The organism is Streptomyces sp. B93 (assembly GCF_018070565.1).
Taxonomy (GTDB): Bacteria; Actinomycetota; Actinomycetes; order Streptomycetales; family Streptomycetaceae; genus Streptomyces.
Map to the genome: position 1 here is coordinate 167,862 of NZ_JAGPXL010000007.1, position 57,671 is coordinate 225,532.

Consider the following 57,671-nt stretch of genomic DNA (forward strand, 5'->3'; position numbering starts at 1 on the left):
CCACATCAGGAGCAGCGCTCCCCAGCGCCGTACGCCCGACACGGGGACGGCGGCCATCGCCATCGGGTACGGCAGCGCCATCGCGGTGCGCGGATAGCGGTGGGCGACCTCCTCCTGGCTGCCGAGCCAGACCAGGCGGTCCTCGCGCACGGCGTCGGCCACCGGGGCCGGGGCGGCGACCGGCACCCGCGCCCAGGGGGCGGCGATCTCGGCCGAGGCCCCGGAGAGCACTTCGAGGCGCAGCAGCCTCTCGTCGGACTCCAGCAGGTACAGGGCGCCGATGGACGCGCCGGTGCGGCGGACCGTCTCCGCGAACTCCGGGTCGAGCGCCTCGGGACCGAGGGTGACCTCACCCGGCATATGTACGCCGCACATACCCGTCCTCTCCCATATGCCGACGCTACGCCTGTGCGGCCCGGCGGGCACCCCGCCCGGCGGGCACTGGGGAGGGACAGGGGGAACAGGGGTGCGGAGCGCGAGGGCGTTGTGGCCCTCCACCGGGCCCGTACAGCCCAGTGGCAGGGCGGGCCGGTCGGCGGAACGCTGGAATCACCGTCACCGGATTCCGAAGGGACCGGTCCCATGAGCACGAAGACCATACCCCCGGCGACGCCTCCCACGGCGCCCCCGCCGGTGCACCCCGCACGGCTGACGGCGGCCCTCGACGAGCCGCTGTCCCGCTGGCTGTGGCTGGTGAAGTGGCTGCTCGCACTCCCCCACTACGTCGTCCTGCTCTTCCTGTGGGTGGCGTTCGTGGTGACGGGCGTGGTGGCCTTCTTCGCGATCCTGTTCACCGGCCGCTACCCCCGGCCGCTGTTCGACTTCAACACCGGTGTACTGCGCTGGAACTGGCGCGTCGCCTACTACGCGTACGGCACCCTGGGCACCGACCGCTATCCGCCGTTCACCCTCGCCGACGTGCCCGACTACCCGGCCCACTGGGATCTGGAGTACCCGCGCACGCTCTCGCGGGGCCTGGTCCTGGTGAAGTGGTGGCTGCTGGCGATCCCGCACTACCTCGTCCTGGGCTTCCTGATCGGCGGAGTCCGCGCGGCCTGGTTCTCCGGCGGGCTCATCGGCCTGCTCACGCTCTTCGCCGGGGTCGCCCTCGCGGCCACCGGGCGCTATCCGCGCGGTCTGTTCGACCTGATCCTGGGGCTGAACCGCTGGGTGCTGCGGGTGGCCGCGTACGCCGCGCTGCTGACCGACGTGTACCCGCCCTTCCGGCTCGACCAGGGCGGCACCGAACCGGACCCGACCGACCCGACCGTGCCGCGCTGAGCGGGCCACGGGCGAGGGTGGCACAGACGTACGCGTGTGCGCGGCCGTTGCCGCATCGGCCGCGCACACGCGGGTGGCGCAGACGCCCGACCCCTGCTCAGGCGTACCGCACCGGGATGGTCCGGGTGCCGTCCTCTCCTCCGGGACCGGGACCACGATGGTCGGCGCCCGCCTCCGGTACCCGGCGGTCGCCTCCTCGCCCTCGGTCACAGCCTCCCGCCCCCGGGCCCGCGTCCGGATGGGCCGACCGGCCCCACTGGACGGCCGGTCGGCCCCTGTCCGCGTCCGTACCTGTGTCAAGCACCTGTCACCAATGACGCGGGCGCGTCCCGAGGGTCACCGGTGGGCGGCGGCCCGGCGGCGGCCTGGCACGGGGGCGGCCCCGCCCTGTCGGCGCGGCGAGGGCGGCCGTAGACTGCCAACTCACCGACCGGTGGGCGCTGTTGAGCGGGGGGAGCCGCCATGTCAGGGAACCCGTACGACTCCAGTCACGGTTTCGCGATACCGCCGATGCCTCCGATGCCTCCCGGCCCGCCACCGGCGGCTCCGGACGGCCTGCGGGCCCTGGCGGTCGCGCTGCTGAACCTCAGCGGTCTTGGACTGGGCTACGCGCTGCTGCGCCGCTGGCTCGCCGCCGCTGTCTGCCTGGCGGTCACCGCGGTGCTGCTGTTCGTGGCGCTCCCGGCGGACGCCGACGGCGTCTCGTCCGCCCTGGTCGGCAGCTACCTGGCCTTCCTGCTGCTCGCCGCCGTCCACGGGGCGGTCGCCGGGCTGCGCAGGCCGCTGGCGTGGCCGGGGCAGCGGCCCCTCGCGCTGGCGCTGGGCGTCGCCCTGCTCGCCGTACCGGCCGGTGGTGCGGTGCTGTACGACGACGCCCGGGACGAGGCCGTCGAGAAGATGCTGCTGGAACGGCTCACGGAGGCGGACCGGCTGGTCGCGGCGGCCGGGGACGAGTCCTGGGGCACGGCCGAGCCGGACTACCGCGAGGCGCTGGCCGTGTACCGGGACCTCAGCGCCGACCACGAGGGGTCGCGGGCCGCCCAGCGGGTTCCGGAGCGGATGGAGGTCTACTACGAGACGGTCGGCGCCGCGTACGAGGAGCAGGACTACTGCCAGGCGATCGAACCGCTGAGGTATCTGCGGGACGTCCCCGACCGCATGCCCGACGAGGCCCTCGGGTCGCTGGCCACCTGGCCCGACGACCGGCTGGCCACCTCCCTCTACGAGTGCGGGGCGGGCAAGCTGGCGGCCGGTGAGGCCGACTGGACGACGTCCTTCGGCCAGTTGCTCAGCACGTTCCCGGACGCCGAGCAGACCGCGAAGGTCGAACCCGCCGTCGGCTCGGCCGTCGACCGTGCCGCGAAGGGGCTGGGCGGCGACGAGCCGTGCGGGGCGATGGACAGCCTGCGGGCGCTGAGCGCGCGCATCACCGAGCTGTCGGACAACAACAGCGACACGGCGAAGGCGCTCGACGCGCAGGCCACGCGGGCCGAGGACCGCGCCGACTCGGGCACCTACGCGTGCGGTGTGGACCAGTACGAGGACGGCGACTTCGCGGACGCGCAGAGCACGATGAACCAGTTCGTGAAGGCGAACAAGAACCACCGCAACGCCGAGCGCGCGAAGAAGATCGCCATCGCGGCCGAGGTCGCCCAGACGGTCCCGGAGGCCGGGAAGCGACTGCCGACGACCGCGTCCGGCGGCAGCATCTCCGTGACCGTCAAGAACGACAGCCCCGACGAGATCCGCGTCCTCTACACCGGCCCGGTCACCGGCAGCCTCACCCTCAAGGCGTGCGGCGACTGCCAGGCGTACTCGCTCGCCAGCACCATCACACCCGGCTTCCAGCCGTGCAGCGACGGCAAGAACTACCCGCAGAAGACCATCAGCCTGCCGCCCGGCACCACGTACTTCGTGCACAAGCCGGTCGGCGACAGCCTCGCCTCGCCCGCCTCCGACACCGCGAAGCTGGACCCCGGCTACATCTACACCGAGTGCGCCTACACGACACAGGGCTTCGGCACGAGCCTGTGACGCCGACGGTGCCGGACAGGATTGTCGGTGCCCGCTGTTACGGTCCGGCGGTATGACAGCGGACGACGGAATCGCATGGATGGGCGAGCGCTGGCCGGGCCGCCGGCCCGACCCCTTCCTCGGGGACTACGCGGGCCTTGTGTTCGCGCAGGGCATCGCGCCGCAGGACCTGGCGGTGGTCTTCGGCGCGGTCCCGTGGGAGCTGCCCGAGCCTGTCTCCGACGAGGCCAAGGCCGTCTACGACCGGACCCACCCGCACACCCGGGTCCCTGACGAACCCCCTACGACCGTCTACGGGCGAGAGGGCGACTGGTCCTTCCTCGTCGGCGGCTTCGACTGCCTGCTCCACTTCCACGAGGGCTTCGCGCTGCCGACCGGCACCGGCCGTGCCGCCCTCCTCTACCACATCGCCGCCAAGGGCATGTACTGCATGGTGTACTTCGAGGACGGACGCCAGGTGTGGAGCGGCGAGATCCACGGCACCTTCGGCGAGGACGCGGCGGGACGCGGCGGGCACTACTTCGACCACGTGCCGGAGATGTCGTTCCTCAACTGGGCCCTGCACGAGGCCCGCTGTCATCCCGACGTCCGCTATGTCGACGGCCGCCCGGTCTTCGAGAACGGCGGCTGGATTCCCGACTGGCAGCGGCGCTTCCTCAAGGGCCTCGAGATCGCCTTCGGGATCTCCGTGAGCCAGGAGACCTACGACGCGGGCGGCTACCCGCTCGCGAGCGTCTACTGGACCTGACCGCAGCCGGGGGCCGCCGCCCGGGGCCGCAGGGGGACGCCGTTGGCGCGCAGCACCTCGCGGACGTCCAGGATCAGCGGGAAGACCTCGTGGTTGCGGTCCTCGCCCTGTTCGTCCCACGCCCGCTGCTCGGCCTCCACCGCCATCCGGTCCTCGGCGAACACCCGCTCGGTGAAGCGCCGGATGAGCGGCCAGGCCAGCTGGAGGGCGCCCGGGATCCGGGGCTTCTCGATCATGAGCAGTCCGTACGCGTGGCACCTGCGCTGCTCGGCGTCCTCGGGCACGTACGCGGCCCAGAGCCGGAAGGCGGGGCGCTCGGCGCCCTCCTGCACCAGGTCGAGCGTCTGGTACGGGTACTCGGTGCGGATGGTCAGCAGGTCGGCCGAGTCGCTGCCCCGGATGTCCCCGGCCGACAGCAGGCTCGCGCCCCGGTTGCGCTTGCCACCCGAGTGCGTGAACAGGTAGCTGGCCTCCACCGACCGGGGTCCGGTGGTGTAACCCAGCAGCTCGGGGCGGATCCTGCCGACGACGCCCCGGTGCAGGAACTGGTGGTTCATGTCGAGCAGGTTCTCGTGCATGAACGAGTAGTGGCAGCGCACCGTCCGGGAGAAGGTCATCGTCCGGTACGCCGGCACCCCGAAGGCGGGCAGGTCGGGCAGCTCGGTGACGGCCGCCTTCTCCGGGTCGCCGGGGAAGACGAACACCAGCCCGTACGCCTCCCGCACCGGGTAGCCGCGCACCCCGCGCGGCGGACGGCCGTCGCCCTTGGACAGGTAGGGGATCTGCGAGATGCGGCCGTCGCCCCGGTAGGCCCACGCGTGGTAGCAGCAGCGGAGCGTCTCGCCCTCCACGACGCCCATGCTCAGCGGCACCTGCCGGTGGGCGCACCGGTCCTCCAGCGCGTACACCGCACCGCTCCTCCCCCGGAAGAGCGCGATGCGCTCACCGGCGAACACGGCCGGAAGGACCCGCCCCGGGCGCACGCTCCGGGACCGGGCGAGCGGGTACCAGTGGTCCGGGTTCGCTCCGACGCGCCGCAGGTCACCCGGCTCGCGCCGGACCTCGGGCCGACCGCCACCGGTGTCGGCAGCGAGTTCCCGGGCACCGTCGAAACCGGTCTCGGTCATGTCTGGCTCCCTCACGTGTGGGACAGCACCTCCCACCCTGACCGCCGCCCGTCGCGGGCGCCCCGCCCACCGCGTCCGAACGGGTGAGCGGCCGGTGTTTACCCGGCGGCCGGATGGGCACCTCGGGCGCATGGGCCCGCGGGACGACACCACGCCCGCCGCGCGGCACCGGCTCGTTCCCGGGCTGCTGGCGGCGCTGCTGCTCACCGGCTGCGCCGCGTTCGAGGACCGCGACGACGGCGAGGAGACGCCGGCCCCCACCGGGTCCGTGCGGGAGGTGCCGCTGCGGGTCGAGGAGCAGGGCGCGCAGACGCTGGCCTTCGTGCAGGTGCGCCTCCAGGGCGCGGGGCCCTTCGAGTTCGCGCTGGACACCGGGGCCTCCACCAGCGTGGTGGACGACGACGTCGCGGACCGCGCCGGTCTGGAACTCACCGGTGAGCGCCGTCCGGTGAGCGGGATCCTGGGCAGTGGCCGGGTCCCCGTCGCCCGTGTGACGGACTGGGAGATCGGTGACGTCCCCGTCGAACCGGGCGAGGTCACCGTCGTGGACCTCGACTCCTCCCGGGACGACGGCGAGATACAGGGCCTGCTCGGCTCGGACGTGCTCAGCGACTACGGCTCGGTCACCGTCGACTACGACGACGGCGTCCTGCGCCTCCCCGCACCCTGACGACGGAGCGGGCCCGCGTGGCCGGTGGTCCAGCGCACGGGGCTATCTTGCTCGGACGACCTCCCCTCACCGGCGTACAGGCAGGAGCTGAGCATGGGCCCACCGGACGCGCAGGACACCGCCGAGCGGCTGCGGGCGATCTGCGACGAGTTGTCGGACCGGTTCTACGAGCGGGCCGACGTGGTGCGCACGCTGGTGGTGACCCTGCTCGCCGGGCAGCACTCGCTGGTGCTCGGCCCGCCGGGTACGGCGAAGTCCGAGCTGGCCCGGGAACTCACCGGCCGGATCGAGGGGGCGTCCTACTGGGAGATCCTGCTGTCCAAGTTCACCGCTCCGACGCGGATGTTCGGCCCCATCGACGTCGCCGCGCTGGCCCGGGGCGAGTACCGCCAGGTGTACGACGGCCGTGCCACGACCGCGCACGTCGCGTTCATCGACGAGATATTCAAGTGCTCCACGGCGGCGCTCAACGAGACGCTGGGCTTCCTCAACGAGCGGCTCTACCACCCGGAGAACGGCGGCGAGCCCATCCGCTGCCCCCTGATCGGCGCCATCACGGCGAGCAACGAACTGCCCGACGGCGAGGACTCGGCCGCGATCTACGACCGGCTGCTGGTACGGATCGAGGTCGGCTACCTGGCGGACCCCTCGAACTTCGCCGCGCTGGTCCGCTCCGCCGTCAGCCGCCCGGTGCCAGCGGCCCGGACCACCGTCGAGCTGGACGCGTTGCGGCACGCGGTGACCGAGGCCGTGCCCGCCGTGGACGTCCCGGACCCGATCGTGGACGCGGTGTGCACCCTGCGGGCCGCCCTGCGGCGCAAGGAGCTGATCGCCTCCGACCGGCGCTGGCGGCAGGCGGTGGGCCTGCTCCAGGCGTGCGCGTACCTCGACGGCCGCGCCGAGGTCACCGAGACCGACCTGTCGGTGCTGACGCATGTGCTGTGGGACTCGCCCGCCGAGCGCCCCACCGTCGAACGGGAGGTGCTGCACCTGGTCAACCCCGACGCCAAGGAGGCCCTCGACCTGGCCGACACCATCGAGGAACTGGAGGCACAGCTCGACGCCATGGCGGGGCAGTCCCGTGAGGCGCTCAGCGAGTGGGTCATCAAGCAGGCCCACCACAAGCTGGCATGGGCGGGGCGGCGGCTGGAGCAGCTGCGCGCGGAGGCGGCTGCCGCCGGGCGCTCCACCGCCGCCATCGACCGGGTCACCGGCCACCAGCGCGCCGTCCGCGCCCGGGTCCTCACCGAGGCCCTCGGCGTGGACGCGAGCACGGTGCAGGCACAGCTCTGAACACCGAGGGGGGCAGCGGTATGGAGGGGACGGCGGACGGACTCGGCGCGCTGGCGGGCCGGGCCGGGAGGTGGCTGGACCTGTCCGCCGCCGCTCCCCAGCGGCACACCTCGGCCGTGGTGGCGGACCGTTTCGACCGGATCGCCTGGCGCGACACCTACGCGCAGTCGGCCGGACTGCGCGACCTGGACGAGGAGTTGCGCGGGCTCCACCACCATGCCACCGACCTGCTGACCGATGTGTTCCTGGCCGCGTACCAGGCCGCCCCGCGACTGCGTGAGCGCGCCGAGATGGACGCCTCCCGGCTGGTCAACCACCAGGTCATGGCCTCGCTGACCACGTCGCCCGAGTTCGCCGCGCTGCGCCGGGAGACGGTCGGCGACGCCTACGCCGCCGCCATGGCCGTACTCGCGCAGGCTCCCGCGGTGCGCCGGATGCTGGAGCACTCCCGGCCCGCCCAGGAGGAAATGGAGCGGGTGGGGCGGGCCCAGCGGGACACCGAGGAGGCGGCTCAGGCCGTGGGCGCGGCGCTGCGGAGGGCCGCCGAGGCGGCCGGCGACGACGGCGCCGTACCGGCACCGGCCGCCGACGCCGTGCGGCAGGCGATGCGGGCCGCCGAGACGGCCGAGGCCGCGGCGATGCGGGCCGCCCGGCACGCCGGGCAGGCGCTCGCGGCGGCCGAGCCCGGGGTCGGTGCCGCCGCCCGGGGCGCGACAGCGGCGGCCACCGAGGCCGTACGGGAGGAGGCCGCGCTGATGCGGGCCTGGGGTGTCGGCCCCGGCCGGCTGGAGCGGATGCCGTTCGAGCAGCGCGCCCGGCTCGCCGAACGGATGCGCGCCGGACGGCTCGCCCAGTGGGCCGAACTGATCGGCCGCTTCCGGAGGATGGCGGACGGCGAACGCGCCCGCAGGGTGGAGAACGCCACCGGGGAGCTGGTCGGTGTCACCCTCGGCGACGACCTGTCCCGGGTGATCCCCTCCGAACTGGCCGCCCTCGGCCTGCCCGAACTGCGCGCCGTGTTCGCCGCGCGCTACGCCGCCGGGGAACTGATGCTCTACGACAGCCAGGGCGAGCAGGTCACCGGCCGGGGAGCCGTCATCGCCTGCGTGGACACCTCGCACTCCATGTATGCCGAGGGGCCCGGCGGGGTCACCCGGGAGGCGTGGGCCAAGGCGTGCGCCCTGGCCCTGCTCGACCAGGCGCGGCACGGCGGGCGTGACTTCGTCGGCATCCTGTTCTCCTCCGCGGACAAGCTGCGCGTCTTCCGCTTCCCCGCCGACCGGCCCGCGGGGATCGACCAGGTCCTCGACTTCGCGGAGACCTTCCTCGGCGGCGGCACCAGCTTCCAGACACCGCTGACGGCGGCCACCGAACTGCTGGCGGAGGAGTTCGACGCCAGCGCGCGGTCGCGCGGTGACATCGTGCTGATCACCGACGGGGAGTGCGATGTCACCGAGGACTGGATGCGTGTCCGCAACGACGCCAAGCGCCGGCTGGACTTCCGGGTCTTCGGCGTCGCCATCGGCGATCCGCCCGCCGAGGAATCCGGGCCGGTGCTGGAGGCGCTGTGCGACAACCTCCGCTGCATCGAGGACCTCACCGACGTCCACGGCGCCGCCGACCTGTTCCGGGTGATCTGACAGCGGGCCCGTTTCGGCCAGTCGGGGACTCACCGTCCCCGGGCGCCGCATATACCGACAACGGCCCGCGTATTCCGCGAACTGCGGTGCCGTGACTGGTGTTGCGCGCTCTCCGGCACCGCACGGAGTGCGCCAACAAGTGGCGTGTTCAACTGTTGCCGCCCTGTCCCACGGCCCTCAGCCTGGATCGCGGGAGCGCTCCCACACGATGCGCATCATGTGCCACCCCCCGCACAGCCAGCACCGCCGTGCAAGCCTCCTCGCCCATGGAGCCGACATGCCAAGAAGCCGCTGGACGGGGCCATTTCTGCTGGCCCTCCTGCTGACCCTGCTCGCCCCGCTGCCCGCCGCGGCGAGCCAACCCGCCCCGGGCGCGGGCGCGCAGCCGCCGCTGCCCTCGCTCAAGGCGACCACCACCCAGGTCGCCTTCGGACTGAGGCGGCCCACCGCCATCGCCGCCCCCGACGACGGCACCGACCGCCTGTTCATCACCGAGAAACCCGGCACCGTACGCGTCTACCACCCGGACACCGGCCTGGCGCAGACCCCGCTGATCGACCTCACCTCCGCCATCGACGAGTCGGGCAACGAGCGCGGTCTGCTCGGGATCGCCCTCCCGCCGGACTTCGCCACCAGTCAGGACCTGTACCTGGCGTACACGGCGCTCCCCGACGGGGCCGTCACGCTCGCCCGCTACCGGCTCGACGAGTCCCGGCTCGAGGTCCTGCTCTCCCAGCCGCACACCGAGTTCAACAACCACAACGGCGGCCAGCTCGCCTTCGGCCCCGACGGCAACCTGTACTGGAGCATCGGCGACGGCGGCGGCTCCGCCGACCCGCTGCGCGCCGGGCAGCGGCTGGACACCCTGCTGGGGAAGATCCTGCGCGTCGACGTCAGCCGCAGCTGCGGACCGCTCCCCTACTGCGTCCCCGAGGACAACCCCTTCGTGGACACCCCCGGCGCCCGCGACGAGATCTGGCTGTACGGCCTGCGCAACCCCTGGCGGTTCTCCTTCGACAGCGCCGACGGCTCGATGTGGATCGGCGACGTCGGCCAGGGCCGCTGGGAGGAGATCAACCACCTCGCCCGCGGGCAGGGCGGCCTCAACCTCGGCTGGTCCTGCTACGAGGGCCTGGAGCGCTTCACGGGCGGCGACTGCCGGCCCGGCGAGGAGTACACCGAGCCGGTGTTCACGTACTCCCCCTACACCGGCGGCTGTTCGGTGATCGGCGGTCAGGTCTACCGGGGCCGCGAGCACGCCGACCTGCTGGACGGCGTCTACATCGCCACCGACTACTGCTCCTCCACGGTGTGGGCGCTGCGCCCCGACGGCAGCGGCGGCTACGAGGAGGCCGAGATCGGCCAGATGCCCACCCAGGTCACCAACATCGGCACGACCGTCGACGGCGAGTTCTACGTCGTCAACGACCTGCCGGGCGGCCTGCACCGGGTGTCGTTCGCACAGGAGGAGCCGACCTGCCGGGTGGACCGCGCCGTGGAGCGCTGGGGCACCGGCACGAAGGTCGAACTCACCGTCACCAACACGGGCAGCGCCCCGGTGAACGGCTGGACGCTCAGGTTCCCGCTGCCCCTCGGACAGACCATCGTCTCCGACTGGAACACGGACCTGACCCAGCTCGCCAACGTGGTCACGGCCACCTCCGCCTCGTACAACTCCGCGATCGCCCCGGGCGCCGCCGTCACCCTCGGCTACGTCGCCCAGCACACCGGTGACGCGGCGCCGCCGCCCCGGTTCATGCTGAACGGGGACGCCTGCGCCGTGGGCCGCTGACCGTCACACGTCGTCCGGGTGCCGCCCGGCACCCGGCGCTCCCCGGCCGCGGCGCAGCAGATTGACGGCCCGGTCTACGATCGTCGCCGGGTCCGGCGTGGCGTCGAGCGCCGTTCCCGGCTCGTCGGGCTCGAGGGGTTCGAGCGCGGCGAGCTGGGAGTCGAGGAGCGAGGTCGGCATGAAGTGCCCGGAGCGGCTGCCGAGCCGGGACGCCAGGACGTCGTGGTCCGCCGTCAGATGGAGGAAGAGGGCGTCCGGGCAGGCCGCGCGCAGCGTGTCGCGGTGGTGTCGCTTCAGGGCCGAGCAGGCGACCACGGCGCCGGTGTCCTCGGTGTCGCGCGCGTGCAGCCAGCGGCCGATGGACTCCAGCCAGGGCCGTCGGTCGGTGTCGTCCAGCGGGGTCCCGGCGGACATCTTGGCGATGTTGGCCGGGGAGTGGAAGTCGTCGCCGTCGGCGAAGGGCAGCCCGAGACGCTCCGCGAGCAGGCGGGCCACCGTGCTCTTGCCGCTGCCGGTGACGCCCGAGACGACGACGTAACGGGGCCGGTCCTGGGAGGGGGGCGCCATCACGCGCTCACCTGGCGCGGGGTCCGTCGGACCCGGCCGGGTACTCCTCCAGCGGGACCAGGTCCCGTTCCCATGCGTCCAGTACGGGGGTCAGGACCCGCCAGGCCTCCTCGGCCTCGTCGCCCCGGATGGACATGGCGGGGTCCCCGTTGAGCACGTCCAGCAGGAGCCTGCCGTAGGCGGGCAGGTGGGGCGGTTCCATCCGCGCGGTCAGGGACAGCGGGGCGAGCGAGTGCACACGGGCGCCGATGCCGGTGAGGTCGAAGGTCAGGCCCTCCGGTTCGAGTCCGAAGCGGAGCACGTTGGGCAGCGCCTCCCCGTCGTGGCCGAAGGGCAGGTGGGGCACGGGCCGGAAGCGTACGGCGACCTCCTTGCGGTCCGCGCCGAGCGCCTTTCCGGTGCGCAGCCGGAACGTCGTCCCCGACCAGCGCCAGCTGTCCAGTTCCAGTTCCACCTCGGCGTAGGTCTCCATCCGGCGCTTCGGGTCGACGCCGTCCTCGTCGGCGTAGGCGGGGATGGCGTGGTCGCCGATGCGGCCCGCCTGATAGCGGGCGCGGCGGGTGCGGCGTACGGCGTCGTCCTCGGTGAGCGGGCGTACGGAGCGCAGGACGTCCACCTTGCGGTCGCGCAGGTCGCGCTCGCCGAGGGTGACGGGCGGCTCCATGGCTACCAGGCAGAGGAGTTGCAGGAGGTGGTTCTGCACCATGTCCTTCAGCGCGCCGACGGTGTCGTAGTAGGCGGCCCGGCCCTCGAGGGCGAGGGTCTCGTCCCAGACGATGTCCACCTCGGCGATGTGGGTGCTGTTCCAGATGGGTTCCAGGACCCGGTTGGCGAGTCGGCTTCCGAGCACGTTCTGCACGGTCGTCATGGCCAGGAAGTGGTCCACCCGGAAGACGGCCCGCTCGGGGACGAGGTCGGCGAGCAGCCCGTTCAGGTGCCGCGCGCCGGTCAGGTCCTCGCCGAAGGGTTTCTCCAGCACGATCCGGCTGCCCTGGGGCAGTCCGGCCCGGTGCAGCGCGGTGACGGCGGCGGGGAAGAGCGCCGGGGGCAGGGCGAGGTAGACGGCGACGGGGCCGTCGCCGGCGACGGCCGCCGCGACGTCGGCCGGGTCGGAGACATCGGCGCGGCGGTAGCGGGTCGCGGCGGCGACCGCCGCCCTGGCGTCGGGCGGATGGTCCCCGCCGTGCCGGTCGAGCTGGTCGGTCACCCACTCCCGGTACCGGTCGTCGTCCCAGTCCTCCCGGCTCGCGCCGGTCACCTGGAAGTGTTCCCTCAGGTTCCCCTCCGCGCGCAGTGCCGCGAGGGCCGGGAGCAGGAAGCGGGCGGTGAGGTCACCCGTAGCGCCGAACACCGCGAGCCGATCGATCATGCCGTGACGCCTGCTTTCGCTCGAGCGAGGTTCACACCGCTGGCGGTGATCCCGATGTGGCTGAAGGCCTGGGGGAAGTTGCCCATGAACGCTCCGGTGGACGGGTCGATCTGCTCCGAGAGCAGGCCGAGCGGGCTGGCGCGGGCGCACAGCGAGCCGTACAGCTCCTCCGCCTCGTCGATCCGGCCCTGGCCGATGAGGTTGTCCACGAGCCAGAAGCTGCACAGCACGAAGGCGCCCTCGTCACCCGCCAGGCCGTCGGGCGACTCCTCGTGCAGATAACGGTAGAGGAGACCGTCACCGGCCGACAGGCGTTCGGCGACGGCCGCCGCGGTGGCCACCATCCTCGGGTGGTCGGCCGGGACGACCTGCCGCAGCGGCAGCGCGAGCAGGCTGGCGTCGAGGGCGCCGCCGCCGTCGAGGTGCGCGCTCAGGGTCCGCGCCTTCTCGTCCCAGGCCCGCTCCAGGATGATGCCGCGCAGTTCCTCGGCCGAGGCCCGCCATCCGGCGACGTTGCCGGGCAGGCCGAGGCGTTCCCCGATCGTCGCGGCCCGGTCCAGGGCCACCTGGCACATCCCGGCGGAGTAGGTGAACACCCGGCCTTCGTTGCGGACCTCCCAGATCCCCTGGTCGGGCTGGCGCCAGGCCTGCTGGGCGGTGTCGGCGAGCCTGGCCAGGCTCGCCCACAGCGGGGGCCGGACGTCCCCGCCGGAGAGCAGCCACTGGTCGGCGCAGTCGAGGATCTCGCCGTAGATGTCGTGCTGGCGCTGGTCGGCGGCGCCGTTTCCCCAGCGCACCGGGGCGGAGCGCTGGTAGCCCTCCAGTTCGGCGTCCTCCATCTCGTCCGGTACGGGGCTGCCGTCGAGGGCGTACATGATCCGGGGGTGCCCGCTGTACTCGAAGGCGTCGAGGACCCAGCCGAGGAAGGCGTCGGCCTCGTTGGCGAAGCCGATGCGGCGCAGCGCGAACACGGCGAACGCGGCGTCCCGGATCCAGGCGTAGCGGTAGTCCCAGTTGCGGATGCCGCCGATCGGCGCGGGCAGGGAGGAGGTTGCGGCGGCGACGAGGGAGCCGTTGGTCCAGTCGTCGCACAGTTTCAGGGTGACGGCCGCGCGCCGGACGAGGGGTTCCTGGGGGCCGTCGTAGGTGAAGTGCCGCATCCAGCGGCGCCAGGCGTCGGCGGTGGCGCTCAGCATCGCCTCCGCGTCGAACCGGTGGTGGCGGTGGAAGCGGCCCCAGGAGAGCACGAGGTCGAGGTGCTCGCCCTGCCGGAGGTCGTACGTGCCGTGCGGTCCGTCGAGGGGACGGTTGGACCGGAGGTGCAGACGCAGGTCGGGACGCCGGGAGGGCCGTACCTCCACTCCGCTGAACAGGGACCGGGCCCGTCCGCCGCCCCGGGGTTCCAGCTCCATCCGCAGGCGTACGTGTCCGTTCACGACGACGGCCCTGCGCACGAGCTGGGCCCGGTCGGCGGGGACGTCGTCGGTGAGGTCCGCCCCGGAGCGCACGACCAGGGCGTCGGTGATCCGGACCAGGCCGGTGGTGCCGCGCAGTTCGGTCGTGAGGACGCCGGTGTCGGGCTCGTAGCGCTGCCGTGCCTCGGTGAGGTCCTCGGGCGTCAGCGTGAAGTGACCGCCGCGGGCGTGGTCCAGCAGGGCGCAGAACACCGGGTCGTCGTCGAACCGTGGCAGGCACATCCACGGGATGGAGCCGTCGAGGCCGACGAGCGCGGTCGTCGCGCCGTCGCCGATGAGACCGAGGTCCTCCAGCGGCAGATAGCCCTTGCGCCTGCCGACCGGGCGGAACGGGGGGTCGGGATCGTGCATGCCGTCTCGCTTTCCACGGCGTCGTCAGCCGAGCACCGCCAGAGGATGATCGTCCCCCGTCATGCCTCGCCGCGTACGACGGCGACGGGGCCGTGCGCGTGGTGCAGCAGCGCCTGGCTGACCGAGCCCATGAGCAGGCCCGCGAACCCGCCGCGCCCTCTGGCCCCGACGACCACGAGCTGGGCGGTGCGGCTCGCGTCGATCAGCGTCGCGCGCGTCTCGCCACTGACCACTTCCTGTCTGACCGTCACGTCGGGGTGGCTCTCCGCGTGCCCGGCGAGCGCCTCCGCGAGCAGCCGCTCGGGGGCTTCGACGCCGGTGCCGACGGGGGCGTACTCCGGCAGCCACGCGTGGAGCGCGACGATCTCGGTGCCGCGCAGCTCCGCCTCGGTGAAGGCGAACCCGACCGCCTTCTCACCGGCGGGTGAGCCGTCGACGCCCAGCACGACCGGTCCGGCGTCGGCGGGTTCCTCGCGGGCCACCAGCACCGGGCACCGGGCGTGGGTGGCGAGGGAGACTGCCGTCGACCCGAGCAGCATGCCGATGAAACCGCCCACGCCCCGGGGGCCGACGACCAGCAGTTCCGCGCCGCGCGACTCGGCCTCCAGCACCGCCACCGGTTCGCCCGTCACCACGGCCTCGGTGACCTCCACCCCGGGCGCCACACTCCGGGCGTGCTGCGCGGCCTCGCCGACCAGACGCTCCAGCGGCGCCGGGTCGGGGGGCGTGTACATCGGTCTGACCGGCAGGCTGAACGCGTACACCACACGGAGTTCCGCCCGGCGCCGCAGGGCCTCCCTCGCGGCCGTTTCCACCGCGGCGAGACTCGACGACGAGCCGTCCACTCCGACCACCACGAGATTGCCCATGTCTGTCCTCAGTACCGCTGTGCCTTGGCGAGGCGGGGGGTCAGCTGTGTGTCGTCGGCCTGGCTGCTGAAGGCGATGGGCTGTTCCCTGTCGCCGGGGCCGAGATCCTCCGCGCCGACGTAGCGGGTCTCGACGACTTTCCCGTCGGAGTCCTCGAAGTCGATCTGCACCGCGTACGACGCCGTGTCGTCGGTCTTGTTGGTGATCGTGACCAGGACGGCGAGCATCCCGCTGGTCTCGTTCCTGGGCAGCCCCTTCATACCCACGTCGGAGATCGCGTTGCCGCGTCCGTCGACGTCCTTGAGCGCGTCCTCGGCGGCGGCGCTGGAGCGGGCCGCGTCGGCCTCCACGGAGGCCTCGAACTCCGAGGCGCGCGCGGACGCGGAGGACGCCGCCGCGGAGGCCGAGGCCCGGGCGGAGGCGATCGCGGAGGCCGCCTGGGAGGCCAGGGCGGACGGCGCGGTCCCGGAGAAGGACGCCGTGTCGGGGGCGGTGGGGGTGGGCGAGGCTCCGGTGTCGTCCTCGTCGTCGCCGCCGCACCCCGCGACGGTGACCATCGCGAACGCGCATCCGAGTGCCGACACGAGGGCTCGGTGGCGGACCTTGCCGACGCGAGGGGGGTAACTTCGCGGCATCTGTCATCCTTTGCGCCTCGCCTGCTCCGTCGCACTCATCGTCCGCGTCCGCGGTGGTACTCGCGAGTCGGCCTGGGCCGTTCGGAACGGCACGGCGTGGCCGAGCCCCGTCGTACGAGGCGCGGGGCGGGCCCTACTTGAGGAGTGGATGGTGAACCTCGCGCTGTGGATCGCTGCCGGAGTGCTGGCCGCGGTGGCTCTGACCGGTGGCTACAGCAAGACCTTCGTACCCAGGAAGAGACTGGCCGAGATCCAGGGCGGTGGATGGACCGCGGACGTCAGCGACGGCTTCGTCAAGACGCTCGGCGTCCTGGAGCTGCTCGCCGCGGCGGGTCTGATCCTGCCCGCCGCGCTCGACATCGCGCCGGTCATGGTGCCGGTGACCGCGGTCTGCTGGATCCTGCTGATGATCGGCGCGATGATCACACACGGCCGGCGTCACGAGTACCCGCTGGTGGGGCTGAACCTGGTCTATCTCGGGATCGCGGCGTTCATCGCGTGGGGCCGCTTCGGGCCCGAGTCCTTCGGCGGGTAGCCGGTAGCGGGTAGCCGGTCACCCGTTCGGCCGCCGGGGTGCGGCGAGCCGTCGACCGGGGCGTTTCCGGCCGGGGCGCCGGTCGTTGGACCCGACATGATCAAGAAACTCGTCTGTGTCACCGTCCTGGCCACCGCTCTCCTGACGGCCGCGCCCGCCGCTCAGGCCGCCACCGCGCACCAGCCCGCCCCGCCCGCGGGGATCCCCGGGGGACCGCTCCTGAGCGGTCTCCTGGGATCGCTGGAGGTGGGACATCCGATGGCTTCCCCGCAGTCACTGATCCCGGCGGGGGTGCTGGGCGGGTGACGGTGGAGGGGTGGTGATGGGCCGGGGGTCGGGCGGTCGGGCTTCCGGCCCGGCCGTCCCTCGCCTCCCGTACGGGGTTCGGCCGGCCGGACCACCCGGCTGTCAGGCGTCCGGACCCTCCGAGTGCCGTACCGCCTTCTTCAGGTCCGCCTCGACCGAGTTCCGCTGCTGCCGCTGGTCCTTGGCGTGCTCGGTGACCGCGGCCTGGACGTCGCGGGCGAGGTCGCGCCAGGCCCGCCAGGCGGTCTCGTAGGTGGTGGTCTGCTGTTCGCTCCAGGGGTGGGCGGTGGGTGATCCGTACTGGGCGCGCAACTGCTCGACCTTGTCGTGTGCGGCGTCGGCGGCGCGCTGCATCTCCACGAGTTCCTCGAAGGTGTGTGCCACGGGCGGATCGTATGTCCGTCATGAGGGGGGCACCCGTGGTCGCCGTGCCCCTGGCAGGCGCAATTAGACCGATCGGCGGGGGTGTCATGGAGCGTCATGGGGGGTCATGGGGTGTCGCCTCACCCCGGCCTCGAGCACCGCGCGGAAGTCGAGGGGTTCACGACCGATCAGCGCGGCGAGGGCCGGATCGACGGCGGCGAACTCGCCCGCGCGGGCGGCGGCGAACACGCCCAGCAGCCCGTCCGCCGTCCCGGCCGGGACGCCGTGCCCCGTCAGCAGCTCACGGAACTCCCCGTCGGGCACGGTGGTCCGTTGCACGACGCGGCCCGCGACCTCGCCGGCGAGGCCGGCCATCTCGTCGAAGGTGAGCGCCCGCGCCGCGGTCAGCGGCGGGGTGGGGCCCTCGAAGCACCCCTCGTCGGCCAGGACGGCCGCCGCCGCGTCGGCGAGGTCGGCGTGCGCGGTCCAGCACACCGGCCCGTCGGCGGGAAGCGCGACCTTTCCGGACTCCATGGCGTCGCCCAGGAACCGCAGCGCGCTGGCGGCGTGGAAGCCGTTGCGCAGCGAGGTGAACGGCACTCCGCAGGCGCGCAGCGCGTCCTCGGTGGCGGCATGGTCGCGGCAGGGCTGGAAGAGTGACGTGGGGCTGGCGCCCATATGGCTGGTGTAGAGGATGCGGCGGGCTCCGGCGGCGACGGCACCGTCCACCGCGGCACGGTGCTGTCGTACGGCTTCCTCGCCCATCTTGTCGACGGAGACGATCAGCACCTGGGTGGCCCCCTCGAAGGCGTGCGCCAGGCTCTCGGCGTCGGTGAAGCTGCCGCGGCGCACCCGAACGCCCCGGTCGGCCAGGGCCCGCGCCTTTAGCGGGTCGCGGACGCTGACGCCGATCCGGCTCGCCGGGACGCGGGTCAGCAGCCTGTCGACGATCTGGCCACCGAGCTGTCCGGTGGCTCCGGTCACGATGATCACGATGCCCTCCAGCGGTAGGAGACAGTTCCATGTTTCCAATGGAATCATCTACAGCGTATCACTGATACTAACGATGGAATCGGGATGGCGTTACCATCGATAAATGGCACGAGTCTCAGACGACGGGAACAGCGGGACCAGCGCGGCCGAGGCCGCCGGTGGCGGGCGCGAGCAGACGCGGCAGCGGGTCATCGACGCGGCCATCGACCTGCTCACGCGTGGCGGGCGCGACGCCGTCACCACACGTGCGGTCGCCGACGCGGCGGGACTGCAACCGCCCGCCATCTACCGGCTGTTCGGCGACAAGGACGGCCTGCTCGACGCGGTGGCCGAGCACGGCTTCGCCGCGTTCCTGGCGTCCAAGCACATCGACCCCGACCCCGCCGACCCCATCGCGGACCTGAGGGCGGGCTGGGACGTGGCGGTCGAGTTCGGGCTGGCCAACCCGGCGCTGTACACGCTGATGTACAGCGAGCCGACACGGACCACGACGGCCGCGCACGCGGCCGGTATGGAGATCCTCAGGGGCCGGGTCCGGCGACTGGCCGCCGGTGGCTGGCTCCGCGTCGACGAGGACCTCGCGGTCCAGATCATCCACGCCACGGCGCGCGGAGCGGTGCTCACCTGGCTGTCACTGCCGGAAAGAGAACGGCGCCCGGCCCTCTTGTCCGCCCTTCGGGAGTCCATGGTCACGGCCGTGACGGGCCGGCGGCCCGCCGTACGGGACACCGGCCCCGCGGGCGCCGCCCGCGCCCTGCGCGCCGCCCTGCCGGACCAGACGAGCCTCAGCGGCGCGGAGCAGCACCTGCTGCGGGAGTGGCTGGACCGGCTGGCGACGACGAAGGAGTCCTGGCCCGCGCGACAGCCCATCGTGGACGGATGACGATGCCCTCACTTCAGGAGAAGGTCCAACGCGTCCTCGACGAACTCGTCGGGACCGGAGCCGAGACGGGTTTGCAGGTGGTGGTCCTCCACCGAGGTGCCCCTGTCGTCGACGCGGTCGCCGGTGTCGCCGACGGCCGGACCGGGCGCGAGGTGACCCCGAAGACCCCGTTCTTCGGCTTCTCCACCGGCAAGGTCATGACGTCGCTGATCGCTCACCTGCTCGTCGGGTCCGGCGCTGTCGGGTACGACACCCCGGTGGCCGACGTGTGGCCGGAGTTCGGCGCCCACGGCAAGGAGACGGCGACGCTCCGGCACGTGCTCACGCACTCGGTCGGCGTTCCGGCGATGCCGCGGGACATCGGCCCCGCCGACCTGGCCGACTGGTCACGGGTGTGCACCGCGATCGCCGACGCCGAACCACGGTGGCGCCCCGGGACCGAGACCGGGTACCACTCGTTCACCTACGGCTTCCTCGTCGGGGAGATCGCGCGCCGGGTGACGGGCAGGCCGATGCGGCAGCTCCTGCGGGAACGGATCACCGGGCCCCTCGGCCTCGACCGTGAGCTGTATTTCGGTGTGCCCGGGACGGACCTGCCCCGGCTGGCACGACTCGAGGACGCCGTACCGAGCCCGGCGGCCCCGCCCGACGCCGACGGCGTCCTCGCCCCCTGGGAGACGCGGCCGACCGCGGCCATGGGCAACAGCCCCGCGATCCTCCAGGGGGACATCCCGTCCGTCGGCACCTTCACCGCGCGGGGTATGGCCGCCATGAACGCCGCGGTCCTCGACGGTCGGCTCGTCGACGCCCACCAGCTCGGGGAGCTGACGGCGGTGGCCTTCGAGGGCACCGACCAGGTTTTCGGCACCCCTGCGCGACTGGCCCTGGGCTACCCCCTCGGCCGCATCGGCACACGGCCGGAGGAAACCCCGGCCACCTTCGGCTGGGTCGGCGGTGGCGGCAGCTACGTCTACGCCGACACGGCCACGGGCGTTTCCTTCGCCATGACCAAGAACCGCCTCACCCCCCACTTCGACACCGCCCGGCGACTCGCGGACCTGACCGCGGCAGCGATCACGTCACGGGGCCACTGACAGGGCTCTGACCTGGGGAAACGGTGGCGATTCTTGCACCGGGCATGAGTCACCCGTCAAAATGGTGATGTGAATCTTGACCATGTCTTCGTATGCGGCCACCCGGCGCTCGACTTCGCTGCCACGCTCCGGGCCCGGCGCTCGATCCGGTTCGAGATGTTCGTGACGCCGGAGCGACTGAACGCCTGGTACCTGGAGTCCGGGCTCGTGGACACGATCACTGCGGGCGGCGAGGACGACCTCCGCGAGGCCACGACCGTACGGGAGGCCGTCTACCGGCTCGTCCAGGACCGTCGGCTCGGCGAGGAGTTCGACGCCGAGGCGCTCGCCGCGTTGAACGCCGCCGCACGCAGGACCCCTGTCAAGCCCCAGCTCACCCAGACCGGGCGGCGCACCGAGGCGACGCCCGGGCAGGCGCTGGCGACCGTCGCCCGGCAGGCCGTGGAGCTGCTCAGCGGCCCGGACGTGCCGCTGATGAAGGAGTGCGGCAACCCCGAGTGCACCCGGGTGTACATCGACCGGTCCCGGGGCATGCGGCGCCAGTGGTGCGGCATGGAGTCCTGCGGCAACAAGATCAAGGCCGCCGCGTACCGCGCCCGCAAGAAGTCCGCGCCCGCCGCGGCCGCCCGCTGATCCCCTCCTGAGGCTCCGTCGACTCAGTTCGCCAGCCGGTGCGGATGTGCGGGGTACACGCCGAGGATGCGTACCTCGGTGGAGAAGAAGCGCAGTTCGTGCAGCGCGAGGGCGACGCGCTCGTCGTCGGGGTGTCCCTCGACCTCGACGTAGAAGCGGCTGGCGCCCAGCCCGGCGCCCATCTGGTAGCTCTCGATCTTGGTGAGGTTGACGCCGCTGCTGGCGAACCCGCCGAGCGCCTTGTACAGGGCGCTCGGGATGTTGCGGACGCTGAAGAACAGGCTGGTCATCGTCGGCTCACCGGTGTGCGGGGCCAGGACGGCGTCCCGGGAGAGGACGACGAACCGCGTGGTGTTGTCCGGGTCGTCCTCGACCTCGGCGCGCAGCACCTCCAGGCCGTACAGCCCGGCCGCGGCGGGCGGGGCGAGCGCGGCGTGCCGCGGGTCGCCGAGTTCGGCCACCTCGCGTGCCGCCCCGGCCGTGTCGTCACTGACGAGCGTGCGCCAGCCGCCCTCCCGCAGCACCTTGCGGCACTGCCCCAGGGCGTGCACATGACTGCGTACGCACTCCACCTGGCCGAGGGTCGCGCCGGGCACGCCCATCAGGTCGAAGCGGATGGCGAGGAAGTACTCGGCGACGATGAACAGGCCCGACTCCGGCAGCAGATGGTGCACGTCGGCGACGCGTCCGGCCGCGGAGTTGTCGACCGGGATCACGGCGACGTCGGCGGCGCCGAGCGTCACGGCGTCCAGGGCCTGCTCGAAGCCGGTGCACGGCAGTTCACCGGCCCCGGGGTACAGGGCGCGCGCGGCGGTCGCCGAGTTGGATCCGGGTTCGCCTTGGTACGCGGCGGTCGTCACGTGGTTCAGCCTTCCCTGGTGCGGGTCGTTGCGTGGGGCAGCGGAGACTTCGTCGCGTACCGCACCTGCTGAAGTATCGGTGACAAGACCTTGATCGGGTTCACCAGGGGCGCCCGGCGGTGCGTGCGCCGGCGGCCCCGGGGGCCCGTTGTCAGAGGCCTGCCCTACAGTTCCCGTCACTTGATCACTGCGGGTGCGGGAGGCACGCATGGGGTGGGTGTCGGCCGGCGGCTATGAAGTCGCCCTCGACGACGGCAAGGTGGTGTGCCGCAACGCGGCCGGGCGGCGGCTGAAGTCCGTGCCGCCGAAGATCGCGGACGATCCGGCGGTGGTGGCGCTGCGTCAGCTCGTCGAGTGGCTGGGGCGGCACGAACGGCAGTGCCTGGCCGATGTGGAGCGGTGGATGGTGCGCTCGCTGCCGGTGCCGTTCGGGGTGCTGGCGCGGGTGTGGCCGGACCCGGCCTGGCAGGGCGCCCTGCGTGACCTGGTCGTCACGGGGGCGGACGGCGCGGTCGCCGGGTTCCTGCGGGACGCGGACGCCGAGCGCGGCCTGGGCCTGGTCGACCTCGACGGTGACACCGTCCGCGTCACCACCGACCTCGTACGTCTGCCGCACCCCGTGCTCCTGGACGACCTGGAGGAGTTGCGGGAGTTCGCCGTCGAACTGGGTGTCGAGCAGCGCGCCCAGCAGCTCTTCCGTGAGGTGTGGCGGCGGCCCGCGGCGGTCGACGCCGAGGCCGCTTCCGTCGAGGACTTCGCGGGCGGCGCCTTCAAGCAGCTCAGGTTCCTGCACGGCCGGGTGGCCCAGCTCGGCTACCGGGTGCGCGGCGGTCACGCCGTGTGCTCCGTGGTGGAGGACGGCAGGGGCGTCGAGGCCCGGGTGTGGGTCGGCGACTACGACGGCTACGAGGAGACGGAGACCGGGGCCCTGGTCTTCACCGACCCGGCGGGCCGGGTGCTGAAACTCGGTCAGGTCGGGCCGGTGGCCTGGTCGGAGGGCATGCGCATGGCCGCCGCGCTGTACGCCGGACGCGACATCCAGGACGAGGAGCGTGCGGCATGACGACGTACGACATCACCCACCACGACACCGGTGCCGCCGCCCTGCTCGACGCCGGGGCCGTGCTGCCCCCAGGCACCACCGACCGGGAGGACGCCGATGCCCTCACCGCACGCACGTACACGCACCCCGCGCTGGACGAGCGGCGGATCGTGCGGCTGGTGCCGGGGACGCTCGGTGAGGCCGAGGACCTGGCCCTGGACTTCCTCGGTTTGGTGCGTGAGCCCGAGGTCCGCGAGGTCGGGCAGGTGCGTCGGGAGACCCTCGGCTTCCCCGCGTGGGCGCTGGTCAACGACCCGGCCAACGGGCACCACGCGCTGGCGCTGGTCCAGGACATCGAGCGGCTCGCCCGGCAGGCCAAGTCCCGTCCCGGTGCCGCCAAGGAGGGTTTCGAAGCGCTCGGCGAGCGCCTCGGCCGTGCCGTGCCGCACTTCCTGCCCACCTTCTACGAGCAGGGTGCCCGCATCTTCCTCCAGCACGAGAACACCACCTACGCGGCGGCCCTGTTCGGCAAGGCCCGGGAGGCGGAGCGGGTGCACGCGCTGGCCGTGGACGAGGAGCGGCAGCGGGCCGTGTTCCTGGAGTTCGCCTTCGCCGGGGCGCTGACGGTGAAGGCGCTCAAGGAGCACACGAAGGCCCTCGGGGCACGGCTGGCCCCGGCCGACGCCTGGGCGCAGTACCGGCAGTTGTCGGTGGAGCGCTGCGCGGCGGGCATGCCGCCGTACGCGTCGATGCCCCAGGACGCCCGCGCCCTGATCAAGGCGGCGGGGCTGGACCGGGTCACCGAGGAGTGCGCCCTGGTCGCGGAGCTGATCGCCTCTCCGGCGGCGGTGCGGGCCCCCGCGTCCTTCTGGAACACCTACCGGGCGACGCTGGTCACGCTGGCCGGGCGGCAGCCCGCCGTGCGGGTCCGGCTGCTGGAGATCATGCCCGCCGGGCTGGGCCGCTCGACGGAGGACGACGAGTCCTGGCTGGCGCTGCTCGCGGAGACCGGCGCCGACCGGCTGCTGACGGGCGAGGCCACGGCGGACGGCGTCGACCCGGCGGACTGGCTCAGCCGTTGGGCACTGCACCGCAAGCACGGCTCGTCGGTCAGCGGGCGCTCACCGGCCACCCTGTCGCTCGTGGCGCGCATGGCTGGGCGCCTGCGCGCCCTCGGCCGCCCCGTGGACGTCTTCACGGGCCGCTGGCACGCGGGCGCCGACCTCGACCTGCTCGACCTGTGCGTGGCCGAGGGCGTACCGCTGACGCTGCCCGCCTCCGGCGAGCAGGTGTTCCTTCCGCTCAGCCAGTGGCTGACGGACACCCGGCCGGGGCGGCGGGACCTGACGGCCGTCGCGGCGGACGCGCGCCTTCGGCGCCTGCTGTACCGCTCGGTCGGGAGCCTCGGCAGTGACCACCGCGGCGCCGGGGCGCTGGAGGCGCTGGCCGGGCATCCCGTCCTCGCCGACGTGCTGCGGGAGTGGCTGGACGACGCGGCCGGGGAGCTGACGGCGGCGGTCGGCCTGCCCGCCGCACGCGCGGCACTGGAACGGCTGCGTCCGTTCCACGCGGTCGCCGCCCGGGTCAGCCCCCAGGCCGTCGACCGGGTCGCCGCGGCCGAAGTGGCCCCGCTGCTGGGCCGGACCCTGCGTGCCGGTGTCTTCGACGAACTGGGCTGGCCCGCCCTGGAGGAGGCGCTGCGCCGGCTCGACACGGAGACCCGGCCAGACCGCGACGACACGCTCACCGTCCACGAGTCGTGGCCCGCGCTGATCCTGTCGCGTCGGCACAAGGCGATCGTCGTCGGCCCCGAGGACATCCTGCTCGAGCACGAGCTGCGGCTTCCGGTGGAGCTGGACCGCTGGCAGCGTCCGTCGTTCCGCTACACGGACGGCGAACTGCTGGTGATGTGGCGGCAGGACCGCAAGCAGTACGGCTACTGGTCGGCCCGCCCGTCCGAGGTGTTCCCGCTCGGCGGCGAACAGCTCCCGCACTGGTACGGCGGCGACGCCGGAGTGACCTCGATCCCGCTGCCGGACGGTGGCCGCGCGACCGGTGGGCGCGCGCTGCACGCCGGTGACACGGTCGTGCCGCCGCGTCGCCGCGTCCTGGGGGACGGCACCTCGTACTGGCGCCAGGGCCGCCAGGGACGGCAGCAGGTGTGGCTGGAGTACGACCCGGCGACCGGCACGCACGGGCGCGCCTCACTGCCCGCGTTCCTGCGGTCCGGCATCCGCGAGGGGGCGACCCTGCTCCAGCAGCACTGCGCGGTGCTGCCCCTCCAGCCCGGCCTGGAGGACAGCCCGTTCGGCACCGACGGCACGGTCCTCGGCCGCTGGGTGCGCGCCGAGGGCGAGGGCGCCGAGGCCCGTACGACGGTGGGGACGCCGGACGGCCGCACCGTCACCGTGCCTACGGGGCAGCACCAGATGCCGGGCGTTCCGCTCGGCGCGCTGCGGCTGCCCGGCGGCGTCGAGCCCCTCGCCGTCGCCCAGCACCGTCAGGTCGCCCTGTTCGCGGGCGCCGACGGCGCCGGTCCGCGGGAGTTCGGGAGGGTGACGCCACTGGAGCGGGGCGGCGAGTTCGCCGCCGGTACCCGGCTCGTGGCGCCGGTGGACTTCTGGCACGCGCTGCGGCCCCGCGACGAGGCGGCCTCCGCGATCCTGCGGGCGCTGAGCGACGAGCGGGCGGGCGGGCTGCTGCGTGCCGGGGCGCGGGCGCTGGAGGAGCGGCAGGCCATGGTCGCCGCCGCGGGCGGCCACGAGCGCACGGCGAGTGACGCCGGGACCGGGCCCCGGAACCCCGCGGGGTCCACCACCGACAAGCCCGCCGTCCCGGCCGCCGACGAGGTCCTGCGGGAGGCGGTCTCCCGCGCGCTGCCCGACCTCACCGAGCCCCGTCTGGTCACCGGCGTCGCCGCCCTGGTGCACGCCGTGCTGCGCCTGGCGGCGTCCCTCGCCGCGTTCGTGGCACCCCCGGTGGATCCGTCCGGGGCGCGGCACAAGCGCAACGAGGGCATGTTCGCCGACTACAACCCCGAGGACGGCGACGACCAGACGCTGCGCGAGGCGACCGCCGGTCTCGCCGAGCTGTACGGCTGGTGGGGCGGCCGGAGCCAGTGGAGCGCCCTGCGTCAGATCCGCGCCGTGAACCACGTGCTGTCCGGCAGGCCCGCCGAGGGCAAGCCCCTGCCCAGGCCCTCCCGCCTCGCCGGGCCCGACGGGTGGAGCAGCGACGACTTCACCGTGCCCGGCATGGGAGCGGCGTGGCTGTCGCTGCTGGACGTGCTGCGCCCGCTCGCCTACCGCGCCGCCTCACCCACCCTCACCACGACGCACCGCGAGGCGTTGCTGCTGCTGTTCGAGGCGATCACGGAAGGGCCGCTGGCCACGCCCGGCACCGCGGTGCGCGAGGTCGTCCTGAGCGAGCCGCACGACCACCAGGAACGCGTCGGTCAGGTGCTGCGCCGCGAGGGCCGCACCGTCGTCGTCCTCGGCTGCCAGAACGACGGCCAGCACGGCCGGATGAAGTGGCTGGCGCTGGATCACGACCCGACCGGTGCGTTCGGGGCGGTCGCGCACTTCACGCTGGAGCAGGAGACGGCGCACCCGCCGCTCTTCCCGGCCGACGTGCTGGCGACGGTGACCGGGCTGATCCGGCACAAGGGCGCCGCGCCCTGGCAGCCGGAGGCCCCCGCCGCCCTCGGCGCCGCCACCGGGGACCGCCTGGGGCCGGTGCAGGCTGCCCTGCTGCTCGCCGGGAAGCCGCCGCAGCTCACCGACGGGCTGATCGCCGCGACCGAGCTGAAGCCACGTCAGAAGCAGCTCGGCGACGCCCTGCTGGCCGCACTGGACGCCGACGACCAGAAGGCGCTCGTCGGCGCGCTGCTGCCCGCCGACCCCGGTGACCTCTGGACGGCCGGACCGGACACGGACGCGGCGGGCCGGGTGTGGGCGGAACGCCTCGGCGACGTGGTCCGTCTGCCCGAGGACCTCGCCGGGGAGCTGTCCCTGACCGGGCTGTCCACCGTCTCCGCCGAGCAGGTGCTCAACCCGCGCCGCACCCCGTGGATCAGCCGCACCACGGTCCAGCGTCCCGACAAGGACGGCGACCTGGTGCCGGAGGACCCCCGGGCGATCCCGGGACGGGGCGAACTGACGCGTGCCGTGGCCGCGTTGGCCGGACTCGCCTACTCCCTGCCCTACGGGCACCCCCTGCGCGCCGTGCTGCCGGAAGGGCTGGCCGCGCTGCGCCGCCGCGTGGCGGACCCGGGGCTGCTGCTCGACCTCGACCTCGGCTGGACGGAGAAGGGCGACTCGACCGCCGTCGAACTGCGCAAGGCGCACGGACTGCCCGCCACGGGCGGCGCCGACGCGCACGGCCACACCCCGGTGGGCGAGGCGCTGGTCCTGCGGCCCTGGTACGGCGACCAGGAGACCGTCCTGGTCCGCACGGGCGCCCTCCACGGGCCGGACGACCCGGTGTTCGGCCTGGTCGAAGGGCTGGTCGGGGCCTGGCGTGGCCAGGACCTGCGGGCGCTGCGGACGGTCCTGGCCGACGAGCTGGCCCGCGCCGTCGCGGCCGGAACGGATCCCGCAGGGCTCACCGGGTACGCCCAGGATCCGACCGTCAGCGTGCCCGGTCTGGTGGCGGAGGCCGCCGGCGCCCATGGCCTCGGCGAGGACGCGGCGGCGCTCTACCTCCAGCTGCTGGCCCTGCCCGACCCGACGGACCGCAACTGCGCCCGCTGGACCGGGTGGAAGCCCGCCCGCATGAGGAGGGCCCGCGCCGAGCTGGCGGCCACCGGGCTGGTCGTCGAGGCGAAGCGGGCGCGCGCCGGACGCACCCTGTTCCTGCCGTGCGGCTGGCTCGACCTCAAGGCACCCGCGCTGCCGGTGGAGGTCTGGAAGCAGGACCTCTACCCGGTCAGCGGCCACTCCCGCGCGGTACCGCTGACGCCGGTGCCCGAACTGTTCACACGGGCGTGGGACCGCGTCCGCGCCGGGGACGCCCCGGCCTACGAGGAACTCACCACCCGTGCCACCCGCAAGGGCCGCCGCCGATGACCATCACCCACCCGCACCTGGAAGAACGCTCACCGATGACCACCTCCCCCACCGCCGCCCCGGCCCGCCAGATCGTCCCGCCGGAGGAGCGCTACGCGGCCGAACTGGCCTTCCTGGCCGCGTACGACGACGGGCCGCGCCCACCCGCGTGGCGGCTCACCCCGCGCGCGGTCGTCACCTTCGTCATGGGCAGCGGGGGCGGCGCCCTGAAGCTGCCCGACGGCGCCGAGGTGCCCGACGGCGTGCCGCGCCGCCTGGTGATCGAGGGCAAGTTCGTCGGGCACCGGGCGCTGGTCGAGCGGTGCGTGGTGACCCTCGCCGGGGAGCGCGGTCTGCTCCTCGTCGGCGAGCCCGGCACGGCCAAGTCGATGCTGTCGGAGCTGTTGTCGGCCGCCGTGTGCGGCACCAGCGGCCTGGTCGTGCAGGGCACCGCCGGGACCACCGAGGACCAGCTCAAGTACGGCTGGAACTACGCGCTGCTGCTCGCCCAGGGACCCACCCGGCAGGCGCTCGTGCCGTCCCCCGTCCTGACCGCCATGTCCCGGGGCGCCGTCGCCCGCGTCGAGGAGGTCACCCGCTGCCTGCCCGAGGTGCAGGACTCGCTGGTCTCGCTGCTCTCCGAGCGGCGGATCGCCGTACCCGAACTCGCGGGCACCGAGGACGCCCTGGCGCACGCGGCGCCCGGCTTCAACCTCATCGCCACCGCCAACCTCCGCGACAAGGGCGTCTCCGAGATGTCCGCGGCCCTCAAGCGCCGCTTCAACTTCGAGACGGTCGGCCCCATCGGGGACCTCGACGCGGAGACCGCCCTGGTGCGCGGCCAGGCGCGGGCGTCCGTGGCGCGGGCCGGGGCGCCGTTCCAGGTGGACGACGCCGTGTTGGAGGCCCTGGTCACCGCCTTCCGTGACCTGCGCGAGGGTCGGTCTGCGGAGGGGTGGGAGGTGGAGCGTCCGTCGACGGTGATGAGCACCGCCGAGGCCGTCTCCGTCGCCGGGGCGCTCGCCCTCGCGGCGGCGTACTTCCCGGGCGACCGTGACGTCCTCGGGCTGCTGCCCGGTCATCTGCTCGGCGTGGTCCGCAAGGACGACCCCGCCGACGCGGCCCGGCTGCGCGGCTACTGGGACGGTCCCGTGCGGCGCCGCGCCGAACAGGGCTCCGCCACCTGGCGCACCCTGTGGGACCTGCGTACGGTCCTGGAGGGCTGACGGCCGTGTCCCTCTCCCCCACGCGTCCGGCGCCCCACGAGGTGCTGGCCGCCCTCACCGGTCCGACCGCGCCGCTGCTCATCGGCGTGCGCCACCACGCGCCCTCCCTGGCCGCCGCCGTGCCCGCGCTGCTGGACGAGGCGCGGCCCGACGTCCTGCTGGTCGAACTCCCGGCCGAGATGCAGCAGTGGCTGCCCTGGCTGGGCCACGAGGAGACCCGGGCTCCGGTAGCGCTCGCCGCCGCCCCCGCCGACGGGAACGGCGGTGGACCGGCGTTCTACCCGTTCGCCGACTTCTCGCCGGAACTGGCCGCCGTACGCTGGGCCGCCCGCCGTCGGGTGCCGACGGTGGCCTGCGACCTGCCGCTCGCCGACGGCGCGTGGCGCGAGGGACGGCGGGGCGGCGCGGGCGCCGACGGTCCCGGGCTCGCCACCGCCCTGCGGGCCCGGCTGACGGGCCGTGACGGGGACGACCTGTGGGACCGGCTCGTGGAGGCCACCGCGCCCGGTTCGCCGCCCGAGGCGCTGCGCCGTGCGGCCCTGCTCACCGGGTGGGCGCTGCGCGAGGACGCGGTCGCCTCGGGCGGTGTGCCGGAGCTGGACCTGCGGCGCGAGCGCTGGATGCGGGCCCGGCTGGCCGAGGCCACCGCGGGCGGGGAGCGGGCCGCCGTGGTGGTGGGCGCGTTCCACGCCCCGGCGCTCGTACGGCCGGACGCCGGGGACGACACGCCCGCGGGGGCCGACGAGGACCGGTCCACCTGGACGACCTCGCTCATCCCGTACACGTACGCCCTGCTCGACGAGCGGTCCGGTTACCCGGCGGGTATCCGGGACCCGGAGTGGCAGGACATGGTCCTGCGCGCGGCGGGCGACCCGGCGGCGCTGGAGGAGGCGCTCACGCGGGCGGCCGTGGGCATCTGCGGTGAGCTGAGGGGGCTCGGCCACCCCTCGGGGCCCGCCGACGCGCGGGAGATCAGCCGGCTCGCCTCGGACCTGGCCCGGCTGCGCGGCCTGCCCGCGGCGGGCCGCGGTGAACTGGTCGAGGCCGTGCAGTCGGTGCTCACGCAGGGGGAGCCGTTCGGGCGGGGGCGGGCCGTGGCACGGGCCATGGAGCGGGTGCTCGTCGGCACGCGCACCGGGCGTCCCGCCCCGCAGGCGCCGCGCAGCGGCCTCGGCCCCGCCGTCGAGGCCGAGGTGGAGCGACTCGGCCTGCCGGGGCCGGGGGCCAGCGGCACCGGGGCATCCCGGGAACTGCGGCTGGACCCGCTGCGGTCCGACCTCGACCGCCGCCGGGAACTGCTGCTGCGACGGCTCGGCGTGTGCGGGGTGCCCTACGGGGAGGCCAGGGAGGTCGTCGGCGCGGGCGGCGCGGAGGCCCTCACCTCCCGCTGGGAGGTCCGCTGGGCTCCCGCCACTGCGGCCATGCTGACCGCGGCCGGGGTGCGGGGGGTCACCGCCGCGCAGGCAGCCGAAGGTGTGCTGCGCGAGCGGCGGCGAGTGGAGCGCGCGGCGGGCGGGCCGACCGCCGCGCAGGCCCGGGAAGGGCTCGAACGGGCGGCGGAGTGCGGCCTGCCCGCGCTCACGGACGAACGGCTCACCGATGTCGCGGAGGTCCTTCCGCAGGTCGGCACCCTGCCGGAACTCCTCGCCGGTCTGACCTTGCTGGACCGGCTGCGGGCCGGGCACGTCCCGGGACTCGGCGCCGACCCGGACCGTACGGCCCGCGCGGCAGCCGTATCGGAGCAGCTGACGGCCGCCGCGGTGCGGCAGGTGGACGGACTGACCGGGTCCGAGGACCCCGCCGACGCCCACGCCCTGCTCGAACTCGCCCACCGAGCTGACCTGCTGGGGGGCGGCGTCCGGCTCGCGCACGCCCTGGCCCGCCTGTCCGCCGACGGCTCCCCGCTGATGCGCGGTGCCGCCGGGGCCGTACGCGTCCTGCTCGGACAGGAGGACGCTCCGGTCTTCGGTGACCGGGTGGCCTCCTGGGTCGACGCGGCCACCCGACCGGACTCCCGGGCCGCGCTCACCGCCCGGCTCACCGGGCTGCTCACCGCCGCCGGTCCGCTGCTGGAGGCGGCGGCGCCCGCGCTGGAGCCGCTGCTCACCCGGATGTCCGACCTGCCCGACCGGGAGTTCCTCGACCGGCTGCCCGCGCTGCGCGGCGGCTTCGACACCCTGAGCCCCGCGGCCCGCGACCGTCTCCTCGCGGCCGTCGAGGAACGTCTCGACACCGCGCGCGTCGCCGACACCCACGGCGTCGACCCGGCCGCGCTCGCCACCTGGACCGCGGCGGACCTGGCGGCCCGCGAGGCGCTGCGGTCACTGGGGCTGCTGCCCACGCCGTCCGACGCTCCGGCGCAGGGCGCCCGCGACGGTCGTACCCCGGAGGGCGGTGCCCCGGAAGACGGGCGGGCCACCCCGGCTCGGGCGGAGGATTGTCGCCTCGCGCCCGCCGACCGCTGGCGCCTTCTCCTCGGCCGCCGCACGGACCAGCTGCCGCCCGCTGCCGCGCCGTTGGCGACCGCGCTGGACGAGCTGTACGGCGGCGGGCGGGGCGAGGGCAGCCGGGGGGACCTGACGGGCCGGGGAACCGGAGGCGGGCGGGAGGCACCGTACCCCGGGGTGCGCGAGTGGTCCGAGGAACTGGCCGCCCTGTTCGGGCCGGGCATCCGGGAGGAGGTGCTGGCTGCCGCCGCGGCGGCGGGCCGCAAGGACGTCCTCGCCGAACTGGACGCAGACGGTGTGCGCCCTTCGGTGGACCTGCTGCGCACGGTGCTGAGCCACGCGGGCGGGTTGCCCGAGGCCCAGCTGGCGGCGCTGCGCCCCCTCGTACGGCGGCTCGTCGACGCGCTGACCCGGCAGTTGGCCACCCGGCTGCGTCCCGCCCTGCACGGCACGGCACTGCCGCGCCCCAGCAGACGCCCCGGCGGCGGTCTCGACCTGCCGCGCACGCTGCGGGCCAACCTGGCGACCGCGCGCCGCGGCCCGGACGGCACGGTCCGGGTGATTCCCGAGCGGCCGGTGTTCCGTACCCGGGCGCGCCGGGCCTCCGACTGGCGGCTGATCCTGGTCACGGACGTGTCGGGGTCCATGGAGGCGTCCACGGTCTGGGCCGCGCTGACCGCCTCGGTGCTGGCGGGGGTGCCGACGCTGTCCACCCACTTCCTGGCCTTCTCCACGGACGTCATCGACCTCAGCGGACACGTGGCCGACCCGCTGTCGCTGCTGCTGGAGGTCAGCGTGGGCGGCGGCACCCACATCGCGGCGGGGCTCCGGCACGCGCGCGAACTCGTCACCGTGCCCTCGCGCACCCTGGTCGTGGTCGTCAGCGACTTCGAGGAGGGCCATCCCCTCGGCGGCCTGCTCGCCGAGGTCCGCGCGCTGGTCTCGGCCGGGTGCCATGTCCTGGGCTGCGCGAGCCTCGACGACACCGGGCGGCCTCGCTACTCCACGGGAGTCGCCGGTCAGCTCGTCGCCGCGGGTATGCCGGTCGCCGCCCTCAGTCCGCTCGAACTCGCCCGCTGGGTAGGGGAGAAGATCGCATGAGCCCGGATCTGCCTCCGGTCGTCCCGTCCGTGACCGCCGAACTCGTCGGGGCGCTGTCGCCCCGGCTCCGCAAGCGGCTGGACGGCGGTGTGGCCAAGCTCGCGGCGCGTCCCGTCGTCCGGGAGGGCGACACCGTACGGATCGCCGTGGACGACGAGACCGATGTCACCCTGCACCTCACCGGCACCGCGGTGACCAGCGCGGACGCGATCCGCTGCGGCTGTCTGCTGGCTCCCGGCTGTCTGCACCGCGCGGCGGCGGCCTCGGCCGCACCGGTGGCCGAGGACATGCCCGTGGCGGACGACATGCCCGGAACCGACGGCACGCCCGGGACCGACGGCACGCCGGTGGCCGATGACGCGCCGGTGGCCGACGACGCGCCGCCCGCCGCGGACACCGCGCAGGCTGCGGACGACACCTGCCAGGCGACGGTGGGCCAACGGGCGCGCGGGGCGGAGGAACCGGCGGAGCAGCCCCGGCCGGAGGCCGTCGCCGCCCGAGCGGTGTACGACGCGGCCGCCGCCGTCCTGGACGCCGGTACGGACGGCGCGGGTGCCGTCCTCCAGGCGGAACTCCTCCGGGCCGCGCACACCGCGCGGCTCGCGGGTCTGCACCGGGCCTTCGCCGCGGCTGTCTCCGTGGTCACCGAGGTGCGCGCGGCCCGCTCCGCCGATCCCGGACACCGCCTCGCCGGCCTCTCCCGCGCCCTGGCCGACGTACTGACCGTCGCCCACCGCCTGCCGCACGCCACCGGCACGGACCTGGCCGGACTGCGCGGCACGGCACGGCAGCCGTACCGGCCGGACGGCTCCCTGCGCCTGTACGGGCTGTTCTCCGAACCGGTCCTCACGGCGACCGGTTACGCGGGCGCGGTCACCTGGACCACCGACGCCGACGGACGCCTGTACACGGTGTCGGACGTGGCTCCGGGCGGTCCCGCCCGCGCGACCGGCGCCGCCGACCGGGCCGTACGGATCGGCGACACCACCCTGACCCACCGTGAACTGTCCCGCGCGGGGCTGGCCGTGTCCGGCGCGACCGTCTCCCCCACGGGCCGCCTCGGCGCGGGCGCCGCGGTGCGGGCGGTCCGCGCGTCCGGCGCCGCCTGGCACGCCGAGCCGCTGGACCGGTTGTGGGCCCAGCCCGTCGCCGAGCAGGTGGCCCGTGCCCTGGACGCCGGGCGGGACCTGCTGTTCCTGGAGGTGACGCTCACCGGCGCGGTGCGTGAGGCGACGGGCGACTGTCTGCTGGCCGACTGCGCGGGCCTGCCCCTGCGGCTGGCCACCGCCCATGACGACCCGGCGCTGCCCTACCGCGACAACCTCCGCCTGCTCGCCGCCGCCGGTGGCCGCCGACTGCGGATCGTCGCGCGTCTCGTCCCCGGGCAGCTCCCCCGCGCCCTGCTGCTCGCCACCGAGCACCCCACCGACGCCGCCGCCCGGGTGGACCTCGGTCTGGACCGCCTCCAGCACGCGGACCTGCCCTCCGGGGCGGTCCCGTCACCGGCCCTGACCGTCTCCGCCGGGGACGAGGCCCCGCTGCACCTGCTGCGCCGCCGCGTCCACCAGACGGTGTCGGGGGGCCGCCGGGTCCTGACCGCCGCCCGCGCCGGGACGGCGGACGGAACCCGCCTGCGCCGTCTCGGTCTCGGCACGGCGGGCGACCTCCTCGACCACCTCCACGCCGCCGCCGCGCACCGCTCCCGCGACGCCTTCGGCCGTCTGCTCCCGGCCGACACGGACGACTTCGCCCGGGCCTGGCTCGCCGCCGCCGTCTACACGGACGCCGTGGAGCGGGCGCTGTGCGCGCACGCGTGGGGAGCCGCGGCGCCGCTCGCGGGCATCGAGGCGGGGTCCTCATGATGTCGCCGGGTGATGCAACTCACCTCGAGAAGACCCTGGACAGCGGCGTCCACCACCTCCACGCCCATTCTTCCCCGACTGTTCCCTAGCTTTCCCATAGGAAAGGTTTCTAGGGTCGTCCGCATGGACTTCTCCGTCTCGATCATCGTCGCCGGTGCCCTCGTCGGATTCGCCGTGGGGCTCACCGGCATGGGCGGTGGGGCCCTGATGACGCCGATCATGGTCATGCTGTTCGGGGTGAACCCGACCGCGGCCATCGGCAGCGACCTCGCCGCGTCGGTGTTCATGAAGCCGTTCGGCGCGCTGGTGCACCAGCGGGCGGGCACCGTGCGGTGGGACATCGTGCGCTGGCTGCTGCCGACCGCCGTACCGGCCGCGTTCGGCGGGGTGTTCCTGCTGCGGGCGCTCGGCGACGGGGAAGCGCTCCAGGAGCGGGTGAAGTACGTCGTCGGCGCCGCGCTGCTGCTGGCCGTCACCGGGATGCTCGCCCGTATCCGGCTCGACCGGCGCCGCGCCGCCACCGTGACCGAGGACGCCCATGTGCCGGTGCGTCCCGTGGCCACGCTGCTGATCGGTCTGGTGGGCGGCGTCATCGTCGGGATGACGTCGGTGGGGTCCGGGTCCCTGGTGATCGTGATGCTGATGCTGGCCCATCCGCGGCTCAAGGCCAACCACATCGTCGGCACCGACCTCGTGCAGGCGATCCCCATGGTGGCCGCCGCCGCGCTCGGTCATCTCCTCGTCGGGGACGCCGATCTGGGGCTCGCCGGGACGCTCCTCGTCGGCGCGATCCCCGGTGTCGTCGTGGGCGCCCTGGTCTCCACCCGGGTGGGTGGCTCCGCGGTGCGCTGGGCGCTGGTGGTGCTGCTGACCGGGTCCGGTCTGTCCATGCTCAAGGCGTCGTCCGCCGTGATCGTGACCGCCTGCGTGGCCATGGCCCTCGTCGGGATCGTCAGCGCCGTACGGGGGCGGCGGAGCGGCAGCCCGCGTGGACCGGTCGAGGAAGAGCGGGCGGAGGCGGGCGTGCGGGTCTGAGACCGCAGCCGGGCCCTGCCGCCGACCGGGCCCCGCCGTCGACGGCCGACGGGACCCTCCAGGAGACGGGAGCCCTCGGGGGTCAGCCGTGGTTGTCGCCGTGGGTGAGGGTCTCCCAGGCGACGAAGAGGTTGTTGCTGCCCGCGGGCCTGTTCTGCCGGGTCAGGATCTCGGTGTTGGTCATGGCGTAACCGAGCCGGTTGTGCATGGCGTTGTAGCCGACCTCGGTGACGGGTCCGAGGCCACGGTGCAGCGTGCCGCCGCACAGCCAGCCCGGTACGGGCTCGCCCAGTTCGTACTTCGACTGGAAGCCGAGCGCGTGCCGCAGCCGTTCGCCCACGTCGGTGCCGTAGAGGTCCTGGCCCTGGATGCGGCTGGTCTCCGCGACGTGTGAGATGGCGGAGATGCCGTATCCCGTGTGGGTGAGGTCGCGGCAGGTCTCCTGGGTGAGGCCGGTGACGAAGGTGGTCTGTCCCTGCCAGTACCGGACGATCTTGTCGCGGGTGTCGAGGTTCTGGCCGGGCACCGTCCTCGGCAGGCTGCCGTCGGAGGCGAGGTAGACGTAGGCGGCGGTGCGGGTGCGGAACTTGGCCATCGCCTTGTCGTACGACGCCCTGTCCTCCAGGAAGACGGCGATGCCGAGGGCGGCCTCCATCATCGACAGCTCCCAGTTGCCGTTGGAGTGGGAGCCGTTGACGACCTCCGGGAGGTACACGTCGCGGAGCATGGTCGCGAAGCGGCCGGAGTTGGGCCAGCCGCCGGTGTAGGTGTACTTGATGATCTCGGCGGCCCTGGGCCAGGAGGACCCGGCCCAGCCGGTCTGGAGCGGGGCGTTGCTGTTGGTGTGGTCCTGGATGACCGCGGACCAGGCGTCCATCAGCTCGATGGCCTTGCGCGCGTGCCGCTCGTCGCGGGTGATGTACCAGGCGAGCGCCTGGGTGTAGGCGGCGATCGCGTCCTCGCGCTCGTCCGTGCAGCCGTGGTTGGGGTTGGAGTACGAGCCGCACTCGACGACCGCCCGGGGCTTCGGGACGCGGTTCAGGTCGGCGTACCGGCTGGCCATCATCTGGTCGAAGGCGCCCTTCCAGGGCTGGGCGCCGGCCGTGACCCTGCCGCGGGCGAAGTCCAGCTGCCCCTTGGAGACGGTGACGCCGGGGTGGACGAAGGTGGCGGGCGCGGCGTCGGCGCGGTGGGCGCCGCCGGGCCAGGAGAGCAGACCGGCCAGCAGGGCGGTGACCGCGACGGCGATGACGGTGCGGAGGGAGGGGCGGGTTCTGCGGTGGGGGTGAGCGGATGCGTGTGACATGGGAGTCCGTTCTCGTATGTGAACGCAATTCGCTTCGCTGAACGTGCAGTTGATGAGCAGACGATAGGTACAGACCAGTGGGCCGTCAAGCGGTGCCGCTGGAGGCGTCTCCACCCCGCTGCCGGTTTTCGTTCCACCTCTTTACGGGGTCGGCTTCCGTCGATAACTTCCCTGCGACGCAAGACGTTTCAGCAAGTTTCCGTTTGCGCTTCCAGTGCGTGTCAGCCGCCGTGGCACCGCCGCGGCCCTCACCGGGAAGACCATGACCACTCATGAGACCCAGACGCACCCCCACCGGCATACGCCCGCTCACCCGCCCGTCGGCCGCGGCGGTGGCCGCCGGTTGTCTGCTCGGCGTGCTGTCCGTCGTACCGGGCGCCCCCTCCCCAGCCACCACCTCGCCCGCCACCACCCCGGCCGCGGCGACGGCGGGCGAGACGGCGACCGTGTTCTACTACACGAAGACCAGGAACTGGGCCCAGTACCACCTGCACTACGCCCCCGACGGCGGCGCGTGGACCACGGCCCCGGGCATGCGGATGGAGTCGGCGTGCGCCGACTGGGTGAAGGCGACGGTCGACCTGGGCAGCGCGGCGGGCCTCCAGGCCACCTTCACCGACGGCTCGGGCACCTGGGACAACAACGCGGGCCGCGACTACGACCTGGGAACGGGCGACATCACCGTCAAGGACGGTGTCGTGGCCCACTCCGACCCGTGCGGCGACGACGGCGGCACCGACCCCGGGAGCGGCGGCACCGCCACGGTCTACTTCGCCACCGGGACCCTCGGCTGGACCACCGCCAACCTCCACTACCAGCCCACGGGCGGCGCCTGGACCGCGGTCCCCGGCGTGGGGATGGAGGCGGCGTGCACGGGCTGGTGGAAGAAGGAGGTCGGCCTCGGCACGGCCACCTCCATGAAGGCCGCGTTCAACAACGGCAACGGAGTCTGGGACAACAACCGCGGCGCCGACTACACCCTGCCCACGGGCCTCACCACCGTCGACGACGGCACCGTGACCACGGACGCCACCGACCCCTGCGCCGAGGAGACCCCCGACACCCGGGCACCGACCGCCCCGACCGGGGTCACCGCACGGGCCGACGGGGTCGCCGTCGTGCTGACCTGGGAGCCGTCCACCGACGACCGGGGCGTCACCCGCTACCAGGTGACCCGCACCGGCGGCACCCGCGGCACGGTGGTGACGGACGTGGGCTCGACGGTCCTCTCCGACGCCGGTCTGGAGGAGCGCACCGCCTACACCTACACGGTCCGGGCCGTCGACGCGGCGGGCAATGTCTCCGCCGCCTCCGCCACCGCCACCGCCACCACCGGGGAGAAGCCCGCCGATCCCGCCACGGGAAGGCCGCTGGGCACCGATCCGCGCAAGGACCCGATCTACTTCGTGATGACCGCCCGTTTCCAGGACGGTGACACGAGCAACAACCGCGGCGGCAGCCAGCACGAGAAGTCCGGCAACGCCGCCGCCTCCGACCCCATGCTCCGCGGTGACTTCCGGGGCCTGGTCGACAAGCTCGACTACATCAAGGGGCTCGGCTTCTCCGCCGTGTGGATCACCCCGGTCGTCCTCAACCGCTCCGACTACGACTACCACGGCTACCACGGCTGGGACTTCTACCGGGTCGACCCCCGCCTGGAGTCCGCCGGCGCCTCCTACCAGGACCTCATCAACGCCGCCCACGCCAAGGGCATGAAGATCTACCAGGACGTCGTCTACAACCACTCCTCACGCTGGGGCGCCAAGGGCCTGTTCACCCCGACCGTCCACGGCGTCCGCGACGCCCAGTGGAGCTGGTACTACGACGAGACGCAGGCCGGGTTCGAGTACGACGGCCTGACCGTGGAGCCCAAGAGCGGCAAGTCGTACTACAACGGCGACCTGTGGTCGACCGCCGAACCCACCGGTAACACCTGCCTCAACTGGGGCAAGCCCACCGGCGGCCGGAGCCCCGAGGGCTACACCCTCTACAACTGCCAGTGGCCGAGCCCCACCTCGGGCATGTTCCCCAGGGCGCTCTACCACAACTGCTGGATCGGCAACTGGGAGGGCGAGGACTCCCGTTCCTGCTGGCTGCACGAGGACCTCGCCGACTTCAACACCGAGAACGCGCGGGTGCAGAACTACCTGATCGGCGCGTACGACAAGTACATCGACATGGGCGTGGACGGCTTCCGCGTCGACACGGCCGTGCACATCCCGCGCACCACCTGGAACCGCCGCTTCCTGCCCGCCATCCAGGAACGCGTCACCCAGCGGCACGGCGCTGAGGCCGCCCGGAACTTCTTCGTCTTCGGAGAGGTCGCGGCCTTCGTCAACGACAAGTGGAACCGCGGCTCGGTCAACCACTCCGCGCAGTTCTACACCTGGAAGGAGCGCGCCGAGTACAGCGCCGACGACGAGCAGGCCGCGCTGGAGATGTACGCGTACGAACAGCGGCAGGGCACCGGCAACCAGCCCACGTCCCGCAACGCCTTCCTCGACGGCAACGCGTACCACGCGCCGGACCACAGCCGGTTCTCCTGTATGCACGTCATCGACATGCGCATGCACATGAACTTCAGCGACGCGTCCAACGCCTTCCACAACGGCAAGGACTCCGACGACTCCTACAACGACGCCACCTACAACGTCGTCTACGTCGACAGCCACGACTACGGTCCCAACAAGAGCGGCGAGCGCTACGCCGGAGGCACCGACGCCTGGGCGGAGAACATGTCCCTGATGTGGACCTTCCGCGGCATCCCCACCCTTTATTACGGCTCGGAGATCGAGTTCCAGAAGGGCAGGAAGATCGACTGCGGTCCCAGTTGCCCGCTGTCCACGACCGGGCGCGCCTACTTCGGCGACCATCTCGCCGGTGAGGTGAAGGCGTCGGACTTCTCCCGGGTCGACTCCGCCTCGGGCGCGGTGGCCGACACCCTGGCCATGCCGCTGGCCCGGCACGTGCAGCGGCTCAACGAGATCCGCCGGGCGGTCCCCGCCCTCCAGACGGGCCAGTACTCCACGGAGGGCATCCAGGGCGAGATGGCCTTCAAGCGCCGCTACACCAGCGGCGGCACCGACAGCTTCGCCCTGGTCACCGTCACCCACGCGGCCACCTACACCGGCGTCCCCAACGGCACCTACGTGGACGCCGTCACCGGGGACCGGCGGACCGTCACCGACGGGAAGCTGACCGTCGCGGCACCCGGCAAGGGCAACCTGCGGGTGTACGTCCTCGACGGGCCCGGGAAGATCGGCACCGCGGGGCCGTACCTGAGGTGACGGCCCGTCGGACGCCCGCCCTCCGCACCCGTGCTCCGGCGCGGAGGGCGGGCTCGCGGCGCTCAGGCGCCGGGCAGGATCCCGGTGCGGGCCACCTCGGCGTACCAGCGGGCGCTGGCCTTGGGGATGCGGGTGCCGGTCGGGTAGTCCACGTACACGGCGCCGAAGCGCTTGCTGTAGCCGTGGGCCCACTCGAAGTTGTCCAGCAGCGACCACAGGAAGTAGCCGCGGACGTCCGAGCCGTCCTTGATGGCCTGGTGCACGGCGGCCAGGTGGCCGCGTACGTAGGCGATGCGCTCCGGGTCGTTGACGTTGCCCTCGGGGTCGGCGTAGTCGTGGAACGCGGCGCCGTTCTCGGTGATCACCAGCGGCAGCTCCGGGAAGTCGGAGGACAGCCGCCGCAGCAGCTCGTACAGGCCGCTCGGGTCGACGGCCCAGCCCATGGCGGTGGTGTCGCCGGGCGGCTGGTGGAAGGCGACCTCGTCGGCGCCCGGCCAGGGGCTGTGCGCGCTGACGCCGTGTCCGTCGGAGTTGTGGGTGCCGGAGCCGTCGGCGCGGGAGACCAGGGTGGGCGAGTAGTAGTTGACGCCGAGGAAGTCCAGCGGCTGCCGGGCCGTCTCCAGGTCGCCGTCGCGCACGAAGGACCAGTCGGTCAGCGCCGCGGTGTCCTTGAGCAGGTCCTCCGGGTAGGCGCCGCGCAGCATCGGACCGGTGAAGACCCGGTTGGCCAGCGCGTCGATGCGGCGGGCGGCGTCCACGTCGGCGGCGCTGTCGGTGCGCGGGCGGACGTGGTGGATGTTGAGGGTGACCGAGCAGCGGGCGTCGGCGGCGATCCGCTCGCGCAGCGCCTGTACGGCCATGCCGTGGCCGAGGTTGAGGTGGTGGGCGGCGCGCAGCGCGGCGACCGGGTCGGTGCGGCCGGGGGCGTGCACCCCGGAGCCGTAGCCGAGGAAGGCGCTGCACCAGGGCTCGTTGAGGGTGGTCCAGGTCTTCACCCGGTCGCCGAGGGCGTCCCCGGCGAGGGCCGCGTACTCGGCGAAGCGTTCGGCGGTGGCGCGCTCGGGCCAGCCGCCCGCGTCCTCCAGCTCCTGCGGGAGGTCCCAGTGGTAGAGGGTGGCGACGGGCTGGATGCCCTTGGCCAGCAGCTCGTCGACGAGGCGGCGGTAGAAGTCGAGGCCCTTCTGCACGGCGGGGCCGCGGCCGGTGGGCTGGATGCGGGGCCAGGCGAGGGAGAAGCGGTAGGCGCCGACGCCGAGTTCGGCCATCAGGGCGACGTCCTCGCGCCAGCGGTGGTAGTGGTCGGTGGCGATGTCACCGGTGTCGCCGTTGCGGACCCGGCCCGGGGTGCGGGCGTAGGTGTCCCAGATGGACGGGGTGCGGCCGTCCTCGGCGGCGGCCCCCTCGATCTGGTACGAGGCGGTCGCGGTGCCCCAGAGGAAGCCCTTCGGGAAGGTGCGGGAGGCGTCCGGGGCGGACGCGGTCTGCTGCTGTGCTGCGGTGACCACGTAGGTCCTTTCAGGTGGGAGGGGGTGGGGGCGGGGGTCAGCCCTTGACGGCGCCCGCCATGATGCCGCTGACGATCTGGCGGCCGAAGACGATGAACATCGCCAGCAGCGGCAGGGTGCCGAGCAGGGCGCCCGCCATGATCAGGGACTGGTCGCGGATGTATCCGGCGCTGAGCTGGGTGAGGGCGACGGGGACGGTGGGGTTGGTCATGTCGAGGACCACGAACGGCCAGAAGAAGTCGTTCCAGGCGTGCACGAACGTGATCATGAACAGCACCGCCATCGCCGGGCGGGCGACGGGCAGCACGATGCTCCAGAAGATGCGCAGCGAGTGCGCGCCGTCCACGCGGGCCGCCTCGACGAGTTCGTCCGGCAGCGCCTCCGACAGGTACTGCCGCATGAAGAACACGCCGACCGCGCTGACCAGGGTGGGGAAGATGACCGCGGGCAGCTCCTGCGACCAGCCCAGCTCGGACATCATCATGAACAGGGGGACGACACCGAGCTGCGGCGGCACCATCATGGTGCCGATCACCAGCATCAGCAGGATGTTGCGGCCCTTGAACCGCAGTTTGGCGAAGGCGAACCCGGCGAGCGTCGCGAAGAACACCGTGGACAGGGCGATGACCCCGGCCACGATCAGGCTGTTGATCATGGCCTTGCCCATCGCCGCCTCGTCCCAGGCGCGGGCGAGGTTGCTGAACAGGTTCGGGCCGGGCAGGAACGGCGGCGGGGTCTGGCTGACCCGGGTGTTGTCGGTGGAGGCCGCCACCATCGTCCAGTACAGCGGGAAGATCGACAGGAGCGCGGTGATGCCGAGCAGGATGTAGGCCAGCGGGCCCGCGTGGTGCTGGCGTCCGGCGCGCTGGCCCAGCAGCCGGCGGCCGGTGGTCTTCCGGGCGGGGGTCCGGGGCGGTGCGTCCGTCCGGACCGGGAGGCTTTCGGTGGTCATGACTGACTCCTGGTCAGGACGTACGGGAACGCAGGCGCTTGATCAGGCGCTGGGCCACGAAGACGAGGACGAGCAGCAGGAACATCGCCCAGGCGACGGTCGCGGAGCGGCCCATCTGGTAGTTCTTCCAGCCCTCCTCGTACAGCAGCAGGCCGAGCGTCTGGTACTGGTTGTCCGCGCCGCCGGTCACACCGTTGGGGCCCTGGCCGAAGATCAGCGGCTCACCGAAGAGCTGGGTGGCGCCGATCGTGGAGAGCACGATGGTGAAGACGATGGTGGAGCGGATCCCCGGCACGGTGACGTTGGTGAACTGCTTCCAGCGGGAGGCGCCGTCGATGGCGGCGGCCTCGTACCGGTCGGCGGGGATGGCCTGCATCGCGGCCAGGTAGAGCAGTGCGTTGTAGCCGGTCCAGCGCCAGATGACGATGGTGGAGATGGCGAGCTGGGCGGGCCACTTGTCGGCCTCCCAGTTCACCGGGTCGAGCCCGATGCCGCCGAGCGCCCAGTTGATCATGCCGAAGTCGCGCTCGAAGAGCATCGTGAACACCAGCGCGGCGGCACCGACCGAGGTGGCGTACGGGACCAGCGAGGCGACGCGGAAGAACAGCGAGCCGCGCATCCGGTAGTTCAGCAGGTGGGCCAGGCCGAGCGCCATCAGCAGCTGGGGCACGGTGGAGATGACACCGATCGTGATGGTGTTCGCCAGCGCGTTCCAGAAGCGTTCGTCGTTCCACAGCTCGACGTAGTTGTCGAACGCCACCCACTCCATGACGTCGAGGGTGGCGAGTTCGACCCGGTGCAGGGAGATCCAGGACGTGTAGATCAGGGGGTAGAAGCTGAACGCGGCGAACACGACGAAGAACGGCGCGACGAACGCGTACGGCGCGCCCTTGATGTCCAGTCGGTGCAGCAGTGCGCCGAGCCGTCGTCTGCCGCCGTCGCCGCCCGGCTCGGCGAGATCCGCCCGGGCGCTGGTGGTGGAGGTCGCCACCGGAGTTCCTTCCTTCAGAGCGGGGGTGGGGCCGGAGTCCGGGGCCCGCCGACGGTACGGACGGGCCCCGGACTCCCGAGGGGTGGCGGTCAGCCGACCGCCTTCTCGATGCGCTCCGCGGTGGTGTCCCACGCCTCGTCACGCGCGGCGCCCTGCTGTTCGATCAGGGTCAGGCCCTGGGAGAAGGTGTCCTTGATGGTGCCGTCCTTGCGGCCCAGCACCTGCTTGTCCGGGATCTCCTGGGCCGCGGCGCCGAAGATCTCACCGATCGGGGCGTCGCTGAAGTACTCCGAGGTGGCGCTCTTCACGTCGGGGCTCTCCAGGGCCTCGCGCGAGGACGGGATGTTGCCGATCTCCTTGAAGATGTGGGCCTGCTGCTCCGGCGCGGTCAGCCACGCGACGAGCTTCTTGGCCTCCTCCTTGACCGGGCTCTGCTCGACCACGCCGAGGAAGGAACCGCCCCAGTTGGCGCCCTTGGGTGCCCGCGCGACGTCCCACTTGCCCTTGTTCGCCTCACCGGCCTTCTCACTGATGTGGCTGAGCATCCAGGCGGGGCAGGTGGCCGTCGCGAACGTGCCGTTGGCCAGACCCGGGTCCCAACCGGGCTGGAACTGGCGCAGCTTGGCGGTCAGCCCGTCCTCGGCGGCGTCGGCGGCGAGGTTCCAGGCTTCCTTGACGACCGGGTTCTTGTCGTAGATCAGCTCGCCCTGCTCGTCGTAGTACTGCTCGGAGTGGCCGTAGACCATGGCGTTGAACAGGCCGCTGGCCGCGTCCATGTACGCCACCTTGTCGCCCTTGAAGTCCTTCTTGAAGGTGCGGCCGACCTCGACGTACTTCTCCCAGTCGCCCTCCCACAGCTTGCCGACCTCTTCGCGGTCGGTGGGCAGGCCCGCCTGCTCGAAGTAGTCCTTGCGGTAGCAGACCGCCATCGGGCCGATGTCGGTGCCCAGGCCCAGCACCTTGCCGTCAGCCGTGCTGATCTGGGACTGCTTCCACGGCAGGAAGTGGTCGGTGCCGGCCATGTCGGAGAAGTCCGCGAACTTGCCGGCCTGGGTGTCGGTGATTTCCTTGGCCCTACCAATTTCTATGCCCTGGATGTCCTTCAGGCCCTTGCCCGCGGCGAGCCTGGTCTGGAGGGCGGTGTAGTAGGTCTGCTCGTCACCGGCGACCTCGGCCTGGACGTCGACGCCGGGGTTCTCCTTCTCGTACTGCTCGATCAGGCCGGTCTCCTTGATGCCCATCACGCCGAAGAGGCCCATGGTGATGACGGTCTTGCCGTCCTTCTTGCCGCCGCCCGTGACGGAGTCGTCGTCGCCGGAGCACCCGACGACGAGCGAGAGCGCACCGGCGGCCGCGACCGCCGCGAGCGCTCTGGTTCGGAACGACCTGTGGACTGTGCCCATGTTTCTTCCTCCAACGGACGGCTCTGACGCACCGGAGCGACGACTTCGTACGACGATCAGGGCAAGGTTGATGATCATGGTGGGTACGTTCCCACCGCCGAGTGGGAACGTACCCACCGGCCGTACGAAGACTCCTGGCAGGAAACGGCCATGTCAATAACTTGAAAACAATTAGTCAGACTTATTCGGGGTCGAGCGTTCGCCTCCCGAGCCCGGGAGGGTGCTGGCCCGCCCTCGTCGTCTGCCACAATTGCCGCTGGTCAGGTCCGCGACCGGGGCTGCCGCGAGCCCGACGGGAGGAGCACAGGGTGGGGAACCGCCGTCCCACGATCAAGACGGTCGCCGCCCGCGCCGGGGTGGGCCGCACGACCGTGTCCCGGGTCATCAACGGCTCGGAACTGGTCAGCGCTGACGCCCGGGAGCGGGTCCTGGAGGCGATCAAGGAGCTGAACTACGTCCCGAACTCGGTCGCCCGCGGCCTGGTGACCAGCCGCACCAACGCGGTGGCGCTGGTGATCCCCGAGTCGGAGAGCAGGCTCGGCTCGGAACCCTTCTTCGCCGCCCTGATCCGCGGGGTGAGCGGCGCGCTCGCCGAGACCCGCACCCAGCTCCAGCTGATGCTCGTACGCGACCGCTCGGAGCGCGACCAGCTGACGGCGTCCGTGGCGACCCGCCGCGTCGACGGGGTGCTGCTGGTCTCGGTGCACGCCCACGACCGGCTGCCAGGACTGCTGGAGGAGCTGGGCCTGCCCACGGTGCTGGCGGGCCGCCGCGACGAGCGGGAGCGGCTGAGCCACGTCACCTCCGACAACGCCGGGGGCGCCGCCGCGGCCGTCCGGCATCTGCTGGAGCGGGGCAGGACCCGGATCGCCACCATCACCGGGCCGCTCGACATGGACGTGGGCCGCAGCCGCCTCGCCGGATGGCGGGACGCGCACCGGGAGGCCGGGGTGCGCGCCGACGAAGTCCTGGTCGAATCCGGTGACTTCACCGAGGAGGGCGGACGGGAGGCCATGCGTTCGCTTCTTGAACGGGCACCGGACCTGGACGCCGTCTTCGCCGCCTCCGACCTCATGGCCGTCAGCGCCCTTGCCGAACTGCGCCGCCAGGGACGGCGGGTGCCGGGGGACGTCGCCGTCGTCGGCTTCGAGGACTCCGTGCTCGCCCGCCACACCAACCCGCCGCTGACGACGGTCCGGCAGCCGGTCGAGGAGCTGGGCCGGACCATGGCCCGCATCCTCCTCGACGAGATCACCGAAGCGAGCCCGCCGGGGCGGCATCTGATGCTGCCGACGGAGTTGGTGGTGCGGGAGTCGTCGTGACGGCATGGCACCGCCATGCTCGGCGCCGCGAACACTATGAACAGAAACGATCACGCCATGGCCCGGCGCCCGGCCCGTTCCTAGCATCGCTGCGCGCTGCGCGACGACGCGCCGCCGAAGGCAAGGAGCGGAACCTTGAGAAGGCCGAATCCACTACTGCGAACAGGTGAACGGCTCCGTGGGAGGCTGCGTCGGACGGCGCTGGCCGCCGGTGCCGCGGGGCTGGCCGTGGGGGTGCTCGGCGGGGTGACACCCGCCCGGGCGGACGCCCCGCGGCCCGCGACCACCGCGTGTCCGGCCGCGCTCGCCGGGAAGGCCACCTGCTACACCGGCCAGGACGCGAACGGCGCCCACTACGCGATCGCCGTCCCCGACGACTGGAACGGGTCCCTCGTCGTGCACGCCCACGGCGGCCCCGACCTGGGCGACGCCTCCGACCCGGCCCGCAGCCTCGACGACCTGGGCCGCTGGGACGTCATGGTCGACCAGGGCTACGCCTGGGCCGGTTCGGCCTACCGCCGAGGCGGCTACGGCACACGGATGGCCGCCGCCGACACGGAGAACGTACGCCGCGTCTTCGTCTCCGCCTTCGGCGAGCCCGAGCGCACCTACCTCCACGGCCAGTCCTGGGGCGGCGACGTCGCGGCCAAGGTCGCGGAGGTGTACGGACAGCGCATGGACCGCCCCTACGACGGGGCCCTCCTCACCAACGGTGTCCTGGCGGGCGGCTCCCGCGGCTACGACTACCGCGTCGACCTGCGGGTGGTCTACCAGTACTACTGCCAGAACCACCCCCGCCCCACCGAACCGCGGTACCCGCTGTGGCAGGGCCTGCGCGCGACCTCCACCATGACCTCCAGCGGCCTGCGCGCCCGCCTCCAGGAATGCACCGGCCACGCCTCCGCGCCCGGGGACCGCACCCCGCTCCAGCAGCGCAACCTCGACGACATCCTCGCCGTGACGAAGATCCCGGAGCGCACCCTGGAGTCCCACCTGCGCTTCGCCACCTTCACGTTCCGCGACATCGTCACCGACCGCCTCGGCGGCCGCAACCCCTTCGGCAACGAGGGGGTGCGCTACTCCGGGTCGCACGACGACAAGGCCCTGAACGCTGGGGTGGAACGCTTCTCGGCCGACCCTTCCGCGGTGCGCGACCTGTCCTACGACAGCGACCTCACCGGCAAGGTCACCATCCCCGTCCTCACCCTGCACGCCATCGACGACCCCACGGCCTTCGTCGAGCACGAGGCGGCCTACCGGGCCACGCTCCAGGGCGCCGACCGGGACCGGTACCTGGTGCAGACGTTCACCGACGAACACGAGCACAGCAGCCTCAGCGACTCCGAGTACGCCGCCTCCGTCGCCGCCCTCGACCGCTGGGTCCGCAGCGGACGCAAGCCCCTCCCGCAGTCGATCGCGACATCCTGCGAGACCTACGACCGCACCTACGGCACCGGCTGCTTCTACGACCCCGGCTTCCGCCCCTCCGCCTACGCCACCCGCGTCAACGCCCGGCCGGGCGGGCTGCGCTGGCCCGCGCTGACCGCCGAGCAGGAGAGGGCGTGGAGCCACGTCGACGGCGTGGGGATCGCGCCGTAGCGCCATGGGGGCAGCGCCGTTTCCCGGTGGCGCCCGCGGGGAACCCGGCCCCGGGGGCGCACGGAAGGGGAACGCCGTGTCCGACACCGACCTGCTCCGCATCCGGGACGACGCCCTGCCCCTCGCCGACGCGGCGTCGCTCGACCCCCTGCTGGAACGCGTCGGCAACGCCCGCTACGTCCTGGTGGGCGAGGCGTCCCACGGGACCGCCGACTACTACCGGGTCCGCGCCGAGCTGACCCGGCGGCTGATCGAGGAGAAGGATTTCTCCTTCGTCGCCGTGGAGGGCGACTGGCCGGACTGCCAGGCGGTGCACTCCTCGGTGGTCGCGGCGCCGGGCTCGCCGGACGACCCCGCCGAGGTGCTGGCGGGCTTCCGGCGCTGGCCGGCGTGGATGTGGGGCAACACCGAGGTGGCCGCCTTCACCCGGTGGCTGCGCGGCCACAACGAGGAGCGACCGCCCGAGCGGCGCGTCGGCTTCTTCGGACTGGACGTCTACAGCCTGTGGGAGTCGCTGCACGCGGTCCTCGACCATCTGCGCGAGCACGATCCGGACCGGGTGGACCAGGCCCTCGAGGCGTACCGGTGCTTCGAACCGTATGCCGAGGATCCGCAGTCGTATGCGCTGGCCACCCGCGTGCTGCCCGCGGGCTGCGAGGCGCAGGTGATGTCCCTGCTCGCCGAGGCGCGTGAGCGGGCCGCGCGGGCGGCGGTGGCGGACGGCTCCCTCACGGAGCTGGCCGCGCGGCAGAACGCGGAGGTGCTCGCGGGTGCCGAGCGCTACTACCGGGCCGTGCTCGGCGGCGGCCCCGAGTCCTGGAACATCCGCGACCGCCACATGGCCGACACCCTCGACCGGCTGACGGAGCACCACGGCCCCGCCGCCAAGGCGGTGGTGTGGGCGCACAACACGCACGTCGGGGACGCCCGCGCCACGGACATGGTCGACACCGGCACGGTCAGCATCGGCCAGCTGGCGCGGGAACGGCACATGGCCGACGGGGTGGTGCTCGTCGGATTCGGTTCCCACTCGGGGACCGTGACCGCCGCGGACGAGTGGGGTGGCCGGCCGCGGACCATGGAGGTGCCGGACGCCCACACCGGCAGCCTGGAGGAGCTGCTGCACCGGGCGCTGTCCGGTCGGCGTGCCCTGTTCGTCTTCCCCCATGTGCAGTTGCAGAGGCCGCCGGCCACCGGTCCGCGCGAGTGGTTCCACCAGGAACGTGGTCACCGGGCGATCGGTGTCGTCTACCAGCCGCGCCACGAACGCCTGGGCAACTACGTGCCCACCGTCCTGTCCGAGCGCTACGACGCCTTCTGTTACGTCGACCGGAGCGAGGCGCTCACCCCGCTGCGCCCCGCCCCGGAGATGGGCGGGGCGGGGCAGACGTGGCCCGCGGGGGTCTGAACAGCGGGCGTGCTTTGCGGAACCTTTGCCCGGGGGTCCGTCGTTGAGGGGGCGAGCGCGCGTGGAGCGGGTTCGCTGAAGATGGCCCAGATCGATACCGAGGTGACCTCAATGGCAGTGTGGGACCGGCTCAAGGACCAGGCCAAGGCTCTCCAGCAGGGTGGCCGGGGCCCCGTGGGAGGGCACGGCGCGCAGGGCGGGCACGGGGGGCACGGCACGCGGTCCGGCGGTGGCTCGCGGGCCCAGCTGGTCAGCGCGCTGAAGAACCAGCTCGGTTCGCTGAAGGCCGAGTTGAAGAGCGGCGCCTACCGGGACGCCAGCATGGCGATGTGCGCGCTGGTCGCGGCGGCCGACGGGCAGGTGGACGGGGCCGAGCGGCAGCAGATGGAGCAGCTGATCCTCAGCAACGACGTGTTGCAGAACTTCCCGCCGGAGCAGCTGCGCCAGCGCTTCGGCAAGCATGTGGACCGGCTGACGTACGACTTCGCGCAGGGCAAGGCCGAGGCCCTGCAGGAGATCGTCAAGACGGCGAAGAAGCCGACCGAGGCGCGTGCGGTGATCCAGATGGGCATCGTCATCGCCGGTGCGGACGGGCACTTCTCGCAGGCCGAGGAGATGGTGATCCGGGAGGTGTGCGGGGCGCTGGGCATCTCCCCGGCCGAGTTCCAGCTCTGACGCGTGCGGCGCGCGGCCCCGTCCGGTGCGGCGGGGCCGCGCCGCCGGGCGGGGGGGCATGTTTGGATCTCCTTGGATCCCCTTAAATCTCCTTGGGGCCCGGGGCTGGACCCGGACGCGGAGACACGGAGGTGCACCTTGGACGCTGCGGCCTGGGACGAGCGGTACCGGGGCGGCGAGCTGGTGTGGAAGGCGGAGCCCAACCGTTTCGTCGCCGAGGAGCTGGGCGGCCTGAAGCCGACCGGGCGGGCGGTGGACCTGGCCGCCGGGGAGGGACGCAACGCCGTCTGGCTCGCCGGACTGGGCTGGGAGGTCGACGCCGTCGACTTCTCCGCCGTGGCGCTGGAGAAGGCCGCCCTCCAGGCCACCGACCGGGGTGTGCGGCTACGGACGGTGCACGCCGATCTGACGCTCTGGTCGCCCGCGGAGGGGGCGTACGACCTGGCGCTGATCGCGTACCTCCAACTGCCGTGGGAGCAGCTGCGGCAGGTGCTGACGCGGGCCGTCCGGGGGGTGCGCGCCGGGGGCACGCTGCTGCTCGTCGGCCATGACGCCGCCAATCGCGAGCGCGGGTACGGCGGCCCGCAGGACCCCCGGGTGCTGTACTCCGTCGACCGGATCGCCGGGGTGTGGCGCCCGCACTGCGACCTCGTGCGGACCGAGACGGTCACCCGGCCGGTGACGGACGCCGACGGCCACCACACGGCCCTCGACGCCCTGGTGCGCGCCGTGCGCAGGTGACGGGCGCGGGAACAATCCGGCCGCGTCCGGCGCTGCTCCTTCTGCCCGGTGGGTACCCGGTTCGAGCGGGTCTCCCGTCGGGAAAGGCACCCATCCGTGGAGGAGCGTGAGACCGATGGCGACGGCACGAAGCGACTGGCCGTCCACGGCCGAGGACACATCAGTGGTGACCCGCTGCGGGCGCACGATCGCCGTGCGCCGTCTGCGGCTCGCGGTCGCCGACCGGCCCATCGGCCGGGTCGCCCTGGACGTCGGCCAGGACCAGGGCGGCGAACCGGGGACCTGGGCGGCGCTCACCGCTGACGAGGCCCGTGACCTGGCGCGTCTGCTCCTGCTGCATGCGAACAGGGTTGAGCACGACCGCGGCCGTACGCCGTAGGCGAGCCCCGGACGGCCCTCCCGGCCCCCATCCAGTTCCCCATGTCAGGACGGCGATCATGCAGACCTTCCTGCCCGATCCGGACTTCCGCCGTTCCGCGCTGCTGCTGGACCGCCGCCGCCTCGGCAAGCAGCGGGTGGAGGCGCTCCAGGTGCTGCGCGGTCTGACGGTGCCGGGATACGGGTGGCGCAGGCATCCGGCCGTACGGATGTGGAGCGGCTACGAGGAGGCACTGGTCCGCTACGGCCTGGAGGTCTGCCGGGTGTGGCGGGAGCAGGGGCATCAGGACAGCTGTGCCGCGTCGCTGGTCGCCGGGTTCGGCGCCGAGCGCCCCGGGACGCCGATCCGCGGTCAGGCCGCTCTCTCGGACGCCGGGGAGCTGCCGCCCTGGCTCGGTGACGAGGCCTTCCACCGCAGTCACCGCTCGGCCCTCGTCCGCAAGGACGCGGAGGTGTACGCGGGAACGTTCCCCGGCGTACCGGACGATCTGCCGTACGTGTGGCCGCGCTCCGACCGGGAGGGCTCGGTTCCGACACCGGGCTGACGGGTCCCGGCGCGGACGTCAGGGGATACCGCTCACGGGCGGTCGAGCTTGTCGGCGCGGGCGGCGGCGTCCTCGGCCCGGCGCCGGGCCTCCCGAAGTGCCCGGTCGGCGGCCTGTGCGTGGTCGCGGGCCTGCTGGGCGGCCTCCTGGGAGCGCCGCTGGTCGCGTTCCGCGTCGTGGAGCTGCCGGGTCAGGTCGCTGACGCGCTGTTCGGCCTGCCGTTGTTCCTCCTCCGCCCGCCGCCGTGCCGCCTCGGCCTCGGACAGCTCTGCCTCACGGCTCCCCTGCTCGCGCCGGGCCTCGTCGGCCCGCCGGCGGGCCCGCTCCCGTTCCTCGTCCTGCCGTTTGCGGCGCCGGGCGCGTGCGGAGTCCAGGTCGGTCACCTTCGCGGCCGAGGGACGGGTGGCCGCGGCGGGGAAGCCGACCGGGGCGGCGAGGGCCCTCGTCAGCCGTCCCCGCGCCCACTCCCCGGCCGCCGCCGGGTCGGCGAGCACCGCGTGCAGGGTGTCCTGGACCTCCTGCCGCACACCGTCGCTGAGGTGCTGCCCGGCACGGGCGGCCAGCTCACCGGCCTGCCGGGACAGCGTGAAGGTGAGCTGGTGCTGCCGCGCCGACAGCTGCCGCAGCTGTTCGCCGTCCAGGTCCTGGTGGGCCTGGCGGAGCGCCTCACCGAGCCGCAGCAGCTGCCCGGCCTCGTCCGGCCGCTCACGGGCCAGCAGGTTCCCGGCGTACGCCGCCAGGGTGGGGCGGCGCAGCCGACGGATTCGTTCGGCCAGCTCGCGGTCGCCCGCGGTGCGGGCGGCCCTGGCCCGCTCGTCGCGGGCTGCGGTGAACTCGCCCGGCGGCAGGCCGTACAGCTCGTCGGCCACGGCGTCCAGGTCCACAGGCCGATTTTGTCACCTGTGTCCGCCGGGTGGCCGGTCGAACGGTCCGCCGCCGGGGCGCGCCGGTCAGCCCCGGGCGAGGAGTTCCAGGGTGTCGATCACCCGGTTGGAGAAGCCCCACTCGTTGTCGTACCAGGCGACGACCTTGATGTGGCGTCCGTCGACCCGGGTGAGGGCGGAGTCGAAGATGGACGAGGCCGGGTTGCCGGTGATGTCGGAGGAGACCAGCGCGTCGTCGGAGTACTCGAGGATTCCGGCGAGCGGTCCCTCGGCGGCGGTGCGGTAGGCCTCCAGCACCTCGTCGCGGGTGACGTCGCGGCCGACGGTGGTGTTCAGCTCGACGATCGAACCCACCGGGACGGGCACGCGGATCGAGTCGCCGGACAGCTTGCCGTCGAGGTTCGGCAGGACCAGGCCGATCGCCTTGGCGGCGCCGGTGGTGGTCGGCACGATGTTGACGGCGGCGGCGCGGGCGCGGCGGGGGTCGCGGTGCGGGCCGTCCTGGAGGTTCTGCTCCTGGGTGTAGGCGTGCACCGTCGTCATGAAGCCGTGCTCGATGCCCGCGAGTTCGTCGAGTACGGCGGCCAGCGGGGCGAGCGCGTTGGTCGTGCAGGAGGCGTTGGAGACGATGGTGTGCAGCTCGGCGTCGTAGGCGTCCGTGTTGACGCCGTAGGCGAGCGTGACGTCGGCGCCGTCCGAGGGCGCGCCGACCAGCACCTTCCTCGCGCCCGCGTCGAGGTGGGCGCGGGCGGCCTTGGCGGAGGTGAAGCGGCCGGTCGCCTCCAGCACGAGGTCGACGCCGAGTTCGGCCCAGGGCAGCTGTGCCGGTTCGCGCTCGGCGAGCACCTTGATGCGGCGACCGTCGACGACGAGGGTGTCGCCGTCGACGGTGACCGGGCGGCCGAGGCGGCCCGCCGTGGTGTCGTAGGCGAGGAGCCTGGCGAGGGCGGTGGGCTCGGTGAGGTCGTTGACGGCGACGATCTCGAGGTCGCTGTCGCGTTCGAGGAGCGCGCGCAGCACGTTGCGTCCGATGCGGCCGAATCCGTTGATGGCGATGCGAGTCATGAGTGGTGTCCCTTCCGTTCGTTCACCAGCCTCGCGCGCCGGGCGCGCCGGTGGCCTGGGCGAGAGCGCCATGGTTCGCAAGGATCGCGCCAGCCCCCGGCGGGGTGCTACTCCCCCTGTGAGAAGGTGCGCCGGTATTCACTCGGGGTGGTGCCGAGGACGTGCTGGAAGTGCAGGCGCAGATTGGCGCCGGTGCCGAGGCCGACGTCGGCGGCGATCTGCTCGACGCTGCGCTCGGAGCGCTCCAGGAGTTCCCGGGCCGCGTCGACGCGGGCGCGCATCACCCACTGCATGGGCGTGTATCCGGTGTCCTCGACGAAGCGTCGGGAGAGGGTGCGCGGGGAGACCGCCGCGTGCCGGGCGAGCACCTTCAGGCTGAGGGGTTCGCTGAGGCGGTGCAGCGCCCACTCGCGGGTGGCGGCGAAGCGTTCGCCGAGCGGTTCGGAGATGCTGCGCGGCACGAACTGCGCCTGGCCGCCGCTGCGGTAGGGCGCTGCGACGAGGCGCCGGGCGGCGTGGTTGGAGGCGGCCACCCCCAGGTCGCCGCGCAGGATGTGCAGGCACAGGTCGATGCCGGAGGCGGCCCCGGCGGAGGTGAGCACGGTGCCCTCGTCGACGAACAGCACGTTCTCGTCGACGCGGATCAGGGGGTGCTTCTCCATGAGCGCCCGGGTGTAGTGCCAGTGGGTCGTGGCGCGTCGGCCGTCGAGCAGCCCGGTGGCGGCGAGCGCGAACGCGCCCGTGGAGATGGCGGCGAGGCGGGCGCCCCCGGTGTGCGCGGCGCGCAGCGCGTCGACGACGGCGGGCGGCGGGTCGTCGCGGTCGGGCGCCCGGTAGCCGGGGATGAAGACGGTCTCCGCCCAGTCGAGGACGTCCAGGCCGTGTGCGACGTGGTACGACAGTCCGTCGCCGCCGGTCACCAGTCCGGGCGCCGCGCCGCACACCCGTACCTCGTACGGCATGCTCGCCCGGGTCGTGAAGACCTGCGCGGGGATGCCGACGTCGAGCGGCTTCGCTCCTTCGAGGACCAGGACGGCGACGCGGCGCAGGGGGGTGGAGGACACCCGGACAGCGTAGGTCCTACGGGGCGTTCCAGCTGGTCGGGACTCCGTAGTACGGTCTGCGCTCCGGGCGCCGCCAGGTGGGGCGCCGCTCCTTGGCGGCGGAACCGTTCACGGGCTCCGGGCGCTGCCGTAGTTGGGCGATCACGGCGACCAGCGCGGCCAGATCGTGTTCGCTGGGCTGGCCCCGCTCCACCTTGAAGAGCGCAGCGGGGCTGTTCGGTGCGCGCATCACGCGGCTCCCTCACTCCGTCGGGACTCGCACTGACGCTAGGGCCCGGAACCTGGCGGCGCCCTAGGGGCGTGGTGGAGCCGGGGTGGATGCCGGGGCCGCCACCGGGGCCGGTGGGCGGGGTGTCAGGTGCGCAGCCAGGCCGCGGTGTCGGGTGGCAGCAGTCCGTCGGCGTCGAGCGGGCCGCTGGTGAGGAGGGTTCGCCGGTGGGCGGGGAGGACGGTGGGGCGGTCGGAGAGGTTGACGACGCAGACCAGGCCGTCGCCGCGGGCGAAGGAGAGGACGCCGTCGTCGGCGGGGAGCCAGGTGAGGGGGCCGTCGCCGAAGCCCGTGCCGGAGCGGCGCAGTGCCAGGGCCTCCTGGTACAGGCCGAGCATGGAGTCCGGGTCGCCGCTCTGCCGGTCGACGGCGTACGTGCCCCAGTCGGCAGGCTGCGGCAGCCAGGGTTCGGCCGCCGTGGAGAAGCCGTGGGAGGGGCCGTCGGCGGTCCAGGGCAGGGGGACGCGGCAGCCGTCGCGGCCGGGGTCGGTGCCCCCGGAGCGGAAGTGCATGGGGTCCTCGATGCGGTCCAGCGGGATGTCGGCCTCGGGGAGGCCCAGTTCCTCGCCCTGGTAGAGGTAGACGGAGCCGGGCAGGGCGAGGGTGAGCAGGGCGGCGGCGCGGGCGCGGCGGGTGCCGAGGGTGAGGTCGGTGGGGGTGCCGAAGGCCTTGGTCGCGAAGTCGAAGGCGGTGTCGGCGCGGCCGTAGCGGGTGACGGTGCGGGTGACGTCGTGGTTGCAGAGCACCCAGGTGGCGGGGGCGCCGACGGGGGCGTGTTCGGCGAGGGTGGCGTCGATGGTGGCGCGCAGCCGGCCGGCCTCCCAGGGGCAGGTGAGGAAGTTGAAGTTGAAGGCGGTGTGGAGTTCGTCGGGGCGCAGGTAGCGGGCGAAGCGTTCGGCGTCCGGCAGCCAGACCTCGCCGACGAACATGGCGCCGTACTCGTCGGCGATGGAGCGCCAGGCGCGGTAGATGTCGTGGAGTTCGTCCTGGTCGATGTAGGGGTGCGGGTCGACGCCCTCCTGGAAGTCGGCGAGCGCGGGGTCTTTGACGAGCAGGGCGGCGGAGTCGATGCGGACGCCCGCGACGCCGCGTTCGAACCAGAAGCGCAGGATGTCCTCGTGTTCGCGGCGGACGGCGGGGTGCGCCCAGTTGAGGTCGGGCTGTTCGGGGGTGAACAGGTGCAGGTACCACTCGCCGTCGGGGACGCGGGTCCAGGTGCGGCCGGAGAACTGGGACGGCCAGTCGTTGGGCGGGAGTTCGCCGTGTGCGCCGCGGCCGGGGCGGAAGTGGAAGAGTTCGCGTTCGGGGCTGCCGGGGCCCGCGGCCAGTGCGGCGCGGAACCAGCGGTGCTGGTCGGAGACGTGGTTGGGGACGATGTCGACGATGACGCGCAGGCCGAGTCCGGCGGCTTCGGCGATGAGCTTCTCGGCCTCGGCGAGGGTGCCGAAGGCGGGGTCGATGGTGCGGTAGTCGGCGACGTCGTAGCCGCCGTCGACCATGGGTGAGGTGTACCAGGGGGTGAACCACACGGCGTCGACGCCGAGTTCCGCGAGGTAGGGCAGTCTCGCCCGGACCCCCGCGAGGTCCCCGGTGCCGTCGCCGTCGCCGTCGGCGAAGCTGCGGGGGTACACCTGGTAGATGACGGCGTCGCGCCACCAGTCGTCGGTGCGGGGCGAGTGCGGGGCTGCCACGTGTCGGTCCTTTCGGGCAGGTGGGTCTTCGCCGCCGGTCCGCGGGGCTGCGGGGCTTGGCACGGACCGGCGGCGAAGGCTGGGGTGGACTGGAGGGGAGGCCGGGCGGTCAGCCCTTGAGGCCGCCCGCGGTGAGGCCGCTCATGATGTTCCGCTGGAAGATCAGGAAGATGAGCAGCGTCGGGATCGAGGCGATCGTCAGCGCGGCGATCAGGACGTTCACGGGGACGCCGTTGGAGAGCGAGTAGATGCCCACGTTGAGGGTCTGTCTGGCCGGGTCGGGCAGGGTGAGCATGGGCCAGAGGAAGTCCTTCCAGACGCCGACGACCGCGAAGATCGACACCACGCCGAGGATGGGCCGGGAGACCGGCAGCACGATCGACCACAGGATACGCAGCGGGGAGGCGCCGTCCATGGCGGCGGCGTCCAGGAGTTCCTTGGGGATGGAGTCGAAGAACCGCTTCAGCAGGAAGATGTTGAAGGCGTTGGTGACGGACGGCAGCCAGATCACCCAGGGGGTGTTGAGGAGGTTGCGTTCCACGATCGGCACGTCGAGCACGGTCAGGTACTGCGGTACGACGAGCACGGTCGCCGGGATCATCAGCGTGGCGAGCATCATGCCGAGGATGGCCTTGCCGAGGACGGGACGCAGCCGGGACAGCGAGTAGGCGGCGGCGACGTCCAGGACGAGTTGGAAGGCGAGCGCGCCGAGGGCGTAGTAGAGGGTGTTGAACAGCAGGCCCGCCAGGTCCATGACCTCCCAGGCGCGGCTGTAGTTCTCCGGGGTGAAGGAGCCGGGGACGAGGGTCGGCGGGGTCTGGACGACCTCCTGGGCGTCCTTGAAGCCGCTGCTGATCAGCCAGTACAGCGGGCCGAGGAAGACCAGGGTGAACCCGCCGACCACCACCGCGAAGACGATCCAGTAGAGCAGCCTGACGCGGGGCCGGGCGAGTTGGGCCGGTGAGATGAGTGTGCGTGTGGACATGCCGGTCTCCCTCGCGTCAGGCGTCCTCGGTGCGGCTGAGCTTCACGTACGCCGCCGAGAAACCGGCGAGCAGGACGAGCAGGAGCAGACCGAGCGCCGCCGCGGCACCGTAGTTGTTGAAGTTGAAGGCGTACTGGTAGATGAGGTAGACGACGGTGGTGGTGGAGCCCTCGGGTCCGGCGCCGCCGGTGAGCAGGAACGGCTCGACGAAGACCTGCATGGTCGCGATGATCTGCATCAGCAGCATCAGGGACAGGATCAGGCGGGTCTGCGGGATGGTGACGTGCCAGATCTTGCGGAAGAGTCCGGCGCCGTCGAGTTCGGCG

General features: G+C 73.1%; 48 protein-coding genes (2 of these 48 cut by a window edge). 26 read left to right on the plus strand and 22 right to left on the minus strand.

All coding sequences use genetic code 11. The features are described 5' to 3' along the window. Positions 1-375 carry the 5' portion of a SpoIIE family protein phosphatase gene (locus KBY47_RS09650; RefSeq protein WP_210920576.1) on the minus strand. The gene continues 1,770 nt to the left of window position 1, outside the view, so 375 of the gene's 2,145 nt are visible here — the first part of the coding sequence; its start codon is at positions 373-375; its stop codon lies off the left edge, out of view. A gap of 207 nt (positions 376-582) precedes the next feature. Between KBY47_RS09650 and KBY47_RS09655 the strand changes: the two genes are divergently transcribed. The 3 genes from KBY47_RS09655 (at position 583) to KBY47_RS09665 (ending at position 4,063) form a co-directional block, all read left to right on the plus strand. Further along, positions 583-1,281 (plus strand): DUF4389 domain-containing protein, encoded by a 699-nt coding sequence (locus tag KBY47_RS09655; protein WP_210920577.1) that lies wholly within the window; start codon positions 583-585, stop codon positions 1,279-1,281. Positions 1,282-1,743: 462 nt separating this feature from the next. Then, complete coding sequence (locus tag KBY47_RS09660; protein ID WP_210920578.1) at positions 1,744-3,315, plus strand: hypothetical protein; 1,572 nt, start codon at positions 1,744-1,746, stop codon at positions 3,313-3,315. Between the two features lie 52 nt (positions 3,316-3,367). After that, the gene (locus tag KBY47_RS09665) at positions 3,368-4,063 is read left to right on the plus strand and encodes a hypothetical protein (RefSeq protein ID WP_247694443.1); all 696 of its coding nucleotides are present in this window, start codon (positions 3,368-3,370) and stop codon (positions 4,061-4,063) included. Here KBY47_RS09665 and KBY47_RS09670 read toward each other — a convergent pair. Further along, positions 4,051-5,190: an aromatic ring-hydroxylating dioxygenase subunit alpha gene (locus tag KBY47_RS09670; RefSeq protein WP_210920579.1), complete on the minus strand. Its 1,140-nt coding sequence runs from the start codon at positions 5,188-5,190 to the stop codon at positions 4,051-4,053. The genes KBY47_RS09665 and KBY47_RS09670 overlap by 13 nt on opposite strands. 130 nt (positions 5,191-5,320) lie before the next feature. Between KBY47_RS09670 and KBY47_RS09675 the strand changes: the two genes are divergently transcribed. The 4 genes from KBY47_RS09675 (at position 5,321) to KBY47_RS09690 (ending at position 10,585) form a co-directional block, all read left to right on the plus strand. Further along, positions 5,321-5,860 (plus strand): retropepsin-like aspartic protease, encoded by a 540-nt coding sequence (locus KBY47_RS09675; protein WP_210920580.1) that lies wholly within the window; start codon positions 5,321-5,323, stop codon positions 5,858-5,860. Between the two features lie 93 nt (positions 5,861-5,953). Next, positions 5,954-7,153, plus strand: coding sequence for an AAA family ATPase (locus KBY47_RS09680; protein ID WP_210920581.1), 1,200 nt, complete (start codon positions 5,954-5,956; stop codon positions 7,151-7,153). Positions 7,154-7,173: 20 nt separating this feature from the next. After that, on the plus strand, positions 7,174-8,793 hold the full coding sequence (locus KBY47_RS09685) for a VWA domain-containing protein (protein WP_210920582.1): 1,620 nt from the start codon (positions 7,174-7,176) through the stop codon (positions 8,791-8,793). A 277-nt stretch (positions 8,794-9,070) separates the two neighbouring features. Beyond that, complete coding sequence (locus KBY47_RS09690) at positions 9,071-10,585, plus strand: PQQ-dependent sugar dehydrogenase (protein ID WP_210920583.1); 1,515 nt, start codon at positions 9,071-9,073, stop codon at positions 10,583-10,585. A 3-nt stretch (positions 10,586-10,588) separates the two neighbouring features. Here KBY47_RS09690 and KBY47_RS09695 read toward each other — a convergent pair whose 3' ends face one another. Genes KBY47_RS09695 through KBY47_RS09715 form a run of 5 tightly spaced genes read right to left on the minus strand, consistent with a single transcriptional unit; the run spans position 10,589 to position 15,851 of the window. Further along, entirely contained in the window at positions 10,589-11,152 is a 564-nt protein-coding gene (locus KBY47_RS09695; RefSeq protein ID WP_210920584.1) for a gluconokinase, read from the minus strand. 7 nt (positions 11,153-11,159) lie between these two features. Continuing rightward, positions 11,160-12,521 carry a glucose-6-phosphate dehydrogenase gene (locus KBY47_RS09700; RefSeq protein ID WP_210920585.1) on the minus strand — a complete coding sequence of 454 codons (1,362 nt, stop codon included), beginning with the start codon at positions 12,519-12,521 and terminating at the stop codon, positions 11,160-11,162. Then, the gene (locus KBY47_RS09705) at positions 12,518-14,347 is read right to left on the minus strand and encodes a glycoside hydrolase family 15 protein (RefSeq protein WP_210920586.1); all 1,830 of its coding nucleotides are present in this window, start codon (positions 14,345-14,347) and stop codon (positions 12,518-12,520) included. Before KBY47_RS09705 ends, KBY47_RS09700 begins: the two co-directional genes overlap by 4 nt. A gap of 59 nt (positions 14,348-14,406) precedes the next feature. After that, a complete protein-coding gene (locus tag KBY47_RS09710) occupies positions 14,407-15,216 on the minus strand; it encodes a universal stress protein (protein WP_210920587.1) in 810 nt (269 codons plus the stop codon). Between the two features lie 8 nt (positions 15,217-15,224). Further along, positions 15,225-15,851, minus strand: a complete 627-nt coding sequence (locus tag KBY47_RS09715) for a hypothetical protein (RefSeq protein WP_210920588.1) — start codon at positions 15,849-15,851, stop codon at positions 15,225-15,227. 151 nt (positions 15,852-16,002) lie between these two features. On the opposite strand from KBY47_RS09715, the gene KBY47_RS09720 reads away from it, so the two are divergent. Further along, positions 16,003-16,386 (plus strand): DoxX family protein, encoded by a 384-nt coding sequence (locus KBY47_RS09720; protein WP_210920648.1) that lies wholly within the window; start codon positions 16,003-16,005, stop codon positions 16,384-16,386. A gap of 96 nt (positions 16,387-16,482) precedes the next feature. Then, complete coding sequence (locus KBY47_RS09725; RefSeq protein WP_210920589.1) at positions 16,483-16,692, plus strand: hypothetical protein; 210 nt, start codon at positions 16,483-16,485, stop codon at positions 16,690-16,692. A 102-nt stretch (positions 16,693-16,794) separates the two neighbouring features. Here the strand turns inward: KBY47_RS09725 and KBY47_RS09730 are convergent, their stop codons facing one another. Both KBY47_RS09730 and KBY47_RS09735 read right to left on the minus strand, forming a co-directional pair. Continuing rightward, entirely contained in the window at positions 16,795-17,076 is a 282-nt protein-coding gene (locus KBY47_RS09730; RefSeq protein ID WP_210920590.1) for a hypothetical protein, read from the minus strand. Between the two features lie 84 nt (positions 17,077-17,160). Beyond that, positions 17,161-18,048 (minus strand): NAD(P)H-binding protein, encoded by an 888-nt coding sequence (locus tag KBY47_RS09735; RefSeq protein ID WP_210920591.1) that lies wholly within the window; start codon positions 18,046-18,048, stop codon positions 17,161-17,163. A gap of 103 nt (positions 18,049-18,151) precedes the next feature. Here KBY47_RS09735 and KBY47_RS09740 point away from each other — a divergent pair, with 103 nt between their 5' ends. The 3 genes from KBY47_RS09740 to KBY47_RS09750 all read left to right on the plus strand — a co-directional run bounded on the left by KBY47_RS09740 (position 18,152) and on the right by KBY47_RS09750 (position 20,658). After that, positions 18,152-18,931, plus strand: coding sequence for a TetR/AcrR family transcriptional regulator (locus KBY47_RS09740; RefSeq protein ID WP_210920592.1), 780 nt, complete (start codon positions 18,152-18,154; stop codon positions 18,929-18,931). After that, positions 18,928-20,025: a serine hydrolase domain-containing protein gene (locus tag KBY47_RS09745; RefSeq protein ID WP_247694446.1), complete on the plus strand. Its 1,098-nt coding sequence runs from the start codon at positions 18,928-18,930 to the stop codon at positions 20,023-20,025. The genes KBY47_RS09740 and KBY47_RS09745 overlap by 4 nt, the downstream gene beginning before the upstream one ends. 69 nt (positions 20,026-20,094) lie before the next feature. Beyond that, positions 20,095-20,658: an ABATE domain-containing protein gene (locus tag KBY47_RS09750; RefSeq protein ID WP_210920593.1), complete on the plus strand. Its 564-nt coding sequence runs from the start codon at positions 20,095-20,097 to the stop codon at positions 20,656-20,658. Positions 20,659-20,681: 23 nt separating this feature from the next. On the opposite strand, the gene KBY47_RS09755 is transcribed toward KBY47_RS09750, so the two are convergent. Next, positions 20,682-21,518, minus strand: a complete 837-nt coding sequence (locus KBY47_RS09755; protein ID WP_210920594.1) for a prephenate dehydratase — start codon at positions 21,516-21,518, stop codon at positions 20,682-20,684. A gap of 208 nt (positions 21,519-21,726) precedes the next feature. Between KBY47_RS09755 and KBY47_RS09760 the strand changes: the two genes are divergently transcribed. The 6 genes from KBY47_RS09760 (at position 21,727) to KBY47_RS09785 (ending at position 35,276) form a co-directional block, all read left to right on the plus strand. Further along, the gene (locus KBY47_RS09760) at positions 21,727-22,581 is read left to right on the plus strand and encodes a DUF4132 domain-containing protein (RefSeq protein ID WP_210920595.1); all 855 of its coding nucleotides are present in this window, start codon (positions 21,727-21,729) and stop codon (positions 22,579-22,581) included. Continuing rightward, positions 22,578-27,626, plus strand: coding sequence for a hypothetical protein (locus KBY47_RS09765; RefSeq protein WP_210920596.1), 5,049 nt, complete (start codon positions 22,578-22,580; stop codon positions 27,624-27,626). The genes KBY47_RS09760 and KBY47_RS09765 overlap by 4 nt, the downstream gene beginning before the upstream one ends. Before the next feature lie 35 nt (positions 27,627-27,661). Continuing rightward, complete coding sequence (locus KBY47_RS09770) at positions 27,662-28,831, plus strand: AAA family ATPase (RefSeq protein ID WP_210920650.1); 1,170 nt, start codon at positions 27,662-27,664, stop codon at positions 28,829-28,831. A 5-nt stretch (positions 28,832-28,836) separates the two neighbouring features. After that, positions 28,837-32,379, plus strand: coding sequence for a DUF5682 family protein (locus KBY47_RS09775; RefSeq protein ID WP_308405105.1), 3,543 nt, complete (start codon positions 28,837-28,839; stop codon positions 32,377-32,379). After that, entirely contained in the window at positions 32,376-34,241 is a 1,866-nt protein-coding gene (locus KBY47_RS09780; protein WP_210920597.1) for a hypothetical protein, read from the plus strand. Before KBY47_RS09775 ends, KBY47_RS09780 begins: the two co-directional genes overlap by 4 nt. Before the next feature lie 123 nt (positions 34,242-34,364). Next, the gene (locus KBY47_RS09785; protein ID WP_210920598.1) at positions 34,365-35,276 is read left to right on the plus strand and encodes a sulfite exporter TauE/SafE family protein; all 912 of its coding nucleotides are present in this window, start codon (positions 34,365-34,367) and stop codon (positions 35,274-35,276) included. A gap of 82 nt (positions 35,277-35,358) precedes the next feature. Here KBY47_RS09785 and KBY47_RS09790 read toward each other — a convergent pair whose 3' ends face one another. Further along, positions 35,359-36,582 (minus strand): alginate lyase family protein, encoded by a 1,224-nt coding sequence (locus KBY47_RS09790; protein ID WP_210920599.1) that lies wholly within the window; start codon positions 36,580-36,582, stop codon positions 35,359-35,361. A gap of 272 nt (positions 36,583-36,854) precedes the next feature. Here KBY47_RS09790 and KBY47_RS09795 point away from each other — a divergent pair, with 272 nt between their 5' ends. Then, a complete protein-coding gene (locus KBY47_RS09795) occupies positions 36,855-39,869 on the plus strand; it encodes a carbohydrate binding domain-containing protein (protein ID WP_210920600.1) in 3,015 nt (1,004 codons plus the stop codon). Between the two features lie 62 nt (positions 39,870-39,931). On the opposite strand, the gene KBY47_RS09800 is transcribed toward KBY47_RS09795, so the two are convergent. The 4 genes from KBY47_RS09800 to KBY47_RS09815 all read right to left on the minus strand — a co-directional run bounded on the left by KBY47_RS09800 (position 39,932) and on the right by KBY47_RS09815 (position 44,720). Continuing rightward, the gene (locus tag KBY47_RS09800) at positions 39,932-41,374 is read right to left on the minus strand and encodes a GH1 family beta-glucosidase (protein ID WP_210920601.1); all 1,443 of its coding nucleotides are present in this window, start codon (positions 41,372-41,374) and stop codon (positions 39,932-39,934) included. Positions 41,375-41,411: 37 nt separating this feature from the next. Beyond that, a complete protein-coding gene (locus KBY47_RS09805; protein ID WP_210920602.1) occupies positions 41,412-42,326 on the minus strand; it encodes a carbohydrate ABC transporter permease in 915 nt (304 codons plus the stop codon). A gap of 13 nt (positions 42,327-42,339) precedes the next feature. Further along, on the minus strand, positions 42,340-43,317 hold the full coding sequence (locus KBY47_RS09810; protein WP_308405107.1) for a sugar ABC transporter permease: 978 nt from the start codon (positions 43,315-43,317) through the stop codon (positions 42,340-42,342). Positions 43,318-43,406: 89 nt separating this feature from the next. Beyond that, on the minus strand, positions 43,407-44,720 hold the full coding sequence (locus tag KBY47_RS09815) for an ABC transporter substrate-binding protein (protein ID WP_210920603.1): 1,314 nt from the start codon (positions 44,718-44,720) through the stop codon (positions 43,407-43,409). A gap of 308 nt (positions 44,721-45,028) precedes the next feature. On the opposite strand from KBY47_RS09815, the gene KBY47_RS09820 reads away from it, so the two are divergent. The 7 genes from KBY47_RS09820 (at position 45,029) to KBY47_RS09850 (ending at position 51,388) form a co-directional block, all read left to right on the plus strand. Continuing rightward, complete coding sequence (locus KBY47_RS09820) at positions 45,029-46,042, plus strand: LacI family DNA-binding transcriptional regulator (protein ID WP_210920604.1); 1,014 nt, start codon at positions 45,029-45,031, stop codon at positions 46,040-46,042. A 201-nt stretch (positions 46,043-46,243) separates the two neighbouring features. After that, the gene (locus KBY47_RS09825) at positions 46,244-47,641 is read left to right on the plus strand and encodes a hypothetical protein (protein ID WP_247694479.1); all 1,398 of its coding nucleotides are present in this window, start codon (positions 46,244-46,246) and stop codon (positions 47,639-47,641) included. 76 nt (positions 47,642-47,717) lie between these two features. Further along, positions 47,718-49,049 carry an erythromycin esterase family protein gene (locus KBY47_RS09830; RefSeq protein WP_308405108.1) on the plus strand — a complete coding sequence of 444 codons (1,332 nt, stop codon included), beginning with the start codon at positions 47,718-47,720 and terminating at the stop codon, positions 49,047-49,049. A 111-nt stretch (positions 49,050-49,160) separates the two neighbouring features. Continuing rightward, positions 49,161-49,724 (plus strand): tellurite resistance TerB family protein, encoded by a 564-nt coding sequence (locus tag KBY47_RS09835; RefSeq protein WP_210920606.1) that lies wholly within the window; start codon positions 49,161-49,163, stop codon positions 49,722-49,724. A 138-nt stretch (positions 49,725-49,862) separates the two neighbouring features. Further along, positions 49,863-50,465 (plus strand): bifunctional 2-polyprenyl-6-hydroxyphenol methylase/3-demethylubiquinol 3-O-methyltransferase UbiG, encoded by a 603-nt coding sequence (locus tag KBY47_RS09840; protein WP_210920607.1) that lies wholly within the window; start codon positions 49,863-49,865, stop codon positions 50,463-50,465. 115 nt (positions 50,466-50,580) lie between these two features. Beyond that, positions 50,581-50,844: a hypothetical protein gene (locus KBY47_RS09845; protein WP_210920608.1), complete on the plus strand. Its 264-nt coding sequence runs from the start codon at positions 50,581-50,583 to the stop codon at positions 50,842-50,844. Positions 50,845-50,902: 58 nt separating this feature from the next. Continuing rightward, the gene (locus KBY47_RS09850) at positions 50,903-51,388 is read left to right on the plus strand and encodes an MSMEG_6728 family protein (protein ID WP_210920609.1); all 486 of its coding nucleotides are present in this window, start codon (positions 50,903-50,905) and stop codon (positions 51,386-51,388) included. A 32-nt stretch (positions 51,389-51,420) separates the two neighbouring features. On the opposite strand, the gene KBY47_RS09855 is transcribed toward KBY47_RS09850, so the two are convergent. The 7 genes from KBY47_RS09855 to KBY47_RS09885 form a co-directional block, all read right to left on the minus strand. Next, complete coding sequence (locus KBY47_RS09855) at positions 51,421-52,272, minus strand: hypothetical protein (RefSeq protein WP_210920610.1); 852 nt, start codon at positions 52,270-52,272, stop codon at positions 51,421-51,423. 66 nt (positions 52,273-52,338) lie between these two features. Beyond that, positions 52,339-53,337 (minus strand): type I glyceraldehyde-3-phosphate dehydrogenase, encoded by a 999-nt coding sequence (gene gap / locus KBY47_RS09860; protein ID WP_210920611.1) that lies wholly within the window; start codon positions 53,335-53,337, stop codon positions 52,339-52,341. Positions 53,338-53,444: 107 nt separating this feature from the next. Continuing rightward, positions 53,445-54,401, minus strand: a complete 957-nt coding sequence (locus tag KBY47_RS09865; RefSeq protein ID WP_210920612.1) for a GlxA family transcriptional regulator — start codon at positions 54,399-54,401, stop codon at positions 53,445-53,447. A gap of 16 nt (positions 54,402-54,417) precedes the next feature. Beyond that, positions 54,418-54,630, minus strand: a complete 213-nt coding sequence (locus KBY47_RS09870) for an acyl-CoA carboxylase subunit epsilon (RefSeq protein WP_210920613.1) — start codon at positions 54,628-54,630, stop codon at positions 54,418-54,420. Positions 54,631-54,755: 125 nt separating this feature from the next. Then, complete coding sequence (locus KBY47_RS09875; RefSeq protein ID WP_210920614.1) at positions 54,756-56,360, minus strand: glycoside hydrolase family 13 protein; 1,605 nt, start codon at positions 56,358-56,360, stop codon at positions 54,756-54,758. A gap of 109 nt (positions 56,361-56,469) precedes the next feature. Further along, positions 56,470-57,345: a carbohydrate ABC transporter permease gene (locus tag KBY47_RS09880; RefSeq protein ID WP_210920615.1), complete on the minus strand. Its 876-nt coding sequence runs from the start codon at positions 57,343-57,345 to the stop codon at positions 56,470-56,472. Between the two features lie 16 nt (positions 57,346-57,361). Beyond that, positions 57,362-57,671 carry the 3' end of a carbohydrate ABC transporter permease gene (locus KBY47_RS09885; protein ID WP_210920616.1) on the minus strand. It continues 650 nt past the right edge of the window, so only the last 310 of its 960 coding nucleotides appear in the window; its start codon lies beyond the right edge, outside the window; the stop codon is at positions 57,362-57,364.

Bases quoted from the DNA above. Each gene is read 5' to 3' on its own strand.
- KBY47_RS09870 (WP_210920613.1), bottom strand. From the start codon at position 54,630: ATGCGCGCACCGAACAGCCCCGCTGCGCTCTTCAAGGTGGAGCGGGGC.
- KBY47_RS09815 (WP_210920603.1), bottom strand. From the start codon at position 44,720: ATGGGCACAGTCCACAGGTCGTTCCGAACCAGAGCGCTCGCGGCGGTC.
- KBY47_RS09725 (WP_210920589.1), top strand. From the start codon at position 16,483: ATGATCAAGAAACTCGTCTGTGTCACCGTCCTGGCCACCGCTCTCCTG.
- KBY47_RS09685 (WP_210920582.1), top strand. From the start codon at position 7,174: ATGGAGGGGACGGCGGACGGACTCGGCGCGCTGGCGGGCCGGGCCGGG.
- KBY47_RS09675 (WP_210920580.1), top strand. From the start codon at position 5,321: ATGGGCCCGCGGGACGACACCACGCCCGCCGCGCGGCACCGGCTCGTT.
- KBY47_RS09665 (WP_247694443.1), top strand. From the start codon at position 3,368: ATGACAGCGGACGACGGAATCGCATGGATGGGCGAGCGCTGGCCGGGC.
- KBY47_RS09660 (WP_210920578.1), top strand. From the start codon at position 1,744: ATGTCAGGGAACCCGTACGACTCCAGTCACGGTTTCGCGATACCGCCG.
- KBY47_RS09740 (WP_210920592.1), top strand. From the start codon at position 18,152: ATGGCACGAGTCTCAGACGACGGGAACAGCGGGACCAGCGCGGCCGAG.
- KBY47_RS09845 (WP_210920608.1), top strand. From the start codon at position 50,581: ATGGCGACGGCACGAAGCGACTGGCCGTCCACGGCCGAGGACACATCA.
- KBY47_RS09705 (WP_210920586.1), bottom strand. From the start codon at position 14,347: ATGCACGATCCCGACCCCCCGTTCCGCCCGGTCGGCAGGCGCAAGGGC.
- KBY47_RS09785 (WP_210920598.1), top strand. From the start codon at position 34,365: ATGGACTTCTCCGTCTCGATCATCGTCGCCGGTGCCCTCGTCGGATTC.
- KBY47_RS09655 (WP_210920577.1), top strand. From the start codon at position 583: ATGAGCACGAAGACCATACCCCCGGCGACGCCTCCCACGGCGCCCCCG.
- KBY47_RS09770 (WP_210920650.1), top strand. From the start codon at position 27,662: ATGACCACCTCCCCCACCGCCGCCCCGGCCCGCCAGATCGTCCCGCCG.
- KBY47_RS09795 (WP_210920600.1), top strand. From the start codon at position 36,855: ATGAGACCCAGACGCACCCCCACCGGCATACGCCCGCTCACCCGCCCG.
- KBY47_RS09780 (WP_210920597.1), top strand. From the start codon at position 32,376: ATGAGCCCGGATCTGCCTCCGGTCGTCCCGTCCGTGACCGCCGAACTC.
- KBY47_RS09805 (WP_210920602.1), bottom strand. From the start codon at position 42,326: ATGACCACCGAAAGCCTCCCGGTCCGGACGGACGCACCGCCCCGGACC.
- KBY47_RS09745 (WP_247694446.1), top strand. From the start codon at position 18,928: ATGACGATGCCCTCACTTCAGGAGAAGGTCCAACGCGTCCTCGACGAA.
- KBY47_RS09880 (WP_210920615.1), bottom strand. From the start codon at position 57,345: ATGTCCACACGCACACTCATCTCACCGGCCCAACTCGCCCGGCCCCGC.
- KBY47_RS09670 (WP_210920579.1), bottom strand. From the start codon at position 5,190: ATGACCGAGACCGGTTTCGACGGTGCCCGGGAACTCGCTGCCGACACC.
- KBY47_RS09835 (WP_210920606.1), top strand. From the start codon at position 49,161: ATGGCAGTGTGGGACCGGCTCAAGGACCAGGCCAAGGCTCTCCAGCAG.
- KBY47_RS09715 (WP_210920588.1), bottom strand. From the start codon at position 15,851: ATGCCGCGAAGTTACCCCCCTCGCGTCGGCAAGGTCCGCCACCGAGCC.
- KBY47_RS09680 (WP_210920581.1), top strand. From the start codon at position 5,954: ATGGGCCCACCGGACGCGCAGGACACCGCCGAGCGGCTGCGGGCGATC.
- gap (WP_210920611.1), bottom strand. From the start codon at position 53,337: ATGACTCGCATCGCCATCAACGGATTCGGCCGCATCGGACGCAACGTG.
- KBY47_RS09765 (WP_210920596.1), top strand. From the start codon at position 22,578: ATGACGACGTACGACATCACCCACCACGACACCGGTGCCGCCGCCCTG.
- KBY47_RS09690 (WP_210920583.1), top strand. From the start codon at position 9,071: ATGCCAAGAAGCCGCTGGACGGGGCCATTTCTGCTGGCCCTCCTGCTG.
- KBY47_RS09710 (WP_210920587.1), bottom strand. From the start codon at position 15,216: ATGGGCAATCTCGTGGTGGTCGGAGTGGACGGCTCGTCGTCGAGTCTC.
- KBY47_RS09850 (WP_210920609.1), top strand. From the start codon at position 50,903: ATGCAGACCTTCCTGCCCGATCCGGACTTCCGCCGTTCCGCGCTGCTG.
- KBY47_RS09695 (WP_210920584.1), bottom strand. From the start codon at position 11,152: ATGGCGCCCCCCTCCCAGGACCGGCCCCGTTACGTCGTCGTCTCGGGC.
- KBY47_RS09700 (WP_210920585.1), bottom strand. From the start codon at position 12,521: ATGATCGATCGGCTCGCGGTGTTCGGCGCTACGGGTGACCTCACCGCC.
- KBY47_RS09760 (WP_210920595.1), top strand. From the start codon at position 21,727: ATGGGGTGGGTGTCGGCCGGCGGCTATGAAGTCGCCCTCGACGACGGC.
- KBY47_RS09790 (WP_210920599.1), bottom strand. From the start codon at position 36,582: ATGTCACACGCATCCGCTCACCCCCACCGCAGAACCCGCCCCTCCCTC.